At 63.5% G+C, this 45,493-nt stretch carries 41 protein-coding genes and 1 pseudogene; 23 read left to right on the plus strand and 19 right to left on the minus strand.

What is annotated here, in order from left to right; translation table 11 throughout:
• Positions 1-314, minus strand: a pseudogene (locus tag P7F60_RS15025) (plasmid partitioning protein RepA); the annotation flags it as partial.
• Between the two features lie 180 nt (positions 315-494).
• Between P7F60_RS15025 and P7F60_RS15030 the strand changes: the two are divergent.
• The 6 genes from P7F60_RS15030 (at position 495) to P7F60_RS15055 (ending at position 5,773) form a co-directional block, all read left to right on the plus strand.
• The gene (locus P7F60_RS15030; protein ID WP_277918554.1) at positions 495-1,154 is read left to right on the plus strand and encodes a class II aldolase/adducin family protein; all 660 of its coding nucleotides are present in this window, start codon (positions 495-497) and stop codon (positions 1,152-1,154) included.
• Between the two features lie 13 nt (positions 1,155-1,167).
• Positions 1,168-2,220: a class II aldolase/adducin family protein gene (locus P7F60_RS15035; protein WP_277918555.1), complete on the plus strand. Its 1,053-nt coding sequence runs from the start codon at positions 1,168-1,170 to the stop codon at positions 2,218-2,220.
• Complete coding sequence (locus tag P7F60_RS15040; protein WP_277918556.1) at positions 2,217-3,497, plus strand: FGGY-family carbohydrate kinase; 1,281 nt, start codon at positions 2,217-2,219, stop codon at positions 3,495-3,497. The genes P7F60_RS15035 and P7F60_RS15040 overlap by 4 nt, the downstream gene beginning before the upstream one ends.
• Positions 3,497-4,324, plus strand: coding sequence for a TIGR01459 family HAD-type hydrolase (locus P7F60_RS15045; protein ID WP_277918557.1), 828 nt, complete (start codon positions 3,497-3,499; stop codon positions 4,322-4,324). The genes P7F60_RS15040 and P7F60_RS15045 overlap by 1 nt, the downstream gene beginning before the upstream one ends.
• Before the next feature lie 198 nt (positions 4,325-4,522).
• On the plus strand, positions 4,523-5,293 hold the full coding sequence (locus P7F60_RS15050) for a triose-phosphate isomerase (protein ID WP_277918558.1): 771 nt from the start codon (positions 4,523-4,525) through the stop codon (positions 5,291-5,293).
• Positions 5,294-5,332: 39 nt separating this feature from the next.
• Complete coding sequence (locus tag P7F60_RS15055) at positions 5,333-5,773, plus strand: RpiB/LacA/LacB family sugar-phosphate isomerase (RefSeq protein ID WP_277918559.1); 441 nt, start codon at positions 5,333-5,335, stop codon at positions 5,771-5,773.
• A gap of 64 nt (positions 5,774-5,837) precedes the next feature.
• On the opposite strand, the gene fhuF is transcribed toward P7F60_RS15055, so the two are convergent.
• The 5 genes from fhuF to P7F60_RS15080 form a co-directional block, all read right to left on the minus strand.
• Positions 5,838-6,614 carry a siderophore-iron reductase FhuF gene (fhuF, locus tag P7F60_RS15060; RefSeq protein WP_277918560.1) on the minus strand — a complete coding sequence of 259 codons (777 nt, stop codon included), beginning with the start codon at positions 6,612-6,614 and terminating at the stop codon, positions 5,838-5,840.
• 166 nt (positions 6,615-6,780) lie between these two features.
• Positions 6,781-7,818 carry an extracellular solute-binding protein gene (locus tag P7F60_RS15065; RefSeq protein ID WP_277918561.1) on the minus strand — a complete coding sequence of 346 codons (1,038 nt, stop codon included), beginning with the start codon at positions 7,816-7,818 and terminating at the stop codon, positions 6,781-6,783.
• A gap of 86 nt (positions 7,819-7,904) precedes the next feature.
• Positions 7,905-8,693 carry an ABC transporter permease gene (locus P7F60_RS15070; RefSeq protein ID WP_277918562.1) on the minus strand — a complete coding sequence of 263 codons (789 nt, stop codon included), beginning with the start codon at positions 8,691-8,693 and terminating at the stop codon, positions 7,905-7,907.
• Positions 8,690-9,586 (minus strand): ABC transporter permease, encoded by an 897-nt coding sequence (locus tag P7F60_RS15075; RefSeq protein WP_277918563.1) that lies wholly within the window; start codon positions 9,584-9,586, stop codon positions 8,690-8,692. The genes P7F60_RS15070 and P7F60_RS15075 overlap by 4 nt, the downstream gene beginning before the upstream one ends.
• Positions 9,583-10,665 (minus strand): ABC transporter ATP-binding protein, encoded by a 1,083-nt coding sequence (locus tag P7F60_RS15080; RefSeq protein ID WP_277918564.1) that lies wholly within the window; start codon positions 10,663-10,665, stop codon positions 9,583-9,585. Before P7F60_RS15080 ends, P7F60_RS15075 begins: the two co-directional genes overlap by 4 nt.
• A 327-nt stretch (positions 10,666-10,992) precedes the next feature.
• Here P7F60_RS15080 and P7F60_RS15085 point away from each other — a divergent pair, with 327 nt between their 5' ends.
• From P7F60_RS15085 to P7F60_RS15105, 5 genes are all read left to right on the plus strand, one after another.
• On the plus strand, positions 10,993-12,525 hold the full coding sequence (locus P7F60_RS15085; RefSeq protein ID WP_277918565.1) for a 4-hydroxyphenylacetate 3-hydroxylase family protein: 1,533 nt from the start codon (positions 10,993-10,995) through the stop codon (positions 12,523-12,525).
• Positions 12,526-12,660: 135 nt separating this feature from the next.
• Positions 12,661-13,074, plus strand: coding sequence for a RidA family protein (locus P7F60_RS15090; protein WP_277918566.1), 414 nt, complete (start codon positions 12,661-12,663; stop codon positions 13,072-13,074).
• Positions 13,075-13,080: 6 nt separating this feature from the next.
• Positions 13,081-13,755 carry a DUF1028 domain-containing protein gene (locus P7F60_RS15095; RefSeq protein ID WP_277918567.1) on the plus strand — a complete coding sequence of 225 codons (675 nt, stop codon included), beginning with the start codon at positions 13,081-13,083 and terminating at the stop codon, positions 13,753-13,755.
• Positions 13,756-13,777: 22 nt separating this feature from the next.
• Complete coding sequence (locus P7F60_RS15100) at positions 13,778-15,268, plus strand: aldehyde dehydrogenase (protein WP_277918568.1); 1,491 nt, start codon at positions 13,778-13,780, stop codon at positions 15,266-15,268.
• 52 nt (positions 15,269-15,320) lie between these two features.
• Positions 15,321-16,256 (plus strand): LysR family transcriptional regulator, encoded by a 936-nt coding sequence (locus P7F60_RS15105; RefSeq protein ID WP_277918569.1) that lies wholly within the window; start codon positions 15,321-15,323, stop codon positions 16,254-16,256.
• Here the strand turns inward: P7F60_RS15105 and argE are convergent.
• Positions 16,253-17,410: an acetylornithine deacetylase gene (gene argE, locus P7F60_RS15110; RefSeq protein WP_277918570.1), complete on the minus strand. Its 1,158-nt coding sequence runs from the start codon at positions 17,408-17,410 to the stop codon at positions 16,253-16,255. The two genes, P7F60_RS15105 and argE, sit on opposite strands and share 4 nt — an antisense overlap.
• A 220-nt stretch (positions 17,411-17,630) precedes the next feature.
• Between argE and P7F60_RS15115 the strand changes: the two genes are divergently transcribed.
• On the plus strand, positions 17,631-19,700 hold the full coding sequence (locus P7F60_RS15115; RefSeq protein WP_277918571.1) for an FAD-dependent oxidoreductase: 2,070 nt from the start codon (positions 17,631-17,633) through the stop codon (positions 19,698-19,700).
• A 74-nt stretch (positions 19,701-19,774) separates the two neighbouring features.
• Here P7F60_RS15115 and P7F60_RS15120 read toward each other — a convergent pair whose 3' ends face one another.
• The 6 genes from P7F60_RS15120 to mepA all read right to left on the minus strand — a co-directional run bounded on the left by P7F60_RS15120 (position 19,775) and on the right by mepA (position 25,826).
• The gene (locus P7F60_RS15120; protein WP_277918572.1) at positions 19,775-20,410 is read right to left on the minus strand and encodes a 2,3-bisphosphoglycerate-dependent phosphoglycerate mutase; all 636 of its coding nucleotides are present in this window, start codon (positions 20,408-20,410) and stop codon (positions 19,775-19,777) included.
• Positions 20,411-20,488: 78 nt separating this feature from the next.
• Entirely contained in the window at positions 20,489-21,310 is an 822-nt protein-coding gene (gene dapB / locus P7F60_RS15125; protein ID WP_277918573.1) for a 4-hydroxy-tetrahydrodipicolinate reductase, read from the minus strand.
• A 2-nt stretch (positions 21,311-21,312) separates the two neighbouring features.
• The gene (locus P7F60_RS15130; protein WP_277918574.1) at positions 21,313-23,169 is read right to left on the minus strand and encodes an ABC transporter ATP-binding protein; all 1,857 of its coding nucleotides are present in this window, start codon (positions 23,167-23,169) and stop codon (positions 21,313-21,315) included.
• Between the two features lie 70 nt (positions 23,170-23,239).
• Positions 23,240-24,283 (minus strand): glucokinase, encoded by a 1,044-nt coding sequence (locus tag P7F60_RS15135; protein WP_277918575.1) that lies wholly within the window; start codon positions 24,281-24,283, stop codon positions 23,240-23,242.
• Position 24,284: 1 nt separating this feature from the next.
• Complete coding sequence (locus P7F60_RS15140; RefSeq protein WP_277918576.1) at positions 24,285-24,728, minus strand: methylglyoxal synthase; 444 nt, start codon at positions 24,726-24,728, stop codon at positions 24,285-24,287.
• 81 nt (positions 24,729-24,809) lie between these two features.
• Positions 24,810-25,826: a penicillin-insensitive murein endopeptidase gene (gene mepA, locus P7F60_RS15145; protein ID WP_277918850.1), complete on the minus strand. Its 1,017-nt coding sequence runs from the start codon at positions 25,824-25,826 to the stop codon at positions 24,810-24,812.
• 241 nt (positions 25,827-26,067) lie between these two features.
• Between mepA and P7F60_RS15150 the strand changes: the two genes are divergently transcribed.
• The 7 genes from P7F60_RS15150 to P7F60_RS15180 all read left to right on the plus strand — a co-directional run bounded on the left by P7F60_RS15150 (position 26,068) and on the right by P7F60_RS15180 (position 34,835).
• Positions 26,068-27,906 carry an extracellular solute-binding protein gene (locus P7F60_RS15150; RefSeq protein WP_277918577.1) on the plus strand — a complete coding sequence of 613 codons (1,839 nt, stop codon included), beginning with the start codon at positions 26,068-26,070 and terminating at the stop codon, positions 27,904-27,906.
• 126 nt (positions 27,907-28,032) lie between these two features.
• Positions 28,033-29,121 carry a microcin C ABC transporter permease YejB gene (locus P7F60_RS15155; protein ID WP_277918578.1) on the plus strand — a complete coding sequence of 363 codons (1,089 nt, stop codon included), beginning with the start codon at positions 28,033-28,035 and terminating at the stop codon, positions 29,119-29,121.
• Entirely contained in the window at positions 29,121-30,275 is a 1,155-nt protein-coding gene (locus P7F60_RS15160; RefSeq protein ID WP_277918579.1) for an ABC transporter permease, read from the plus strand. The genes P7F60_RS15155 and P7F60_RS15160 overlap by 1 nt, the downstream gene beginning before the upstream one ends.
• On the plus strand, positions 30,272-31,900 hold the full coding sequence (locus P7F60_RS15165) for an ABC transporter ATP-binding protein (RefSeq protein ID WP_277918580.1): 1,629 nt from the start codon (positions 30,272-30,274) through the stop codon (positions 31,898-31,900). Before P7F60_RS15160 ends, P7F60_RS15165 begins: the two co-directional genes overlap by 4 nt.
• An 11-nt stretch (positions 31,901-31,911) precedes the next feature.
• Entirely contained in the window at positions 31,912-32,871 is a 960-nt protein-coding gene (locus tag P7F60_RS15170; RefSeq protein ID WP_277918581.1) for a glyoxylate/hydroxypyruvate reductase A, read from the plus strand.
• Positions 32,872-33,009: 138 nt separating this feature from the next.
• Entirely contained in the window at positions 33,010-34,314 is a 1,305-nt protein-coding gene (pncB, locus tag P7F60_RS15175) for a nicotinate phosphoribosyltransferase (protein ID WP_277918582.1), read from the plus strand.
• 65 nt (positions 34,315-34,379) lie between these two features.
• Positions 34,380-34,835, plus strand: a complete 456-nt coding sequence (locus P7F60_RS15180) for an Rrf2 family transcriptional regulator (RefSeq protein WP_277918583.1) — start codon at positions 34,380-34,382, stop codon at positions 34,833-34,835.
• Here the strand turns inward: P7F60_RS15180 and P7F60_RS15185 are convergent, their stop codons facing one another.
• Positions 34,836-35,186, minus strand: coding sequence for an ArsC family reductase (locus P7F60_RS15185; protein ID WP_277918584.1), 351 nt, complete (start codon positions 35,184-35,186; stop codon positions 34,836-34,838).
• A gap of 21 nt (positions 35,187-35,207) precedes the next feature.
• Complete coding sequence (locus P7F60_RS15190; RefSeq protein ID WP_277918585.1) at positions 35,208-35,333, minus strand: hypothetical protein; 126 nt, start codon at positions 35,331-35,333, stop codon at positions 35,208-35,210.
• Between the two features lie 185 nt (positions 35,334-35,518).
• Here P7F60_RS15190 and htpG point away from each other — a divergent pair, with 185 nt between their 5' ends.
• Positions 35,519-37,405, plus strand: coding sequence for a molecular chaperone HtpG (htpG, locus tag P7F60_RS15195; protein WP_277918586.1), 1,887 nt, complete (start codon positions 35,519-35,521; stop codon positions 37,403-37,405).
• A gap of 92 nt (positions 37,406-37,497) precedes the next feature.
• Here htpG and P7F60_RS15200 read toward each other — a convergent pair whose 3' ends face one another.
• Entirely contained in the window at positions 37,498-37,728 is a 231-nt protein-coding gene (locus P7F60_RS15200; protein ID WP_277918587.1) for a hypothetical protein, read from the minus strand.
• A 357-nt stretch (positions 37,729-38,085) separates the two neighbouring features.
• Here P7F60_RS15200 and mprF point away from each other — a divergent pair, with 357 nt between their 5' ends.
• Positions 38,086-40,671, plus strand: a complete 2,586-nt coding sequence (gene mprF / locus P7F60_RS15205) for a bifunctional lysylphosphatidylglycerol flippase/synthetase MprF (protein WP_277918851.1) — start codon at positions 38,086-38,088, stop codon at positions 40,669-40,671.
• A 77-nt stretch (positions 40,672-40,748) separates the two neighbouring features.
• Here mprF and hutH read toward each other — a convergent pair whose 3' ends face one another.
• From hutH to P7F60_RS15220, 3 genes are all read right to left on the minus strand, one after another.
• Positions 40,749-42,287, minus strand: coding sequence for a histidine ammonia-lyase (gene hutH, locus P7F60_RS15210; protein ID WP_277918588.1), 1,539 nt, complete (start codon positions 42,285-42,287; stop codon positions 40,749-40,751).
• Positions 42,288-42,482: 195 nt separating this feature from the next.
• On the minus strand, positions 42,483-43,412 hold the full coding sequence (locus P7F60_RS15215; protein ID WP_277918589.1) for a bestrophin family ion channel: 930 nt from the start codon (positions 43,410-43,412) through the stop codon (positions 42,483-42,485).
• A gap of 16 nt (positions 43,413-43,428) precedes the next feature.
• Entirely contained in the window at positions 43,429-43,866 is a 438-nt protein-coding gene (locus P7F60_RS15220; protein ID WP_277918590.1) for an Lrp/AsnC family transcriptional regulator, read from the minus strand.
• 115 nt (positions 43,867-43,981) lie between these two features.
• Between P7F60_RS15220 and rocF the strand changes: the two genes are divergently transcribed.
• Positions 43,982-44,902 carry an arginase gene (gene rocF, locus P7F60_RS15225; protein ID WP_277918591.1) on the plus strand — a complete coding sequence of 307 codons (921 nt, stop codon included), beginning with the start codon at positions 43,982-43,984 and terminating at the stop codon, positions 44,900-44,902.
• On the plus strand, positions 44,902-45,493 hold a 592-nt coding region (locus tag P7F60_RS15230), incomplete at its 3' end, for an ornithine cyclodeaminase (RefSeq protein WP_277918592.1). The genes rocF and P7F60_RS15230, both read left to right, overlap by 1 nt.

Raw genomic sequence — 45,493 nt, forward strand, 5'->3', positions numbered from 1 at the left:
CGCGGAAAGATATCCAGCGCATCGGCCGGATTACTGCGCCGGGCGGAAAATTGCGCCCGAAGGGCATTGATCTGGGCAAGCGTGAAGGCGCGACGGCCATTCGCCAGCCGCATCGGCTCCGGCCCCTCGCCGGCGAGATCGATGGTGCGGATCGAGGATTCGGAAAGGCCGAGCATCCGCGCCACCTCCAGCGTCGTGAAGGTGCGCAACGATTTGCGCGCCTCCGGCGGATAGAGCGCATGGCGCAGCGATGTCAGCTTTTCCGACAGCAGCTCCGCATAGCGGATGATCTTTTCAGGGGTCTCTTCAACCATGTTTTCGGCCCAATTGATGGTTTTCTATCGCAATCGCGAAAATTTCCGTCAATGCGTGTATGTCCCGACGTAAAGCGATTTGTCCATCCATCCTGGACGAGAATTTTCACACCCCGATGAAAAAGTTGCGAGCCGCAACGAAAGAGCTGATAAACAGCAGCGAAAAAATTCCTCCCAAGGATGAGACGCATGGACGACGAAACCCGCCTGCGCATGGCGATCATCGACAAGGCCCGCTGGATGAATTCCTCCGGCCTCAACCAAGGCACGTCCGGCAATATCAGCGTGCGCCATGGCGACCGAATGCTGATCACGCCTTCCGGCATCGCCTATGACACGCTGACGCCGGACATGATCGCTTCCATGCCGGTCGACGGCGAATACGGCGCCTGGGACGGGCCGAAAAAGCCCTCGGTCGAATGGCGTTTCCATCTCGACATCCTCAAGGCGCGACCGGAGGTGATGGCGACGGTGCATACCCATTCCATGTATGCCACCATCCTCGCCATCGCCCGTAAGCCGATCCCGCCCTGCCATTACATGATCGCCGCCTTCGGCGGATCGGATGTGCGGGTCTGCGACTATGCGAAATATGGCACCAAGGAGCTTTCCATCAATGTGCTCAAGGCGATGGAGGGCCGTAGCGCCTGCCTGATGGCCAATCACGGCATGCTGGCCACCGGCTCCAGCCTCGACAAGGCGATGTGGGCGGCCGTCGAACTGGAAACCATCGCCAAGCAATATTACCATAGCCTGCTGATCGGCGGTCCGGTCCTGCTCTCCGAGGAAGAGATCGACCGGGTGGTGCGCGAATTTCATGGCTACGGGCTGAAAACATAGGCGGAGACGGAGGATGGGATCGAGTGAGTTCGAGGCATTGCTGGATCTGTCCGCCGAAATCGGCGCCGATCCGAAACTGGTGCAGGCTGCCGGCGGCAATACCTCGCTGAAGGAAAGCGGCATCCTGTGGATCAAGGCGTCAGGCCTGTGGCTGGCGCATGCGCGAGAACGCGACGTTATGGTGCCGGTGGCGCTCGAACCCCTGCTCGAAGCGCTGGCGCGCGGCAATCCGGCGGCGGAACAGGCGCAGGATTTCGTCATCGCCGAGCGCAATCCCTCCGGACTGCGCCCTTCCATCGAAACCACCGTGCATGCACTGATGCCGCAGAAGGTCGTGGTGCATGTGCATTGCGTCGAGACCATCGCCACCGCGGCTCTGGAGGAGGCAGAACGCGTCACTGCCGAGCGGTTGCACGATATTCCCCATGCCTATGTGCCCTATATCCGCCCCGGCCTGCCGCTAGCCCGCACCATTGCCGCGCGCCTTGAGGAGGATACCTGCGTGCTGGTGCTCGGGAACCACGGGCTGGTGGTCGCCGCCGAAACGGTGGAGGCGGCGCGCGCTTTGCTGGAACGCGCCTGCGCCCGGCTGGCCTGGCCGGTCCGTTCAGCACCGCCGGCCGACAAGCCGGCGCTGATGCGCCGCGCGGCCGGCAGCAATTATGTTTTGCCGGACGAAGACGACCTGCACGCCTCCGCCACCGATCCCGACAATTGCCGGATTGCCGGCGGCGGGAGCCTGTATCCCGATCATGTGATTTTTCTGGGCCAGTGCGTTACGATTGCCGAGCCGGATGAGACGGCCCACGACATCGAAGCCGGCTTCGCCGTCAACGGCCTGACGCCGCCGCCGCTCCTGCTGTTTCCGGCTCAGGGCGTTCTGGTGCGCAAGGATATCAGCCTCGGTGCGCTGGCGCTGGCGCGCTGCCTCGCCGACGTCACCGCCCACATTCCCGCCGATGCGCCGATACGCTACCTCACCGATGCCGAAAATGCCGAACTGCTCGGCTGGGACGCGGAAAAATACCGGCAAGCGCTGAACCGCAATGAACGGGGCATCTCATGATCGATTTGCCGCTGGTCATCGGCATCGATATCGGCACGTCCGGCGCCCGCGCCGTCGCCATGGGCCTCGACCGTCGCGTCGCCGCCTCCGGTATGGCGAAGCTGGCCGATTTTTCCGACGACCATCGTGCCCCGGAGGCTTGGGCCGCAGCGGTGGACACGGCTCTCGGCTTCGTGCTCGCTGCCGTCGATCCCGGCCGCGTCAGGGCAATCGCCATAGACGGCACCTCCGGCACGCTGTTGCCGGTCAACGAGAAAGGCGGGCCGCTGGCGCGGCCGATGATGTATAACGACCCGGTCGAGGATAAGGCGATCCTGTCGCGCATCGCCGCACTTGCGCCGCAGGACAGCGCCGTCCATGGCAGTACCTCGGGACTGGCGAAGGCGTTGTGGTTTCAGAGCCGGGTCTCGCCGCATCGTATCCTGCATCAGGCTGACTGGCTGGCCGGCCGCTTGATCGGCCGCTACGAAATATCCGATGAAAACAACGCCTTGAAAACCGGCTACGACCCGATTGCGCGGCGTTGGCCGGACTGGATCGCTGAAACCGGCCTCGACATGGGGCTATTGCCGCAGGTGGTTCCCGCCGGCGCGCCGCTCGACCATATCTCGAACGAAACAGCCGCGCGTTTCAAACTCTCGCCCAAAACCCTCGTCGTTGCCGGCACCACGGATGGCTGCGCCTCCTTCCTCGCCACCGGCGCCGACAAGCCGGGCGACGGCGTCACGGCACTCGGCACGACGATGACGATCAAGCTGCTTTCCAAGAGGCCGCTGTTCGCCCCGGAATACGGGCTTTACAGCCATCGCATTGGCGACCACTGGCTAGCCGGCGGCGCCTCGAACAGTGGCGGCATCGTGCTCGCCAGCCATTTTTCGGATGCCCGCATTGCAGAACTGTCGAAATCCATCGATGCAACGCAGCCGACCGGGCTCGATTATTACCCGCTGACAAAACCCGGCGAACGCTTTCCCATCAACGATCCACAGTTCCAGCCGCGCATGACGCCACGCCCTCGCGACGATGCCCGCTTCCTGCAGGCGATCTTCGAAGGCATCGCCGGCATCGAGAAACTGGCCTATGCGCGACTGCAAAGCCTTGGCAGCCCGGCCTTGCGCAATGTGCGCACGGTCGGCGGCGGGGCGAAGAACGCCGCCTGGTCGGCTATCCGCGCCCGGACTCTGAACGTTCCCTTCCCCGCCGTAGCCTCGGAAGACGCGGCGGCCGGCACGGCGCGGCTGGCCCTGCAGGGCGCGCGCATCGCGGAGTTCCTGTGATGAAACCCGAACCCATCTTCGGCATGGCGGCGCTGACGGCACGTTACGACGCCTTCCTGGTCGACCAGTTCGGCGTGCTGCTCAGTGGGCGCGGTCCCTATCCGGGAGCAGCGGAGGCGCTTTCGGCGCTGAAGGCGGTGGGCAAGACGGTCATCATCCTCTCAAATTCGGGAAAACGCGCTTCCGAGAACAGCCGCCGCCTGGCGCAGCTCGGTTTCGACCCGGCAAGCTGGGACGTGTTCCTGACCTCAGGCGAGGTCGCCTGGCGCATGCTGGCCAAGGAGGACGGGACCGCGAAAACCTGCATGCTGATCAGTCGCGACGGCGATACGTCCGCCATCGACGGCCTCGGCCTGACCCGGACCGACAGCGGCGAGGATGCCGAGGTCATCCTGCTGACCGCCAGCGAGGGCGATCTCTATCCCCTTTCCCACTACGAGGCGTTGCTTACGCCGGCGGCGCGGCGCAACGTTCCCTGCCTCTGCACCAACCCTGACAAGGTGATGCTGACACGAGATGGCACCAGCTTCGGCGCCGGCCGCATCGCGGAACTCTATCAGGAACTGGGCGGCACGGTGCGCTGGATCGGCAAGCCATATCCGGACATGTACAGCATAGCCCGCGAATTGGCCGGCGTGCCGGATGGCCGCATCTGCTGCGTCGGCGATAGCATCGAGCATGATATCGCCGGGGCCACCGAGGCCGGCTTCGCCTCCGTGCTGGTCACCACCGGCATCCTGGCCCAAGCGACAGAAACCGAGCGGCAACGGCTGTTCTCCGAACATGGCTGCACGCCGGATTATATCCTGCCAAAGTTCCTCTGGTAAAAAATCACAGTCTTGATTCCCGTAAATAACAAAACATCATCACAAATTATCATATACTCATTGAAAACATAACATACCGATGTTATGTTTGCGATGTCGATCGGGCGAGGACGGCGATCGGACAATCGAAAGACAAGGCACGTCAGCATGACAAACCACGAGGCTTGTCGCGCCGTGCCCGTTCTCGGGAGGACGATGATGGCCGGACCGTCATATTGGGTTGGAACGAGTTGGAAAATGAACAAGACGCTGGCCGAGGCCATGGCTTTCGCCGAGGCAATCGCCGACGCCGATCCGGCGCGCGATCCGCGCGTGCAGCGTTTCGTCATTCCGCCCTTCACGGCGGTGCGCGAGATCAAGCAACGTCTCGCCGCAAGCAGCGTCAAGGTCGGCGCGCAGAATATGCATTGGGACGATGCCGGCGCGTGGACGGGTGAGGTGTCGCCCCTGATGCTGAAGGATTGCAATCTCGACATCGTCGAACTCGGCCATTCCGAGCGCCGCGAATTCTTCAATGAAACGGACAAAACGGTCGGCTTGAAGACAGCCGCCGCCGTCCGCCACGGCCTGGTGCCGCTGATCTGCATCGGCGAAACATTGGCCGAACGCGAGGCCGGCGAGGCGGATGCGGTGCTCAGCCGCCAGGTGGAGGGCGCGCTCGCGCTGCTGCAGGGCGAAGACCGGAGCAAGCCTGTGCTGCTTGCCTATGAGCCGGTCTGGGCCATCGGCGTCAATGGCATTCCGGCGACCGCCGATTATGCCGACGAACGCCACAGCATGATCGCCGAGGTTGCGAAGGCGACGCTCGGCGTCGCCGTGCCGGTTCTCTACGGCGGCAGCGTCAATCCCGGCAATTGCGAGGAGTTGATTTCGCAAAAGCATATCGACGGGCTGTTCATCGGTCGTTCCGCCTGGCATCCCGAAGGCTATCTCGACATTCTCGCACGCGTTTCCAGGGCGCTCGGCTGAACGCCGGCACCCTCTCAAGTGGACAGAAAGGGCAAACCCATGAAAATCGTTCTCGGAGCAGACAGCGCCGGCAAGCCGCTTCTCGACGTCATCGAAGCGCATCTCAAGACCAAATCCGATCTCGAAGTCGTCAACCTCAGCCAGTCCGGCTTCTATGCAGACCTGTCGCAGAAGGTCGCCCAGACCATTATCGACGGCGAGCACGAGCGCGGCATCCTGATCTGCGGCACCGGCATCGGCGTCTGCATCTCGGCCAACAAGGTGCCGGGCATCCGCGCCGCGCTGACCCATGACACCTATTCGGCCGAGCGCGCCGCCAAGTCGAACAACGCCCAGATCATCACCATGGGCGCCCGCGTCATCGGCCCGGAACTGGCCAAGGCCATCGTCGACACCTGGCTTGCTTCGGAATTCGATCCGAACGGCTCCTCCGCCGACAACGTCAAGGCCATCGACCGCCTGGATGCCGCCAAGGCCTGATCTCGTACCCTTCGACAGAGACACGCGCCCGGCCCCGGACGTCCCGGTGGCCGGGCCTTTCGTTTCAGAAACGCCCCTCCGGCAGCGGACAAACCATGCCGCAGCCGGGAACGCCGGGCAGCGCATAACGCAGGCAGCAGACGCGCCGGCGGCCATGCCCGACCATCTCCGCATCGCACTCCCGCCGGATCATGCCATGCAACGGGTTTTTCCAGCCGTCCGGCCAGAACGGCTGGTCGAGCAGGGCGCTGCCTTCGGCGGCCAACTTCGGATCGGTTTGCCGCCCGGTTTCCATGACTGCCCAGGAAAAATAGCCTGCAGCATTAGCCCAGAGCAGCTTGCGGCTGATGTGGCCGAGATTGGCTATTGCTTCGACCAGCGGCTCGACGTGGCGGCGGAAGAGATCATGCATCGCCGCATGAATGGAAAGATCGGGCGCGGCGTCGCCGGTTCCGGCCAGCACGAAGGCGCGCGGCTCCGCGGTCTCGGGATCGAGACAGATCGTCATCTCATCGAGCGCGAGCGGCAAGCGCCGGCGCAGTTCCAGCCAGGAAATCGCCGCACCGATCATCAGGATGCTGAAATAATACATGGTCCACATCGACACCACCGCTCGCCGGTCGGCGACGCCATATTTGGCCGTGTAGCGGTCGATGACATCGCAAAAGAGATCGGCATCGAGCAGGTCGCGGCAGGCGATACAGCGCAGGCCGGACGGCGCTTCGCAGAGGAAGCGGCTCCGGCAATAGGCATATTTTTCGCCCGTACGGGCCGCAAGCAGCGCGTCGAAGTCAGCGACACGCGCGGGCGGCGACGGCGCCGCCGTGGCCGCGCCGCTCATCTCGTTCCACCCGTTGCCGTTGCGCAGTCATGCATGGTCTGCCCGTTCCCTTTTCGTTGGCCCGGGCCGGAACATATAAACAGGACTGACGCCGTCAACTTTTATTTCGCATACACGCGATCGGGCGGGCGGCCGCCGAGGCAGGCTCCTGGCGGCCTTTTTCCGTTTATTGCAGCAGTTGCGTCCAGACCTTGGTCACCAGTTCCTGCGCCGCAGGCGAGCAGGCCTGGCCCATCTTCACCGGCACGGTTGGAAAAAGCTCGGGCGCGTTTTCCTTGTTGTAGAGCGCCTTGGCGGCATCGATCTTCATCGGCGTCGAATGGCCGTAGTAATTGTATTGCGCGGTGGCGTTTTCTTCCTCGGCCATGAAGTTGATGAACTTCTTGGCGTTGTCGATATTGGCCGCGCCCTTTGGCACGACATAGGAATCCAGCCAGCCGACCAGCCCTTCCTTGGGCATGGCATATTCGACATTGGCCTTGTCGTTGCGGCGCAGGCGCAGGCTGTTGCCGTCCCACCAGAAATGGGCGGCGACTTCGCCGCTGCCGATGCGGTTTTCGATATTGTCGCTGGAATAGGCGGTGACGAAGGGCTTTTGCGCCATCAGAAGGTCGAGCACCTTCTTCATCGCCTGCGGATCCTCGCTGCAATAGGGGATGCCGAGATAGTTCTGGGCGGCGGGGATGACCTCGTCCGGCTGCGCCAGGCTGGCGATCTTGCCCTGCAATTCCGGGCCGGGCTCGAAATAGATCTTCCAGCTATCCACCGGCCCCTTGTAGAGGTCGCGATTGACGGTGAAGCCGGCATTGCCGAAGGCGAGCGGAATGGAATAGCTGCCGTTCGGATCCCACCAGGGCTTCTGCCATTCCGGCAGAACCTGCTGATAGGCAGGCATGGCATTGGCGCCGATATCCTCCAGCAGGCCGCTATCGCCCATGATCTTCACAAAATGCTGCGACGGCGTCACCACGTCGTAACCTGAAGAGCCGGCCTGCAATTTCGTCAGCAGATCCTCGTTGGAGGAAAAGGCATCGACGGTAACCTTGATGCCTGTTTCCTTCTGGAATTTGGCGATCAGATCCGGCGCGAGCGAATCGGCCCAGGCATAGACGGCGAGCGTTCCCTCGGCATGCGCGGCCGGGCCGGAGAGAAGGCTGAGGGCAGTTGCCGCGGCAAGCGCGGCGAAGCGTATTTTTGCGTGCATGTCGTTCCCCTTTTTGTACCCGGGGACGATAGCAAAACCTGCCATTCGATAAATTTGGAAAGGCCGAGGCGCTGATTAGGAAACGCCTATTCCCGGCGCTGGATAATAAAGGCCAGCGTCGCCAGCCCCACCGAGGCGATCATGATCAGCGTCGAGATGGCATTGAGCTGCGGCGAGACGCCCTGGCGGATCAGCGAGAAGATATAGACCGGCAGCGTCGTCGCCCCGCCGGAGTTCAATAGCGTGCTGGTGATGAAATCGTCCATGGAGATGACGAAGGCCAGCATGCCGCCGCTGAACACGCCCGGCATGATCAGCGGCAGGGTCACCCGGCGAAACGCCACCCAGCCGGACGCATAGAGATCGCGCGCCGCCTCCTCCAGATCGGCATCCATGCCCTGCAACCGGGCGCGGATCGGCAGGAAGGCGAAGGGAATGCAGAAGGTGGTGTGGGCGATGACAAGCTTCACCAGGCCGTTGGCAATGCCGAGTTCCGAAAACAGGATGAGCACGGCCACCGCAACGACGATTTCCGGCAGCAGCAGCGGCAGGTTGACGACAGTTTCGGAGACGCGGCGGAAGCGGACATTGCGGCCGCGCACGATGACCAGCGCCGCCATCAGCGCCACCGTGGTCGAGATCGTGGTGGCGATCGCCGCGACGATCAGCGAAATCCGTACCGCATCCAGCAACGCCGCGTTCGACAGCGCCGCCCCATACCAGGCGAGCGAAAACCCGCCCCAGTTGGAAACGATGCGGTTGGCATTGAAGGAATAGAAGACGACGACGGCAATCGGCAGATAGAGGTAGATAAAGAACAGCAGGCTGAACAGGCCGAAGCCCGGATAGGCGCGCACGGAGAAACGCTTGCTCATCGGGCGGCCTCCCGGCCTTCGCGGCGGACGGCGGAGAGGCCGCGCACCGTCAGGAAAATCAGTACCGACGCCATCAGCACGATGGAGATCGCCGCCCCCAGCGGCCAGTTGCGCGCCGCACCGAACTGGAGTTGGATCAGGTTGCCCATCATCATCGCCTTGCCGCCACCGAGCAGCGTCGGCTCCAGCACCGCGCCGAGGCAGGGCACGAAGACGAGGATGGCGCCGGCCAGCATGCCGGGCGCGCAGAGCGGCAGGATGACGCGGCGGAGCGTCGTGAAGCGGCTGCCGTAGAGATCGTGCGAGGCCTCGACCAGCGCCGGATCGAGCTTCTCGATCGAGGCGAAGATCGGCAGGATCATCAGCGGGATATAGCTGTAGACGAGGCCGGTCAGCATGGCCGTGTCGGTAAACAGCAGGCTGCCGATATCGGGAAGCCCGAGCGCCAGCAGCGCCTTGGCGACAACGCCGTTATTGCCGAGGATGATGATCCAGGAATAGACGCGCACGATCATCGACACCCAGAAGGGCAAGGTCACCAGATAGATCAGCGCCACCTTCCGCTCGCGGCTTTGCAGCGAAATGAAATAGGCGACCGGAAAGCTGCAGGCGAGACAGATCGCCGTCGTCGCCAGCGCCAGCAGCAGCGTGCGGCCGACGACGATCAGATATTGCGGATTGAACTCCAGCTCGCCCGTCCAGCCCTCGTTGAACAGGATCTGCCGGTAGGGGGCGATGGTGAAGATGTAATCGAAGCCGCCATAGGGGCCGCGCGTCGAGAAGGAGACGAGGATGATGATGCCGACCGGCACGATCAGCGTCAGCAGCATGATGACATGCGCCGGCAAAAGGCCGAGCACGTTCCAGCCGAAAAGCGGACGCCGCGCGCTCATGCGCCGAGAACCCGCGCCGATTCGGCGGCAAAGCTGACCTGGATCGGCTGGCCGACCTCGAACATGCCGCTGCGGCTCTGGCTGTTGCGCTTGGAAACCCGGAGCCGTGTCTGCCCGGCCTCGACGACATAATGGGTGAATCCGCCGAGATAATTGGCGCTGACGATGCGCCCGCCGACGGAAATCTGTCCCGCCTGGGCCGGCAGGCTGATCTTTTCCGGCCGGATGGAGAGCACCGCCCTGGCCGCCGAAGCGACATGCTTCTGCGGCGCGCTGATTGTCATGCCCAACGGAATGGAGACTGTGGCATTGTCGCCTTCCACGGAAAGCACTTCAGCGTCGAGGAAATTGGTCTCACCGATGAAATCGGCGACGAAGCGGTTCGACGGCTCTTCATAGATATCGGCGGGCGTGCCGAGTTGCTGCACCTGGCCGTCGCCGAGCACGCAGATGCGGTCGGACATATCCAGCGCCTCCTCCTGGTCGTGGGTGACGAAGACGAAGGTGATGCCGGTCTGGCGCTGCAGGTTGCGCAGCTCGTCGCGCATCGCCTGCCGCAGCTTCAGATCCAGCGCCGACAGCGGTTCGTCGAGCAGCAGCACCTCCGGCTCGGGGGCAAGTGCCCGGGCCAGCGCGATGCGCTGCTTCTGCCCGCCCGACAATTGCTGCGGCCGGCGGCCGGCGAATTTTTCCATATGCACCAGCCGCATCATGTCGGCGACGCGGCTCAGGCGCCGCTCCTTCTCCCAGCCGAGATTTTCGAGGCCGAAGGCGATGTTCTGCTCCAGCGTCATGTGCGGAAACAGCGCATAGTTCTGGAAGACGGTGTTGACCCGGCGCTTGTGCGGCGGCAGGCCCTGAATATCGGCGCCGCGCAGGCGGATTTCGCCCGATGTTGGCTGCTCGAAGCCGGCGATCATCCGCAAAAGCGTGGTCTTGCCGCAGCCGGACGGGCCGAGCATGGTGAAGAATTCGTTCTCGTAGATATCGAAGCTGACCGGTTGCAAGGCCTGGAAATGGCCATAGGCCTTCGATACACCGGCGATCTCGACGGCCTTGATGCGCTCGCGCGTGTTCATGGAGATGGTCTCCGTTTCCCTTGTAAACCAAGGTGTGCTGTCTCTGGCGGGCGATCTTTTCGCGGCTTTCGCCAACGCGCACCCGTCCCCTCTGGAAAGCGACGATATCGGCGGGGCCAGCCCCGAGACAGAATGAATCTCCGAAGTCCGGCATCGCATTTTCCGAAGCCTGACGATTAGGGTGAGCCTAATTCCTGCGAAGAAAACTGTTCCTTTAACCTATGCCGACCCCGACATAACGTCGCCGCCAAGATCGCGGCGCGCCTCCGGCCCGGCGCGGAAAGAACAAGCCGGGGTTTTGCCCGGCCCCTTGCAGGAGACACCCGAATGATCCGCACCGGCGAGCAGTATCGCGATTCCATCCGCGACGGCCGCGAAGTCTTCATCAACGGCGAAAAGGTCAAGGATGTCGCCACGCATCCGATGTTCAAGCCGCTGGTCGATATCCGCGCCCGCATCTACGACATGCAGCACGAGACGGCGACGCAGGACATCATGTCCTATGTCGACAACGGCGAGCGCAACGCCATCGGCAACAAACTGCCCTATACACAGGACGACTGGTGGGCCAAGCGCCGCGCCACCGACGCCGTGCTGAACGATATCAACGGCGTCGTCACCCGCGTCGGCGACGAGACGGTCGGCGAAATGTGGTCGCTCTATGACGGCCAGGACGTGCTCAACGAGGTCGATCCGCGTTTCTCGGAAAACATCCGCAACCACATCTCGCATGTGCTGCATAGCGATCCCTTCCACGTTTCGGCCAACACCGACCCCAAGGGCGACCGCTCCAAGGCGCCGCAGGACCAGGATCCGCACATGCTGCTGCATGTCGTCAAGGAAACCGATGCCGGCATCGTCGTGCGCGGCGCCAAGTATGAGACGGCCGCCGCCTATGCCAACCAGGCCTTCACCAAGCCGACCATCGCCAACTGGGGCAACGAGGCCTATTCGGATTATGCCGTCGGCTTCATCTGCGATCTCGGCTCGCCGAACCTAAAATTCATCTGCCGCACCGGTTTCGCCGGCCGGGCCAATGCCGAGGATTATCCGCTCGCCAACCGTTTCGACGAAGTCGACACCATCGTCATCTTCGACAACGTGCTGATCCCTTGGGAAAACGTGCTGTTCTACCGCCACACCAAGGCGGCGACCTTCATCCGCGCGACGCTGCACCGCTATTCGGCCTTCGCCTTCGTACAGCGCAACCTGAAGCTCGCCGACATGATGATCGGCGCCGCCCTGTTCAACGCGCGCCAGACTGGCCTCGACAAGCAGCAGGCTGTGCAGGAAAAGCTATCGGAACTGGCCTGCTACCGTGAAAACATCAATGCGCACCTGACGGCCGCCATCGCGCTCGGCGAAAAATCGCCGACCGGGCTGATGATGCCGAACCAGTCGCTGCTCTATACCGGCCGTTACCTTGCATGCTCGCAATTGCATCACATGATGCATATCGCCCGCGAGCTCTGCGGCGGCCAGATCTGCGTCACCCCGGATGCGGCCTCCTTCCATCACCCGGAAACCAAGCCCTGGCTCGACAAGTATTACACCATCAACGACGAATGGGTCGCCGAGGATCGCCGCAAGCTGCTCGCCTTCGCCCGCGACATGCTGAACTCGGACTATGCCGGCCATCGGCTGACCTTCCAGCTCTTCGCCCAGTCGCCGCCGTTTGCGCATCTCGCCGCCGTCTACCGCAATTTCGACTGGAACGGCCCGCTCGGTTTCGTCAAGGACGCCGCCTCGCTCTCCGACAAGGTCGTCGGCAAGGCCAAGCTGCACAAGGACGATAGCGCCACCGCGCAATGGTATGCCGCGCAGGCGGAATCCGAAAACCGCAAGGCCGCAGCCGAATAGCCCCCGAAGAGCAAGGGAACGATCACGATGGACGCAGCGCCCGATCCGGAACGTCGCCTAACATTCCTGGCCGGCATGCGCCAAGCGGCTTGCCGCGATTTTCTGACCAGCCATAGCTTCGAATAGGACAAGACCATGCAACACCGCCGGCACCGCCCCTTCAACACCAAGGACACCTATCCCGAGCAGAAGCTCGACAACGATCTCTGCCAGGCCGTCGTGGCGCGCGGCACGACGATCTTCCTGCGCGGCCAGTGCCCGCAGGATCTCGACACCGCCAAGAATATCGACAGCCACGATCCCGTCGAGCAGACGCACAAGGTGATGCAGAACATCAAGCAGCTCATCGAGGAATGCGGCGGCACGATGGAACATCTGGTCAAGGTGGTCGTCTACATCACCGATGTCCGCCATCGCGAGGCCGTCTACCGCACCATGGGCGAATATATCAAGGGCGTGCATCCGGTCTCCACCGGCCTCGTCGTGCAGGCGCTTGCCCGGCCGGACTGGCTGGTGGAAATCGACGGCACCGCCGTCATCCCGGACTGAGCCGCCATGACCTTCTCCATCGTCGCGCGCTGCGCGAAGACCGGCATGTTCGGCGTCGCCGTCTCTTCCTCGTCTCCGGCGGTGGCGGCGCGCTGCGCCTATGCGCAGGCGGGTGCCGGCGCCGTCGCCAGCCAGAACGTCACCGACCCGACGCTGGGCGTCCGCGGGCTGGAACTGCTGGCCCGTGGAGCATCGGCCGAAGAGACCGTCGCCATCCTCAAGCGCACGGGCGCCCATACCGACTATCGGCAGGTTCTGGTGGTCGATGGCGAAGGCGGCACGGCCATCCATTCCGGACCGAATGCGCTCGGCATTTGGGCCGAGGCCAAGGCGGAGAATGTCGCCTGCGGCGGCAACCTGCTCGCCCATGACGGCATTCCCCAGGCGATGGTCGACGGTTTCCTCGCCTCCGAAGGCCATCTCGGTGATCGTCTCATCGCCGCCATGCGCGCCGGCCTGAAGGCCGGCGGCGAGGTAGGCCCGGTGCGCTCCGCCGGCATGAAGCTGGTGCGCGACGTCTCCTGGCCGGTGGCCGATCTGCGCTGCGACTGGACGGACGCCTGCCCCATCGAGGAACTGTCGAACCTCTGGGAGATCTACAAGCCGCAGCTCGATGCCTATGTAACCCGCGCCATCAACCCTTCGGAAGCGCCGAGCTACGGCGTTCCCGGCGACGAATGACCCTTCTGCTCAGGAGCCCGCGATGACCGCCCTCACCCATCAGGACTGGATCGGCAAGGCCGCCGCCATCCGTTTCCGCGACCAAGCCTTCATCGACGGCAAATTCGTGCCGGCGCGTTCGGGCCGGCGCTTCGCCAGCATCAACCCGGCGACGGGCGAGACGCTGGCCGAAGTCGCTTCCTGCGGCGAGGAGGATATCGATCTCGCGGTCGCCGCCGCGCGCCGCAGCTTCGAAGCCGGCGCTTGGTCACGGGCCGCTCCCGCCCATCGCAAGGCCGTGTTGCTGCGCCTCGCCGAACTGCTGCGCGAAAACCTGCATGAGCTGGCGCTGCTCGAATCGCTCGACATGGGCAAGCTGGTCAACGATGCCGTCGCCGTCGACGTGCCCGGCTCCGCCGGCATCTTCCAATGGTATGCCGAGGCCATCGACAAGGTCTATGACGAGGTGGCGCCGACCGGCGAGGGCGATCTCGTCATCATCAGGCGCGAGGCGCTCGGCGTCGTCGGCGCGGTCGTGCCGTGGAATTTCCCGCTCGACATGGCCACCTGGAAATGCGCGCCGGCGCTCGCCGCCGGCAATTCTGTGGTGCTGAAGCCGGCCGAGCAATCGCCCTTCTCGGCGCTGCGGCTGGCGGAACTGGCGATGGAAGCCGGCCTGCCCGCCGGCGTGCTCAACGTCGTGCCGGGCCTCGGCGAGACCGCCGGCCAGGCGCTTGGCCGCCACCGCGATGTCGATTGCCTGGCCTTCACCGGCTCGACGGCGGTCGGCAAGATGTTCCTGCAATATTCCGGCCAGTCGAACATGAAGCAGGTCTGGCTGGAGACCGGCGGCAAGAGCCCCAACCTCGTCTTTGCCGATTGCGCCGATCTCGATGCGGCGGCCGACATGGCCGCCTTCGGCATCTTCTTCAACCAGGGCGAAGTCTGCTCGGCCAATTCCCGCCTGCTCGCGCATCGCGACGTCAAGGATGCGCTGGTCGAAAAGCTGGTGGCCCGCGCAGCCCTCACCCAGCCGGGCGATCCGCTCGACCCGGCCTCGAAGATGGGCGCCATGGTCGATGCCCATCACACCAGCCGCGTCATGCGCTTCATTGAGGCCGGCAAGAAGAGCGCCCGCCTCGTCACCGGCGGCGAGCAGGTGACGGTCAACGGTCGCGGCAGCTTCGTGCAGCCGACCATCTTCGACAACGTCTCGCCCGAGGACACGCTGGCGCGCGACGAAATCTTTGGCCCCGTTCTCTCCGTCATCACCTTCGACGACGAGGACGAGGCGATCCGGATGGCCAATGACAGCATCTACGGCCTCGCCGCCTCCGTGTGGACCGACAGCCTGTCGCGGGCGCACCGCGTCGCCGGCCGGCTGCGGGCCGGAACGGTGTCGGTCAACACCGTCGATGCCTTGAGCCCGATGACGCCCTTCGGCGGCATCAAGCAATCCGGTTTTGGCCGCGACCTGTCGCTGCACGCCTTCGATAAGTATACGGCACTGAAAACGACCTGGATCAAGTACTAGCAGATCGGTCGGGCGGCTTGATCGCCGCCCGTAAACCGGCAACATAAGGCCCATGCCCTTACGTTTCACACTCCGCCAGCTCGAATATTTCGTCGCCGTCGGCGAGGCCGGCTCGATCGCCAAGGCCGCCGAGCAGGTCAATGTCTCGCCGCCCTCGATTTCCGCTTCCATCGCGCAACTGGAGGCCGAATTCGGCATCCAGCTTTTCGTGCGCAAGCATTCGCATGGCCTGTCGCTGACGGCCGGCGGGCGCGTCTTCCTCAAGGAAGCAGCACGCATCCTCGCCGATGCCGATGCCCTACACGCCGTTGCCGGCGATATTTCCGACCGTGTGCGCGGCCCGCTCACCGTCGGCTGTCTGCTGACCTTCGCGCAGATCGTCCTGCCGTCGCTGCGGCGCAAGTTCGAACTGGCGCATCCCGATGTGCGCATCCGCCAGTTCGAGCGCAACCAGGGCCAGCTTTTCGAGATGCTGCAGCGAGGCGAAATCGATCTCGCCTTGACCTACGATCTGGAACTGTCGCAGGACATGGCCTTCGAACCGCTGGTTCAGCTACCGCCCTATGTCATGCTGCCGGCCCATCACCGGCTGTCCGACCGCCGCTCCATCGAACTGGAAGAGTTGGTGGATGAGCCGATGGTGCTGCTCGACCTGCCTTTCAGCCGCGAATATTTCCTCTCCGTGTTCCACGGCAAGGGGCTGCGGCCGAACATCGGCGAACGCACCGGCGATATCGCCGTGATGCGTTCGATGGTCGCCAACGGTTTCGGCTACGGCATCGCCAATATGCGCCCGCTCAACACCATGTCGCCGGATGGCAAGCCGTTGTCCTTCGTCGCGCTTGGCGGCGGCGCGCGGTCGCTGACCATGGGCGTCGCCGTGCCGGCCGCCGAATACCGCACCCAGACCACCCAGGCTTTCATCGACCATTGCCGCATCTTCATGGGCGAACAGGGCGTTTTCGGGCTGGAGCCGGTGGACGGTTAAAACTCGGCGCTCACCATCCGTTCGACCAGCGCTTCCAGCATCGCGTCGCAACGGCGCATCTGCTCGATGCTGACGAATTCGTCGGGCTTGTGCCCTTGCGCCATCGAGCCCGGCCCGCAGACCACGGTCGGCGTGCCGACATCGCGGCTGAACAGCCCGCCCTCGGTGCCGAAGGCCACCTTGATCGTGCCGTTGGCGCCGAGCAGCGACTTGACGAAGGCGACGGCCGGCGAAGCCACCGGCGTATCGAGGCCGGGATAGGCATTGGTGACGTCGATCTCGATGGCTGCCTCCGGCACCCGCTCGGCGACGCCGGCAACGATCTCCTCCGCCCGCATCCGCAATCCCGACAGCAGCGTGTCGGCATCGTCGGCGGCGATGTTGCGGATCTCGAAATCGATCTCACAGCGATTGGGCACGATGTTGAGCGCCACGCCGCCGGACATTTTTCCCACATGCACCGTGGTATAGGGGATGTCGTAATCGGCATCGCGCGCGCCCTCGCACGCCAGCCGGTCCTGCTCGTTTCGCAGCACGCCGACGAAATCGCAGCCGAGATGCAGCGCGTTCAGCGCCAGCGGCGCCAGCGCCGAATGGCCTTCGCGGCCGCAGCAGGTGGCACGGGCGGCAAGCTTGCCCTTGTGGCCGGTCGCGACCTGCATCTCGGTCGGCTCACCGACGAGGCAGAGCCATGGCTTCACCGGCATGTCCGCCAGCATGCCGACAAGGCTGCGCACGCCGAGGCAGCCGACCTCCTCGTCATAGGAGAGCGCCAGATGCAGCGGCACTTTGAGGGGCTTGCGCGCCGCCATCACCATGGCCCGCAGGGCGCAGGCGACGAAACCCTTCATATCCGCCGTACCACGGCCATAAAGACGGCCGTCATGCTGCGTCAGCGCGAAAGGCGGCATGGTCCAGGCCTGGCCCTCCACCGGGACGACATCGGTATGGCCCGACAGCATTACGCCCGGCCGATCCACCGGGCCAACGGTGGCGAACAGGTTGGCCTTGCCGCCAGCCGCATCGTGGATCAGTTCATAGGCAATGCCGTGCTCCTCCAGCACCTTGGCGACATAGGAAATCAGCCCGAGATTGGAATCGCGGCTGACGGTCGGGAAAGCGACCAGTTTTTCGAGAATCGCGATGCTGTCCATGCGGAGCCCCTTCTTCTTTGTGTGCAATGTCTAGCAGCAGGCCCGGAAGCGCCAAAATCGCATTTTCCTTTGCAGGGCTTCAGGTCAAGCTTCGCTTCCTTAGGCATGGCCTAAGCGTGGCAGAAGAAAACTTTTGTTTTCCCCGCGGGCCGTTGCGCTAACACTGCGCCCGGCCTTTGCAAAGGGTTCTATCCGCTTGCCGCATGAGGGGAAATTTCGAATGCGCGATCCACGCTATGACATCCTGTTCGAGCCGATGAAGATCGGGCCGGTGACGGCGAAGAACCGCTTCTATCAGGTGCCGCATTGCAATGGCGGCGGGTATCGCGATCCGTCCGCCGCCGCCGAGATGCGCCGCACCAAGTCCGAAGGCGGCTGGGGGGTCATCTTCACCGAACAGACCGAAATGCACCACACCTCGGAAATCACCCCCTTCATCGAGCTGCGCCTGTGGGACGACGCCGATATTCCGGCGCTCGCCAAGATGGCCAAGTGCATGCATGAATACGGGGCGCTGGCCGGCGTCCAGCTTGCCTATTCCGGCATCAACGGCCCGAATCTTTACACCAAGGAAGTGCCGCGCGGCCCTTCCGCCCTGCCGATCCGCACCTTCACCAACGATCCGGTGCAGGCGCGCGCCATGGACAAGCAGGACATTCGCGACCTGCGCCGCTGGCACCGCAACGCCTTCAAGCGCGCCAGACAGGCCGGCTTCGACCTCGTCTGCCTCTACGGCGCCCATGGCTTCGGCATCATCCAGCACTTTTTGTCGACGGCCACCAACCAGCGCACCGACGAATATGGCGGCTCGCTGGAAAACCGCTCGCGGCTGATGCGCGAACTGATCGAGGAAGGCCGCGACGCCATCGGCGACACCTGCGGGTTGACGCTGCGCCTGTCCCTCGACGAAATGATCGGCGAACTCGGCTTCGCCAATTCCGAAGTGCGCGACATGATCGAGATGCATGCCGACCTGCCGGATCTCTGGGATTTGGCGCATGGCGCCTGGGAAGACTGTTCCGGCCCCTCGCGCTTCAAGGAAGAGGCGGCGCAGGAAAGCCTGGTCTCCGGCATCAAGAAACTGACCTCCAAGCCAGTGGTCGGCGTCGGCCGCTTCACCTCGCCGGATGTGATGGTGCGGATGATCAAGTCCGGCACGCTGGATTTCATCGGCTGCGCGCGTCCCTCGATTGCCGATCCCTTCCTGCCGAAGAAGGTCGAGGAAGGTCGCATCGAGGATATCCGCGAATGCATCGGTTGCAATATCTGCGTCACCGGCGACATGACCATGTCGATCTCGCGCTGCACCCAGAACCCGACCTTCATGGAGGAATGGCGCAAGGGCTGGCATCCCGAACGGATGCAGGCCAAGGGCGAGAGCGAGACGGTGCTGATCGTCGGCGCTGGCCCGGCCGGGCTGGAGGCCGCCCGGGCGCTCGGCTCACGCGGCTACAAGGTGGCGCTGGCCGAGGCCGGCACCGAGCTTGGCGGCCGCGTCGCCCGCGAATGTCGCCTGCCGGGCCTCTCGGCCTGGGGCCGCGTGCGCGATTACCGCCAGTACCAGCTCAGCCAGATGGAGAATGTCGACATTTATTTCGACAGCCGTCTTTCGGCCGACGACATTCTCGGTTTCGGTTTCGAAAACGTCGCCATCGCCACCGGCTCGACCTGGCGGCGCGACGGCGTCGCCCGCGCCCATGTGGTGCCGATGCCCATCGATCCGGCCATGCCGGTCTATACGCCCGACGACCTGATGGACGGCAAGATTCCGACCGGCAATGTCGTGCTGTTCGATGACGACCATTATTACATGGGCGGCGTGATTGCCGAACTGATGGCCCGCCAGGGCGCAAAGGTGACACTGGTCACCCCCTCGGCCTATGTCTCGGACTGGACGCGCAACACGCTGGAGCAGATGGCCATCCATCGCCGCCTCGTCGAGGCCGGCGTCGAGATCGTGCTGAACCGCGCAGTGACCTCCGTCGAGGCCGGCGGCGTGACGACGGCCTGCGCCTATACCGGGATGACCTCGGAGCTATCAGCCGATGCCGTGGTGCTGGTCACCTCGCGCCAGCAGGACGACAGCCTCTGGCAGGAGCTGAAGGCGAGCGAAAGCGAATGGGCCGAAAACGGCATCCGCTCCATCAAGGTGATCGGCGATGCGGAAGCGCCCGGCCCGATCGCCTGGGCCACCTATGCCGGCCACCGCTTCGCCCGCGAGATGGACGAGCCGGATATCGGCGACGCCCTGCCCTTCCGCCGCGAAGTGACGGCGCTGGCGGCGGACTGATCGCCCGACAGAACGACAAAGGCCGCCGGGAGGGCATCCCGTCGGCCTTTGTTATTTCAAGAATTCAGAGACGCTCAGTGGGCGCCGGACATGTCGCCCAGCACTTCCTTGGAGGCGACGGTCGAATCGGCGTTGAGGCGATAGACCATCGGCACGCCGGTCGCGAGGTTGAGTTCGAGGATCTGTTCCTTGCTCAGGCGGTCGAGGACCATGACCAGCGAGCGCAGCGAATTGCCGTGGGCGGCGACCAGCACCTTCTTGCCCTGCAGCACCAGCGGCAGGATCTCGGTCAGGTAATAGGGCCAGACGCGGGCGCCGGTGTCGCGCAGGCTTTCGCCGCCGGGCGGCGGAATGTCGTATGACCGGCGCCAGATATGCACCTGCTCCTCGCCCCACTTCTTGCGCGCATCGTCCTTGTTGAGGCCGGAGAGATCGCCGTAGTCACGCTCGTTCAAGGCCTGGTCGCGGATCGTCTTCAGGTCCGGCTGGCCGACCTTGTCGAGGATGATCTTGCAGGTATCCTGCGCGCGCTTCAGATCCGAGGTGAAGGCGATATCGAATTTGATGCCTGTATCGGCGAGCGCCTGGCCGCCGGCATTGGCTTCCCGGACGCCGAGTTCGGTCAGTTCCGGGTCTTTCCAGCCCGTGAACAGGTTTTTCAGGTTCCAGTCGCTCTGGCCGTGGCGGACGAGGACGAGGGTGCCGGTCATGTAGTGCCTCCTAGAGCATTATCAGGAAAGGTGCGTAGCGGTTTTCCGTCCGGAAATGCGACAGAATAAGATGAAGCGTTATCGCGTGAGCCCGAGAACGTCGAGCATGGAATAGAAACCGGGCTTCTTGTCACGCGCCCAGAGCGCCGCGCTGATTGCGCCGCGCGCGAAGATCGAGCGGTCGCCGGCGCTGTGCGACAGGGTGACGATCTCGCCTTCGCCGGCGATCAGGACGCTATGTTCGCCGATGACCGAGCCGCCGCGCAGCGTCGCAAAGCCGATGGCGCCCTTCGGCCGCGCACCGGTATGGCCATCGCGGCTGCGCACCGAATGATTGGCGAGATCGATGCCGCGCCCGCGCGCCGCCGCCTCGCCGAGCAGCAGCGCCGTGCCGGAGGGCGCATCGACTTTATGCTTGTGGTGCATTTCAAGGATTTCGATGTCCCAGTCATTGCCGGGAAGCGCCCGCGCAGCCTGTTCCGTCAGGACGCCGAGCAGGTTGACGCCGAGGCTCATATTGCCGGATTTGACAACCCGCGCATGACGTCCGGCGGCTTTGATTTTCTCTTCTTCCTCGACCGAGCAGCCGGTGGTGCCAACCACATGCACGATGCGGGCCTGCGCCGCGAGCCCGGCGAAATTCACCGTTGCCGCCGGCGAAGTGAAATCGAGCACGCCCTCGCCATGCAGGAAGGCTGCCAGCGGATCATCGCCGATGATGACGCCTGTCGGCCCCAGTCCGGCGATTTCACCGGCATCCTTGCCGACGAAAGGCGAACCGCTGCGTTCCACGGCGGCATGCAGCATGACGCCGTCCATAGCCGCGATGGTGCGGATCAGGGTCTGGCCCATGCGGCCGGCAGCACCGACGACGACCAGCTTCATTGGCGCTTCGCTCATGATCATTCTGCCTGTCTTTGTTCGAAACCGGTATCGGTGGGCGGCGCCTGGAGATTGTTCAGGCGAGCGTAAAGGCCGCCTCCCCGCTTCGCAAGGCTTTCATGCGTGCCTTCTTCGGCGACGCGGCCATCCTGCATGACGATGATCTTGTCGGCCTTGACCACCGTCGACAGGCGGTGGGCGATGACGACGACGGTGCGCCCGCCCATTGCCTCGTCCAGCGCCCGCTGCACCGCCGCCTCGGATTCGTTGTCGAGCGCCGAAGTCGCCTCGTCGAGCAACAGGATCGGCGCGTGTCGCACCAGCGCGCGGGCAATCGACAGGCGCTGGCGCTGGCCGCCGGAGAGCGTCACGCCGTTTTCGCCGACCGGCGTGTCATAGCCCTGCGGCTGCGCGAGAATGAAGTCATGGGCATAGGCGAGGCGCGCGGCTTCCTCGATCTCCGCATCCGTCGCCTCCGGGCGGCCATAGCGGATGTTGTCGCGGATCGTGCCTTCGAACAGGTAGGGTTGCTGCGAGACATAGGCGATGTGCTTGCGCAGCGATGCCTTGGTCACATGGGCAATGTCCTGACCGTCGATGAAAATCTGCCCGGCCTGCGGATCGTAGAAACGCGGAATGAGGGCGATGACGGTGGATTTGCCGGCGCCCGAGGGGCCGACCAGCGCGGTGGTCCTGCCGCCATCGGCGGTGAAGGACAGATTGCGCAGGATCGGCTCGCCGTTCGAGTAGCTGAAATCGATGTCGCGGAATTCGAGTTTCGCCTCGGTGACGACCAGCTCCTTGGCATCGGCGCGCTCGGCCTGGCGGGTCTGCGTGTCGAGCAGCGCGTAGATCATGCGCGCATTGACAACGGCGCGCTCCAGCTGCACCTGCAGCCGCGCCAGACGCCTGGCCGGATCGTAGGCCATCAGCAGGGCTGCGACGAAGGCGAAGAAAGCGCCCGGCAACACGTCGCCGTAAATGGAGCGGAACGCCGCGTAGGCGAGAACGCAGGAAATCGCCAATCCGGCGAAGGTTTCGGTCAGCGGCGCGGTACGCTCCGTCAGGCGGGCTATGCGATTGGCGCGGTTTTCGGCGGCGTCGATGATGCCGTTGACCTTGTCGGCAAGCTGGCGCTCCATGGTGAACGCCTTGACGATGGTGATGCCTTGCAGCGTTTCCTGCATCGCGCCCTGCACATGGCTGTTCAGCTCGACCGCTTCCTTGGTCGCCGTGCGCAGCCGGCGCGAGACGTAGCGCAGCGCATACAGCAGCGGCGGTGCGATGACGAAGACGATCAACGTCAGGATCGCGTCCTTGGAGATCATCACGCCGATGAGCGCCACCAGCGTCAGCAGGTCGCGTGCCGTCGAGGTCACCGTCAGGTTCAGCACGTCACGGATGCCGTTGACGTTCTGGCTGATCTGGGCGGCCAGATGCGCCGAGCGCGACTCGGCATAGAAGCCGACCGAGAGCTTCATCAGATGCTCGTAGAGACGGCTCTGGTAGCGGGCGACGATGTTGTTGCCGATCTTCGACAACGTCACCGCTTCCCCATAGGTGGCGAAGCCGCGCAGAACGAAAGCGACGAAGATCGAAATGCAGATCATCACCACCAGATCGGCGCGCCGGTTGGCGAAGGCTTCGTTCACCACCGATTCCATGATCCAGGCGGTAAACGCGGTCGTCGCCGCCACGGTCATCAGGCAGGCGATGGCGAAGGCGTACCCCCACAAGTGGTCACGACCGTTTTCCGCGATGATCCGCTTCAGGACGCTCGTAACGGTGTCGGAGTCGATCTTTTGTGATCTGGTCTGGTCTTCCAAAAAGCCGGGCTTTCCTGTCGTATGCGGATCCGGGCAGCGCCCGCAGTTCATTCAAAACTGCGCGGCTCTATAGCGGTTTGGAGCGGATTTGGCCATAGGTTTGACGTGAAAGGCATGGGCATTAGCCGCGCCAGTGGCGCCCCTCGGTCTCCAGTCCGAAGCGCGCCGGGGTCTGGGCATAGGCGGCCAGCCCCGCCAGCGCCGCCAGCGGATGCGTGACCACATAGGTCGGGATCGCGCGCATCAGCGCCGAATGCGGCGCCTTGTCCTCGAAGGCGGTCCGGAACTCGGGCTTCTTCAGCGCCGGCACGATTTTCTGCGAGATGCCGCCGGCGAGATAGACGCCGCCCTTGGCCATGAACACCAGCGCCAGATCGCCGGCAACACGGCCGAGATAGGTGGTGAACAGGGACAGCGTTTCCGCCGCGATCGCATTCGTGCCGGCAAGTCCCGCGCTGGTCACTTCCGCCGGCTGGGTGAAAAGTTCGGACTGACCCTCGGCGCCGCAGACGGCGCGGTAGATATTCATAACCCCGCGGCCGGAAAGCAGTTCCTCGGCCGAAATCCGGCCGATGGCGGCGCCGGGATCGTTGACCGGCGTCAGAAAGGGCCAGATGGCATAGTCGCGCGGCGTGCGCGGGCCGACATCGATATGGCCGCCCTCGCCCGGCACCGGAAGCCATTTGTGCTGTGCATGCACGAGGCCGGCGACGCCGAGGCCGGTGCCCGGCCCCAGCACGACGCGCGAGGCGAGTGTCTCCCCGGTGGCGGAGCCGATCGGCTCGCGATGCTCGTCGGCCAGCGAGCCGACCGCCAGCCCTTGCGCTTCGAAATCGTTGATGACCAGCACGTCCGACATGTTGAGATCGGCGATCATCTGGCGGGGGCGCACCACCCAGGGGCAATTGGTCAACGGGATGTCGTCGCCATTGATCGGCCCGGCGATCGCAAGAATGGTCGAGCGCGGCTGGATCGAGGTCTTGTCGAGCACGGTTCGCTGGATCGCGTCTTCGATGGTCGGGAAATCGGCGGTCTGGACGATGGGAAACGGGCGCGGATCGCCATAGGCGTCCTTGAGAATCGCAAAGCGGGCATTGGTGCCGCCGATATCGCCAATGAGGATCGGAAACGGCAGGTGCAGGTCGGTATCGAATGGCGATTGCATGTCATTGCCCCCCATCGGCATTGCTTTCGTTTGCCTTCCCGGAAAAACCGGCCTCGGCTTTTTCCTGGCGAACGCTGAAATCCGCAAGCCGTTCCGCCGTCGCCCGGTTGAGCGCCATCGGGATGTCGTAGACGGTGGCGAGGCGCATCAGCGCCTTGACGTCGACATCATGCGGCATGGCGGTCAGGGGATCGATGAAGAAAATCAGCATTTCGATCTCGCCGGTGGCGATCAGGGCGCCGATCTGCTGATCGCCGCCGAGCGGGCCGCTCTTCAGCCTGGTCACGTCGAGTTCGGGGCAAGCCTCCAGCACACGCCCCCCTGTGGTCCCGGTGGCGAAGATGCGATATTGCGACAGGGCCTGGTGGTGCAGGCGGGCAAAATCCGCCATGTCGTCCTTCTTCTGGTCGTGCGCGATCAATGCAATGCATCTTTCCGCAGCCATACGCCCTCCCCGCCTCGTCTTTCAATCGATTTGGTTTCTATAACATGTTGACTGCCTTTGGAAAGACAGCCCACCCTATGATTAGCGGGAAACGGGCTTCACCAACGGGATCGGCACATTGCCGGTCTCGCCGTAGGCAGGTTCGACATCCGAAGGCAGAGGCTCGCTGGCCGAATCGACATCCGAGGCCGCGGGTTCCGGCGCAACGCTCTTGCCCATGGTCGCCGCCGCCGCCGAAGGAACGGACGGCGCTTCGAGGATCAACGCGCAGGCCTTGGGCAGATCCGAGAGCATGGTGTAGCGCGGCTTGACCGGCTTGGTGTCCGGTTTTTTGTCCGGCTTGGCCCAGGGCTCCTTGGTGAACCACCAGGCAAGCGACTTGTCGCAGCCGTCGCCGGCCGGCACCGGCGCCTGCGCCTTGCAATTCGTCGCACCTGCCGGGCAATGCATGCGGATATGGAAATGGTAGTCGTGACCGTAATAGGGACGCACCTTGCCGAGTGCGGTGCGGTCTCCGGTCCAGGTGTCGCACAGCTTCTTCTTGATCGCCGGGTTGACGAAAATGCGCTCGACTTCCGGATAGCTCGCCGCGCGCATGATCAGTCGCGCATGCGCCGGCGTCCAGATATTCGGATCGACCGTCAGGAAGGCGTTCGGCTTCAGCATCGAGCGGGCGGAGATGTTTTCGCGCTCGTCACTGCTCAGGCGGCGTGGCGGCATCGGGTTCAGCCAGATATCGGCATCGAGGCCGATCTGGTGCGAGGCGTGGCCGGTCCTCATCGGCCCGCCGCGCGGCTGGGCGATATCGCCGAGCAGCAGCCCCGGCCAGCCGTCATATTTGGCAGCGTCGCGCGACAGGCGCTCGATGAGCGCGATCAACTGCGGCTGGCCCCAGCGGCGGTTGCGCGACAGGCGCATCGCCTGCCATGTCGGACCATCGGTGGGAATGGCGACTGCGCCGCCCTGGCAGCCCTTGGCGTAAAAACCGTAGGGCGTCGGCTTGCCGCGCGTCGGCAGCGTTACCGCGCCGAACAGTTCCTTGGCCGGCGTGGCGTCTTCGGCATGAACGAAATCGGCCGGGGCCGAAGCGAGAAGCAGGGCCGCCAGGCCCACGGATGCGAAATTGCGAAAGAAATCTGCGAAAGCCAAAGTCCTGTCCCGTCTGCCCGCCGCCACATTGATTTGCGCCGAAGATAGCCTGCAATCGGAATTTGGTGAATCCGTGTCCGCGCGCCTGCAAGCCGATTGCATTGATATTGTATCGAACTTGCCACAGAGGTTCTGTCTTTTGCCGTTTTTGCCGTTACATTGTGCGCAACGCAACAATGAAAGGGCAGTCATGTCGGCACGGTGGAAGATGGGTCTGGCGGCAGTTTTCGTCTGTGGCATGGTTTTGCAGCCGGTCGCCCCCCGCGCCGAGGAGGCGCTGGTCTGGCGCCATGCGCTGTCGAGCATCGGCGAGCCGAAACTGCCGCAGGGCTTTGCCCATTACGACTATGTCAACACGCAGGCCCCGAAGGGGGGCACACTGAACCTTTCGGAAGCCGGCACGTTCGACAGCTTCAATTCCGTGCTGGCCAAGGGCGAGCAACCGTCCAGCCTGTCGCTGGTCTACGACACGCTGCTGACCTCCTCCGAGGACGAGGTGCTGACGTCTTATGGCCTGCTGGCCGAGGCGATCGCCTATCCGGACGACCTTTCCTACGCCTCGTTCCGTCTGCGGGCGGAAGCGAAATGGGCGGACGGCAAGACGGTGACGCCGGAAGACGTGATCTTCTCCTTCGAGAAGGCGAAAGAACTCGATCCGCGCATGTCCGTCTATTACGCGCATGTCGTCTCCGCCGAAAAAACCGGCGAGCGCGAGGTGACCTTCCGCTTCGACGAGAAGAACAATCGCGAGTTGCCGAACATCCTCGGCCAGTTCCTGATCGTTCCCAAGCATTGGTGGGAAGGCAAGGACGACAAGGGCAACCAGCGCGACATCGCCAAGACGACGCTGGAGCCGGCCATGGGCTCCGGCCCATACCGCATAGCCGCCTTCTCGCCGGGCTCAACGATCCGTTACGAATTGCGCGACGACTATTGGGCCAAAGACCTCAACGTCAACGTCGGCCGGAACAACTTCAAGGTGATCAACTATAATTTCTATGCCGATTTCGACGTCGAACTGGAGGCCTTCCGTGCCGGCAATGTCGATTTCCGCCGTGAAAACAGCGCCAGCCGCTGGGCGACGGGATATGATTTCCCGGCGGTGAAGGACGGCCGCGTCAAGCGCGAGGAGGTTGAAAATCCGCTGCGCGCCACCGGCATCATGCAGGCGCTGGTGCCCAACCTGCGCCGTGACCAGTTCAAGGATCCGCGCGTGCGGCTGGCGCTCAACTATGCCTTCGATTTCGAAGATTTGAACCGCACCCTCGCCTTCAACGCCTTCAAGCGCATCGACAGCTATTTCTGGGGCACGGAGCTGGCCTCCTCCGGCCTGCCGCAGGGCCGCGAGCTGGAAATCCTCGATGGCCTGAAGGACAAGGTGCCGCCGGAGGTCTTCACCACGCCCTATACCAATCCGGTCGGCGGCGATCCGCAGAAGAGCCGCGACAACCTGCGCAAGGCCATCGGCCTGCTGAAGGAGGCCGGCTGGGCGCTGAAGGGCAACCGCATGGTCAACGAAAAGACCGGGCAGCCGCTTTCCATCGAGATCCTTCTCGGCAGCCAGTCCTTCGAGCGCACCGTGCTGCCCTTCGCCAACAATCTCAAAAAGATCGGCATCGAAGCACGGCTTCGCACCGTCGACGCCTCGCAATATACCAATCGCGTCCGCAGTTTCGATTACGACATGATCTACCAGGTCTGGGCCGAGACGCTGAACCCCGGCAATGAGCAGGCCGAATTCTGGGGATCGGCCGCCGCCGACCGGCCGGGTTCGCGCAATTATGCCGGCATCGCCGATCCCGCGGTCGACGCGCTGATCAAGATGATCATCTTCGCACCCAACCGCGACGAGCAGGTGGCGGCGATCAAGGCGATGGACCGGGTGCTGCTCGCCAATCACTACGTCGTGCCGCTGTTCTACTCCGGCAACCAGCGCATCGCCTACTGGAACCGCATCGCCCACGGGCGCTTCCCGGAATACGGGCTCGACTTCCCCGCCGCCTGGTGGTCTGCGGAGACCGCGAAGTAAGCCGGAAACGGTGAACACCTTGCGTTCGCCGGGCGACCGGTTACCAAATGAACCGAAACGAATCGCGGCCCCGCCGGGTCCGCGCGGAAGGAATGACGAGTTGACATCTTCGGGAAGCCCGCTCTGATGGGTGCCTATATCCTGCGACGCCTGCTGTTGATGATCCCGACCATCGTCGGCATCATGGCGATCTCCTTCGCGGTCATCCAGTTCGCGCCCGGCGGGCCGGTCGAGCGGGTCATCGCCGATCTCACCGGCCAGGGCGATAGTGCTGCGGACCGTCTTTCGGGGGGCGGCGATCTCGTTGGCCAGCAGGGCGGCGACGCGACAGGCAATTATCGCGGCGCGCAGGGGCTCGATCCCGACCTGATCGCGAAGCTGGAAAAGCAGTTCGGCTTCGACAAGCCGCCGCTCACCCGTTTCGGCGAGATGATGTGGAACTATATTCGCTTCGATTTCGGCGAAAGTTTCTTCCGCAACACGCCGGTCATCGACCTGATTGCCGAGAAGCTGCCGGTGTCGATTTCGCTCGGCGTCTGGATCCTCTTGTTTTCCTACATCATTTCTATTCCGCTCGGCATCAAGAAGGCGGTGGAGGACGGCTCGCCCTTCGACGTCTGGACCTCCGGCGTCATCATCATCGGTTATGCCGTGCCGAGCTTCCTGTTCGGCATCCTGCTGATCGTCGTGTTCGCCGGCGGCTCGTTCTTCGACTGGTTCCCGTTGCGCGGCCTGGTCTCGGACAATTTCGCCGATCTCAACTGGTGGCAGAAGATCCTCGATTATTTCTGGCACCTGACCCTGCCACTGATCTCGCTGTCGCTGGCGGCCTTCGCCACCACGACGCTGCTGACGAAAAATTCCTTCATCGACGAGATCAAGAAGCAATATGTGACGACCGCGCGCGCCAAGGGCCTGACCGAACGCGAGGTGCTTTACGGCCACGTGTTCCGCAACGCCATGCTGATCGTCATCGCCGGCTTTCCCGGCGCCTTCATCTCGGCCTTCTTCACCGGCTCTCTGCTGATCGAAAACATCTTCTCGCTCGATGGTCTCGGACGCCTCGGCTATCTCTCGGTGGTCAACCGCGATTATCCGATCGTGTTTGCGACGCTCTATATCTTCTCGTTGCTCGGCCTTGTCGTCGGGCTTGTCTCCGACCTGATCTATACATGGATCGACCCACGCATCGATTTCGACCGGAGGGACGTCTGATGACCGCCGCCTCCACCGCCACCGTCGCGCGTGAAGCGCCCGTCGCGCCGCCTCGAAGGGGACTTTTGTCGCCCACCAATCTGCGCCGCTGGGAGAATTTCAAGGCCAACCGGCGCGGCTACTGGTCGTTCTGGCTGTTCATGATCCTGTTCGTGCTCAGCCTGTTCGCCGAATTCATCGCCAACGACCGGCCGCTGATCGCCTCCTATAAGGGCGAGATCCTGTTTCCCGTCGTCATCAATTATCCGGAGGAGAAGTTCGGCGGCTTTCTCGCGGAAACCGATTACCGCTCGGATTTCATCCAGGACGAGATCAAGGCCAACGGCTGGATGGTCTGGCCGCCGATCCGCTATTCCTATGATACGGCCAATTCCAACATTCCGCATTCGGCCCCGACGAAGCCGTTCTGGCTGATGGACAGCCAAGAGCGCTGCTCCGGCTATCCGCAGGGCGTGAACGATCCGCAATGCGTGACCGGCAACCTCAACTGGCTCGGCACCGACGACCAGGCCCGCGATGTGACGGCGCGGATGATCTACGGATTTCGAATCTCCGTGCTTTTCGGCCTCGCCTTGACCATTGCGTCCGCCATCGTCGGGGTGACCGCCGGCGCCATCCAGGGTTATTTCGGCGGCTGGACCGATCTTCTGATGCAGCGCTTCATCGAGATCTGGTCGTCAATGCCGGTGCTTTATATCCTGCTGATCATCGCCGCCGTGTTGCCGCCCGGCTTCTTCGTGCTGCTCGGCGTCATGTTGCTGTTTTCATGGACGAGTTTCGTCGGCGTGGTGCGGGCCGAATTCCTGCGCGCGCGCAATTTCGAATATGTGCGCGCCGCCCGGGCGCTCGGCGTCGGCAACTGGACGATCATGTATCGGCACCTGCTGCCGAATGCCATGGTCGCGACGCTGACCTTCCTGCCCTTCATCCTCTCCGGCTCGATCACCACGCTGACCTCGCTGGATTTCCTGGGCTTCGGCATGCCGCCGGGCTCGGCCTCGCTCGGCGAGATGATCGCGCAGGGCAAGAAGAACCTGCAGGCCCCCTGGCTCGGCCTCGCCGCCTTCTTCACCATGTCGATCATGCTGTCGCTGCTGATCTTCGTCGGCGAAGCCGTGCGTGACGCCTTCGATCCGCGAAAGACGTTCCGATGAGTGCCCCCCTGCTCAGCATCCGCAATCTCTCGGTCGCCTTCCATCAGGGCGGCAAGACGAGCCTTGCCGTCGAAAACGTCTCCTTCGACATCGCCCGCGGCGAAGTCGTGGCGCTGGTCGGCGAGTCGGGTTCCGGCAAATCGGTCTCGGCCAATTCCATCCTCGATCTGCTGCCGCATCCGGCGGCGAGTTACCCTTCCGGTGAAATCCTGTTCAAGGGCAAGGATCTGCTCAAAAGTGACGATGCGACGCTGCGCAAGGTGCGCGGCAACGACATCACCATGATCTTTCAGGAGCCGATGACCTCGCTCAATCCGCTCCATTCGATCGAAAAGCAGATCGGCGAGATCCTGAAGTTGCACCAGCAGATCGAGGGGCCGCCCGCCCGCACCCGCATTCTCGAACTCCTGCAACAGGTCGGCATCCGCGAACCGGAAAAGCGGCTGAAGGCCTACCCACACGAGCTTTCCGGCGGCCAGCGCCAGCGCGTGATGATCGCCATGGCGCTCGCCAATCGCCCGGAACTGCTGATCGCCGACGAACCGACCACGGCGCTCGATGTCACCGTGCAGGCCCAGATCCTCGAATTGTTGCGCGGCCTCAAATCCGAGCATGGAATGGCGATGCTGTTCATCACCCATGATCTCGGCATCGTACGCAAATTCGCCGACCGCGTCTGCGTCATGACCCGGGGGCGCATCGTCGAAACCGGGCCGGTCGAGGAGGTCTTTACCAATCCGCAGCACGAATACACCCGCCACCTCTTGAGCGCCGAGCCGACCGGTGAGCCACCGCCCGCCGACGACAGCAAGCCCATCGTGATGGAAGGCAAGGACGTGCGCGTCTGGTTCCCGATCAAGGCCGGTTTCCTGCGCAAGGTGGTCGATCACGTCAAGGCGGTGGACGGCATAGACCTGCAATTGCGCGCGGGACAGACGCTCGGCGTCGTCGGCGAATCCGGCTCCGGCAAGACGACGCTGGGGCTGGCGCTGACGCGGCTGATTTCATCAAAGGGCCGCATCGCCTTTGTCGGCCAGGATATCGAGCGATATTCCTTCGGCGAGATGCGGCCGCTGCGCCGACAGATGCAGATCGTCTTCCAGGATCCCTTCGGTTCGCTCTCGCCGCGTATGTCGGTCGCCGATATCATTGCCGAGGGCCTGCTCGTGCATGAACCCTCGCTGTCCTTCGAGGAGCGCGACCGCCGCGTCTGCTGGGCGTTGGAGGAGGTCAATCTCGATCCCACGACCCGCTGGCGTTATCCGCACGAATTCTCCGGCGGCCAGCGCCAGCGCATCGCCATTGCCCGCGCCATGGTGCTGAAACCGCGCTTCGTCATGCTCGACGAGCCGACCTCGGCGCTGGACATGAGCGTGCAGGCACAGGTCGTCGATCTGCTGCGCGACCTGCAGGCCAAGCACGACCTTGCCTATCTGTTCATCAGCCACGACCTGCGCGTCGTCAAAGCACTGTCGAACCATGTCATCGTCATGCGTTTCGGCAAGGTGGTGGAACAGGGGCCGGCGGAAGGCATCTTCGCCAAGCCCCGTGAAGATTACACCCGCGCCCTGATGGCCGCGGCCTTCAATCTCGAAGCCGTCCCCGTCGGCGGCGTCAAACAGTGAATGCGGTTCCCATGCCTGACAAAAGCCCCGTCATCATCGACCTGAAATTCGACGCCGAAACCGTCCGCAGATCGCTTTCCGGCACCTTTGTTGATCGCGAGGTGATCAACCTCGCCGATCCCGAAACCAAGGGCCGCGACCTCACCGGTATTGCCTATGCCGTCGTCTGGAAGCCGGACGCGGACCTGTTTTCGCGCGCGCCCGATCTCAAGGTGGTCTTCTCCGGCGGCGCCGGCGTCGACAGCATTCTCTCCATTCCCGCTCTGCCGGATATCCCGATCGTCCGCTTCGTCGACCACACGCTGACGACGCGCATGAGCGAATGGGTGGTGCTGCAATGCCTGACGCATCTGCGCCAATGCTTCGCCTATGCCGAACAGCAGGCGGCACGTCATTGGGAAGAGCTTTCCCAGCCGCAGGCAAGCGATGTCACCGTCGGCGTCATGGGCCTCGGCGTGCTCGGGCTGGACGCCGTGCGCAAGCTGCAGGTCATGGGTTTCGATGTCATCGGTTGGTCGCGTACCCCGAAAAGCATCGAGGGACTTGAGACCTACGATGCGGCCGGCCTCGATGCTTTTCTCGGCCGCACCGATATTCTCGTCGGCCTGCTGCCGCTCACCCCGGAAACCGAGGGTTTCTACGATGCGGGCCTGTTTTCGAAGCTGCGCCAGGGCGGCGCGCTCGGCAAGCCGGTCTTCATCAATGCGGGACGCGGCCGCAGCCAGGTCGAGGCGGATATCGTTTCGGCGCTGCAAGCCGGCGTGCTCGGCGGCGCGTCGCTCGACGTGTTCGAGCGCGAGCCGCTTGACGCCGAAAGTCCGCTCTGGTCGATGAAGAACGTCATCGTCACGCCGCATGCGGCGGCCTCTTCCGACGAGCGCGCGCTCTTCCGCAACGTCGAAGCGCAGATCGCCGGCTTCGAGCGCGGTGAAAGCCTGCCCGATCTTGTCGATCGCCAGCGCGGCTATTGATCGCGGCATGCGCGAAAGCCATGTCGCATTCAATCGATTTGTCTGGACAGCGCCGCCGTTTTCCCGATAACTCCATGAGATCATTCGTCGCGAGCCCAGGCCTGCGGCGTGACTGGAACAGGAACTGGGGCGGAGCCCATGACGAAGACTGATATCGCCCGGCGTGTCTTCAACCACACATGGAAGCTCGATCCGATCATCCGCAGCCTGATCGACACCGACTTCTACAAGCTGTTGATGCTGCAGATGATCTGGAAGCTCTATCCGGATGTCTCCGCCACCTTCTCGCTGATCAACCGCACAAAAACCGTGCGTCTTGCCGACGAGATCGATGAAGGCGAGTTGCGCGCCCAACTCGACCATGCCCGCACGCTGCGCCTCTCCAAGAAGGAGATGATCTGGCTGGCGGGTAACACCTTTTATGGTAAGGCGCAGATTTTCGAGCCGGAATTCCTGGCCTGGCTGTCGAATTTTCAGCTTCCAGAATACGAGCTTTCCAAGGCGAACGGCCAGTATACGCTGCATTTCCACGGCAAATGGGTCGAGACGACCATGTGGGAAATTCCCGCGCTGGCGATCATCAACGAGTTGCGCTCGCGCGCGGCGATGCGCGATCTCGGCTATTTCACCCTCGATGTGCTTTATGCCCGCGCGAAGGCGAAGATGTGGTCGAAGGTCGAGCGGCTGCGGTTGCTGCCGGGCCTGCGCATCTCCGATTTCGGCACCCGCCGCCGCCACAGTTTTCTCTGGCAGCGCTGGTGCGTGGAAGCGCTGAAGGAAGGCATCGGCCCGCGCTTCACCGGCACCAGCAACGTGCTGCTCGCCATGGATTCCGATCTCGAAGCGGTCGGCACCAATGCGCATGAACTGCCGATGGTCGCCGCAGCACTCGCCGAAACCGACGCGGAACTGGCCGAAGCGCCCTATAAGGTGCTGCGCGACTGGAACAAGCTTTACGGCGGCAACCTGCTGATCGTACTGCCGGATGCCTTCGGCACCGCCGCCTTCCTGCGCGACGCCCCGGAATGGGTGGCCGACTGGACCGGCTTCCGCCCGGACAGCGCGCCCCCGATCGAAGGCGGCGAAAAGATCATCGCCTGGTGGGAAAAGATGGGCCGCGATCCGAAGAAGAAGATGCTGATCTTCTCCGACGGCCTCGATGTCGACGCCATTGTCGATACATACCGCCATTTCGAGGGCCGGGTACGAATGAGTTTCGGCTGGGGCACCAACCTCACCAACGATTTCGCCGGCTGCGCGCCAAAAACCATCGACGGGCTGAAGCCGATCTCAATCGTCTGCAAGGTGGTGGACGCCAACGGCCGGCCGGCGGTGAAACTCTCCGACAACCCGCAAAAAGCCACGGGCGAGCCGCAGGAGGTCGAACGCTATCTGAAATTCTTCGGACAGGAAGATCGCGTCGACCAAAAGGTTCTGGTATAGGGCCGTCGACTTTCTCGAATATTCCGGGCCTGACGCCGTGCGTCACGCCCCGCGAAAGAGCAGGCATGCTGACGAAAAAGGGAAAATATGGGCTGAAGGCCCTGAATGACCTCGCGCATCTGCCGCCAGGCGGCTCGGCCCTGAGCAGCGAGATCGCCGCGCGCAACAATATCCCGAAGAAATTCCTCGATACCATCCTGCTGGAACTGCGCAATGCCGGCATCGTCCGCTCCAAGAAGGGGCCGGGCGGCGGTTATGGGCTGTCCAAGCCGGCGAGCGAAATCCGTATCGGCCATGCGATCCGCGTCCTCGACGGACCGCTCGCGCCGATCCGTTGCGCCAGCCGCACGGCTTTCGAGGCGTGCGACGATTGCAACGATCCCGAGGCCTGCGAAGTGCGCCGCTCGATGACGCTGGTGCGCGACGCCATGGCCGAGATACTCGACGGCATGACGCTCGACGTATTTTCACGCGACCCTGATGCGGCGGGCGAAGCGGGTGACCGCACCGCGCGGCAATGATCAGAGGCCGAAAAAGGCCGCGTAAAGCTCCGGCTTGAAGCCGACCTGCAGGCCGGGACCGCTTTCCAGCACCGGGCGCTTGATCATCGAGGGCTGCGCCAGCATGAGCGCAATCGCCTTGTCCTCGGAAAGATCGGCCTTGTCGGCCTCCGGCAGCGCCCGAAAGGTCGTGCCGGCGCGGTTCAGCACCTTGTCCCAGCCGGCCTCGGCGCACCAGCGTTTCAGATGCGCTTCGTCGATGCCCTGCGTCTTGTAATCGTGGAATTCGTAAGGAATGCCGTTCCCATCGAGCCAGGTGCGCGCCTTCTTCATCGTGTCGCAGTTCTTGATGCCGTAAATGGTGACGCTCACGCGAAAACTCCAAATGAGGGATTACCGGCCGGTGGCCTTGGTCAATTCGACGCGAAAACGGTCGCTGGCGGCAAGCTTGCCGAGATGCGCCGGCGAAGGATCGGGATGGCCGTTGGCCGTCGCCGGAAAGAAGGTCGCGCCTGTCATCCTGCCACCTCGAGCTGGTCCGCCGAGATCGCAAATCTCAAACGGAGGATGGAACCGAATCGTGAATATCCTCCATTTGTCACGCCCTTGCATGTTGTTTCAAGTCAGTGCCAGCCTTGAATTCCAGCGTGAGGCTTGCCAAGTGAGGCCAGAAATCGCCTGCAATGAAAGGAGCTTGCCACCCGATGAGCGAAACTGCGGAAAAAACCGTCGAAAACCACGTCTTCGAGGCCGATGTCGCCCGTCTGCTGCATCTGATGGTGCATTCGGTCTATTCCGACAAGGACGTCTTCCTGCGCGAACTGATCTCGAATGCCGCCGATGCCTGCGAAAAGCTGCGCTACGAGGCGATCACCCATCCCGAAATGCTCGGCCACGACGCTCAGCCGCATATTTCCTTGACGCTGGACGAGGAAGCCCGCCGCATCGTCGTCGAGGATAACGGCATCGGCATGAGCCGCGGCGAGATGATCGAATCGCTCGGCACCATCGCCCGCTCCGGCACCCGCGCCTTCATGGAGATGGTCGAGGCCGCCAAGGGCAAGGACGGCGCCCAGCTCATCGGCCAGTTCGGCGTCGGCTTCTATTCGGCCTTCATGGTCGCCGACAAGGTGGATGTGGTCTCCCGCCGCGCCGGTTCGGCCGAGGCCTGGATCTGGTCGTCGGACGGCAAGGGCAGCTACAACATCGCCGAGGCTTCCGCAGCCGACGCTCCGAAACGCGGCACGCGCATCACCCTGCACTTGCTGGAAGACGCTCAAAAGTATACCTCGCGCTGGAACGTCGAGCACATCGTCAAGCAGCAGTCAGGCCATGTGCCGGTGCCGATCGATCTCCATGAAAAGCCTGGCGCCGAAGCGGTCCGCCTGACGGATGGCACCGCGCTGTGGACGCGCTCGAAATCGGAGATTTCCAAGGAGGAATACACCGATTTCTATCGCAGCGTTGCCGGCCAATACGATGAGCCGGCGCTGACGGTACATTTCCGCGCCGAGGGCCGGCATGAGTATACCGCGCTCGCCTTCATTCCCTCGACGCCGCCCTTCGACCTGTTCGATACCGATCGCAAGGGCCGGATGAAGCTTTACGTCAAGCGCGTGTTCATCACCGACGATGCCGAACTTCTGCCGCGCTACCTGCGTTTCGTGCGCGGCCTCGTCGATACCGCCGACCTGCCGCTCAACGTCTCGCGCGAGATGATCCAGGAAAGCCCGCTGCTCGCTGCCATCCGCAAGGGCGTCACAAACCGGGTGCTGACCAGCATCGAGAAGCTGGCGGAGAACGAGCCGGAAAGCTTTGCCAAGCTCTGGGAAACCTTCGGGAGCGTCATCAAGGAAGGCATTTACGAGGATTTCGAGCGCCGGCAGCAGCTTATCGCGCTCTCCCGCTTCCGCACCACGGCAAACGAGGAGCCGGTGCGCTCGCTGGCCGACTACGTCAAGGACATGAAGGACGGGCAGAAGGCGATCTATTATCTCGCCGGCAGCTCGCTCGCCCAGCTCAAGGCCTCGCCGCAGCTCGAAGGGTTTCGCGCCCGCGGCATCGAAGTGCTGCTGCTGACCGATCCGGTCGACAGCTTCTGGGTGACGACGGCGCCGGATTTCGAGGGCAAGCCCTTCCGCTCGATCACCCAGGGCAATGCCGACCTCGCCGACATCCAGCCGCTCGATGCCAAGGAGGACAAGCCCAAGGCAACTGCGGATGTCGACGGCTTCATCGCCTTTGCGAAGTCGACGCTCGGCGACGCCGTCGCAGACGTGCGCGCCTCCGACCGGCTGACCGAAAGCCCGGTCTGCCTTGTCGCCACCGAGCAGGGGCCGGACCGGCAGCTCGAAAAGATCCTGCAGGGCGCGGGGCGCATGGAGCAGGCGGCAAAACCGATACTGGAGGTCAATCCTGACCATGCGCTGATCGCGGCGATTGCCGCAGCACCGGCTGGCGATGAGTTCCGTGCGGATGCCGTGCAATTGCTGCTCGACCAGGCCCGGGTTCTCGATGGCGACAAGCCGGCCGATCCGCGCGCCTTCTCGGAACGTCTCGCCCGTGTTTTCGAAAGGGCCCTCAAGTCCTGAAGCATTTCCGGGAAAAGCGGAACGCTTGAATACATAACGCAACGGCCGGGTATCGACCCGGCCGTTCTGCCTCTTTCCATGGGGGTGACTTTCTACAGCACGAATTCGGACGACAGCGACTTGTGGCGGTTGAGCTGGTCGATCAGCGCGGGAACGGTATGGTGTCCCTCGCGGAACATGTTGACCAGCGCCGTGGCCGCGAGTTCCGCGACGACGCTGTTCAATTCGACGCCCTTTTCCTCGCACCATATTTCCAGGGCCTCCCGCAGGATGGCGAGGTCGCGCGGGCCGAAAGACGTATGCAGAAACTGATTGGTACGCATGATTTCCACGATCGATGATATCGAAGCGTCGAGGCGCACCGGCCGCTTGGCGACAGGCGCGACTTAACTTTTCTCCCACTATGCATGCCGTTGTTCCGAAACCGGTTTCCAGCCTCGGAGACGCTTGCGCAGATGCAGATAGGAAGAGGAAGCAAAGCTTCAAGATGGGACAACGCGATTGTGAAAAGCCGTTATCGACCGCTTCTTTTGCGCCGCGCGCGATTTTTGTTTGACCCATGCATATTCTGACGCGATATCGCCCTAAAGTGAGTTCAGGCCGCCGCCATCGGCCCCGCAGCAAGGGGTCAACGAGTCGAAAGCAGACAGATGTCAACCATTGACGACAACGAACCGGACATGATCGTGTCCATACCGCGAACGGCCGAGCCGCGTTTTCCCTTCCTGCGCCGTTACCGGACGCTTTTCGTGGCGGCAGGCATCGTCATCGTCTTCGCGCTGGTCGGCACCGCCATCTATCACCTGACCTCCGAGGTGAAATACGATGACGTCATCGCCGCGCTGCAGGCAACGCCCTGGTCGGATATCGCGCTGGCGCTGGTGTTTACGGCGCTGAGCTTCCTCTGCCTGATCTGCTACGACCTCAATGCCTTCCGGTATCTCGGGCGCAAGGTGCCCTTCGCCCATGTGGCGCTGACGGCATTCAGCGCCTATGCGGTCGGCAATACAGCCGGCTTCGGGGCGCTGAGCGGCGGCGCGATCCGCTACCGCGCCTATTCGCGGCTGGACGTGCCACCGGACGATATCACCCGCATCGTCGCCTTCGTGACTCTGGCTTTCGGCCTCGGGCTTTCCGCCGTCTCGTCGCTCGCCGGCCTGCTGGTCGCCGAGGATGTCGCGCCGCTGCTCGGCATGGCGCCGTGGCTTTTGCGGGCGCTGTCGCTGATCATCCTCGTAGCACTCGCCGGACTGGTGTTTTACAGCCGCGACGGGCGCGAGCTGCGGATCGGCGGCGCGACGCTGACGCTGCCGGATGCCGGCACCTGCCTGCGCCAGTTCGTCATCACGCTTGCCGATATCGCCGCTTCGGCCACCGTTCTCTACGTACTGCTGCCGGATACGCATCTGAGCTGGCCGGCTTTCCTCGCCATCTATGCCATCGCTGTCGGCTTCGGCGTGCTCAGCCACGTGCCGGCGGGCCTCGGCGTCTTCGAAACCGTGATCATCGCCTCGCTTGGCAGTTCCGCCGATGTCGAGGCGGTGCTCGGCTCGCTGGTGCTCTACCGCGTCATCTATCATGTCCTGCCGCTGATCATCGCCATCGCCATCGTCCTGACCACGGAAGTGCGGCAGTTGACGCATCATCCGGCCGCCTCCAGCATTCGTCGCCTCGGCGGGCGCGTGTCGCCGCTGCTTCTGGCGACGCTATCGGTGATCTGCGGCGTGATGCTGATCTTTTCGAGCGTGACGCCGACGCCGGACGACAATCTCGCCTTCCTCGCCCGCTATCTGCCGCTACCGATCGTCGAAAGCGCGCATTTCCTGTCCAGCCTGCTCGGCCTGACGCTGGTGATTGCGGCCCGCGGCATCGGACAGCGGCTGGATGGCGCCTGGTGGGTGGTGGTCGGCGCCTCGCTGGTCGCGCTCGCCTTCTCGTTGCTGAAGGCTATCGCCCTGTTCGAGGCGGCGCTGCTGCTGTTCCTCGCCGTCAGCCTGTTCCTGACTCGGCGACTGTTCCGTCGCCCGGCTTCGCTGTTCCAGCAGGCTCTGACGCCACCCTGGCTGATGGCGATGGGCATCGTCATCATCGGTGCCGTCTGCGTGCTGCTCTTTGTCTATCGCGATGTCGAATACAGCCACGATCTCTGGTGGCAGTTCGAATTCACTGAAGAAGTGCCGCGCAGCCTGCGCGCCGTTCTCGGCATCGTCATCATGTCGTCGGCAGTAGCGATCTTCGGCCTGCTGCGCCCGGCGCGGCAATGGGTGCACCCGGCAACGCCGGACGAATTGCGGCGTGCGGCCGAAATCGTCGAGAAGCAGGATGTCGCCGACGCCAATCTGGTGCGCATGGGCGACAAGTCGTTGCTCTTCTCGGAAAAGGGCGATGCCTTCATCATGTTCGGCGTGCAGGGCCGCTCGTGGATCTGCCTGTTCGATCCGGTCGGCAATCCGAAATCCTACACTGATCTTGTCTGGCGTTTCGTGGAATCGGCCCGCGCTGCCGGCTGCCGCGCCGTCTTCTACCAGGTCTCGCCGGCGCTCTTGTCGCATTGCGCCGATGCCGGCTTGCGCGCCTTCAAGCTCGGCGAACTCGCCATTGTGCATCTGAAGAATTTCGAGATGAAGGGCGGCAAATGGGCGAACCTGCGCCAGACCGCCAGCAAGGCGGTGCGCGACGGGCTGGACTTCGAGATCATCGAGACGGCTGACGTGCCGCAGATTTATGACGAGTTGAAGGCGGTTTCCGATGCCTGGCTCGGCCATCACAATACCCGCGAAAAGGGTTTTTCGCTCGGCGCCTTCGATCGCGATTACGTGCTGTCGCAGCCGGTGGCAGTGCTGCGGGTTGAGGGCCGGATCGTCGCCTTCGCCAACCTGCTGGTCACGGATACGCTGCAGGAAGGCTCCATCGACCTGATGCGCTTCTCGCCGGATGCGCCGAAGGGATCGATGGACTTCCTGTTCGTGCGCATCATCGAGCATCTGCGCGACAAGGGCTTCCAGACATTCAACCTCGGCATGGCGCCGCTGTCGGGCATGTCGAAACGTTCCGTCTCGCCGGTCTGGGACCGGGTCGGCGGCGCGCTGTTCGAGCATGGCGAACGCTTCTACAATTTCAAGGGTTTACGTGCCTTTAAGGCGAAGTTTCACCCGGAATGGGAGCCGCGGTACCTCGCGGTCTCGGGCGGCCTCAATCCGGTGCTGGCGCTGATGGACAGCGCCCTCCTGATCGGCGGGGGCGTGCGCGGCGTCGTAGGGAAGTAAGCAATTCCGGCAAAAGTGCGAAACGGTTTTGCGTTCGGGATTGCGTCACGCCAAAGAAGACGCCGCGCGACCGGATTTTACTTCGCTTCCAGAACCGGCAGGATCGATGGATCGACGGAAGCGGCAAGGGCTCCGGTGGCGACGAGGTCGGCGGCGGCCTTGAGGTCGTTTGCCATGAAGCGGTCGTCGTCGAGGCTGGCCACGCGGGCGCGGATGGCGGCAAGCGCCTTCTGCAGTTCGGGGCTGGTCTTGAGCGGGCCGCGCAGTTCGACGCCCTGGGCGGCCGCCAGGGCTTCGATGCCGAGGATGGCGAACAGGTTATCGGTCATGGCGAGCAGGCGTCGGGCGCCGTGGCAGGCCATGGAAACATGGTCTTCCTGGTTGGCGGAGGTCGGCGTGGAATCGACCGAGGCCGGATGCGACATCTGCTTGTTTTCCGACATCAGCGCCGCCGAGGTGACTTCGGCGATCATCAGGCCGGAGTTCAGGCCCGGCTTCTTCGACAGGAAGGCCGGCAGGCCATGCGACAAAGCGGGATCGACCAGCAGGGCGATGCGGCGCTGGGCGATGGCGCCGATTTCACAGATGGCGAGCGCCGTCTGGTCGGCGGCGAAAGCGACCGGCTCGGCATGGAAGTTGCCGCCGGAAACGACGTCGTCATCGGACAGCACCAGCGGGTTGTCGGTGACGGCATTGGCTTCGATTTCCAGCGTGCGCGCGACCGCGGCGAGGAGATCGAGGCAGGCGCCGTCGACCTGCGGCTGGCAGCGGATGCAATAGGGATCCTGCACGCGCTCGTCGCCCTGGATATGGCTGTTGCGGATTTCAGAACCGTCGAGCAGGCGGCGCAGCGCCGCGCCGGCGTCGATCTGGCCCTTGTGGCCGCGTAGCGTATGAATATCGGGGTGGAAGGGCGCCGAGGAGCCCATGGCGGCATCGGTCGACAGCGCGCCGGTGACCAGCGCCGACTGCGCGGCGCGATGGGCGCGGAACAGGCCGGCCAGCGCCAGCGCGGTCGAGGCCTGCGTGCCATTGATCAGCGCCAGGCCTTCCTTTGCGGCCAGGCGGATCGGCGTCAGGCCCGCGCGCGACAACGCTTCGGCGCCGGCAAGGCGTTCGCCTGCATAGAAGGCTTCGCCTTCACCCATCATCACGGCGGTCATGTGCGCCAGCGGCGCCAGGTCGCCGGACGCGCCGACCGACCCCTTTTCCGGGATGAGCGGGGTGACGCCGGTTTCCAGCATGCCCTCGATCAGCCGCACCAGTTCCAAACGCACGCCCGAGGCGCCGCGGCCCAGTGAAATCAGCTTCAGCGCCATGATGAGGCGAACAATCTCGACCGGCAGCGCCGCGCCGACGCCACAGCAATGCGACAGGATGAGATTGCGCTGCAGCGTCGCGACATCGGCGGCGTCGATACGGATCGAGGCGAGCTTGCCGAAGCCGGTATTGATGCCATAGACCGGCGCGTTGCCGGCGGCGATGGCCGCAATCCGCGCCGCGGCCTTTTCGATGGCGGCATCGCAGCCACGGTCGAGACGCACGGTTTCGCCGTCCCAATAGACGCGGGCGAGATCGGCAAGCGGAACCTTGCCCGGATGCAGAATGATGGTCATGGCAGCTATCCTCTTCAAGCGTTGTCGGAAGCCGGACGCGCTCTCCACAGCACGCTCTCTCCCGGTGTCGTCAGTGGTTCTCGTGCGCGCCATCGACTTCGGTTCCGCGCCTCCGTTTTAATAAGTATATACATAATAATTCGAAGACAAGCGAAATTTACGGTTCCCCAGCCTTTCGCAGCGGGAAGGCCGGCGCTACATCAGGATGTGCTCGACAGGTTCGATCGGCGGCGGGAGGTCCGTCTCGCCCATGGCCTCGAGAAGGCCGATCTCGATCACCCGCGCCATGGCGATTAACGGCAGGGCATGGTCGGTGTTGTCGAAGGGATTTTCCAGCTCGACCCCCAGCGCATCCAGCCCGAAGAAGGCGTAAGCCACCAGCGCCGAGCAGAAGGGCGTCATCCAGCCGAGCGTATCGACGAAACCGAGCGGAAACAGGAAGCAGAACAGATAGGCCGTGCGATGCAGCAGCAGCGTATAGGCATAGGGCAGCGGCGTTGAGCGGATGCGTTCGCAGGCCGCCTGCACGCCGCCGAGCTGGTCGAGCGAGCGCTCCAGCGTCTGGTAGATTATATCGCCGATCTTTCCTTCGCCCCGCAGCCGCGCCAGCCGCGCGGCCTGCGCCCGCAAGGCCGCATCCGGCCGGTTGGCGACCGGACCTTCCGCAACGAGACGCGCCGGATCGAAATCCGGCCGGCAGGGCTTGGAAGGGTTTTGCGGCCGCAGATGCGCGGCCAGGAGATGGGTGAACATGCCGATCTCGCCGAGCAGGGCGCGGCGCTCCCCCCGGCCCCCTGCGTCGCCCGGCCCTTGTTCCAGCACCAGGCTTTGCCGCCCGAGCGCCCGGCTGACGGCGATCAACTCTCCCCATTGCTTGCGCGCCTCCCACCAGCGATCGTAGCAGGCATTGTTGCGGAAACCGAGGAAGATCGACAAGGCGATGCCGATCAACGCGAACGGCAGGCCGGTGACCGAGGGCACATAGGCCGGCTCCCAGCGATGCAGGATGACGACGATAAAACCGACCAGAGCCGTCACGGCCAGCTGTGGCAGGATTTTCGGCACGACCGAGCCGCGCAGCACATAGACGAGCTGCAGGAGCGTCGGCGACTGGCGAACGATCATCGGAGTCCTCTTGGTTTCATAGCCGCGCCCGTGTGCTGCGCGGCGTCGCCAGCAGCAGGTTGGTTTCGCTCGACGTGATGCCCGGCACCAGCCGGATGCGCCGCAGCACCTGATCGAGATCGGTCAGCGTCTGGGCGCCGAGTTCGATGATCAGATCCCAGCGTCCGTTGGTGGTGTGGATGGCGGACACTTCCGGGAAACCGCCGAGCGTCTGGATCACCCGGTCGGTGACGCGCCCCTCGATTTCGATCATCATGATACCACGCACCGGCAATTCCACGGCGTCGGCGCGCAGGATGACGGTATAGCCGAGAATGCCGCCCTCGCGTTCCAGCTTTTCCATGCGGGCGCGGATCGTCGCCCGCGACACCTTCAGGTCGACGGCGAGATCGGAAATGCTGCGCCGGCCATTGTGGCGCAGCAGGGTCACGAGTTTTTCGTCCAGCTCGTCCATGATGGCAAATCGATCAATCGTTTTGCCATTTTGATAAGCCTTTTCGCCTGAATTGGCAAATTGATCCGTTCATTTCGCCGGACCTTCATGCTCAGATGACCCAAAGGAGACACACATGCACTGCAAATTGATCGGCACTCCGGTTCAGGACGGTTCGTCTCGGCTCGGTTGCGAAATGGGTCCGAGTTCACTGCGCGTCGCCGGCCTCGTCGCCACGCTGCGAGACCTCGGCCATGAAGTGGAGGATCTCGGCAACGTCGTCCGCCCCGAAATCTCGACAATGTCCCACCCGAACCCCGCCATCAGGCAATTGCCGGAAGTCGTCGCCTGGACGCAGGCCATTGCCGAGACGGCTTATGCCAGCAGCGCCAACGGCTTTCCGATCTTCCTCGGCGGCGATCATATCATTTCCGCAGGCTCCGTCTCCGGCCTTGCGAAGCGCGCCGCAGAAAAGGGCCGTCCGCTCTTCGTGCTCTGGCTCGATGCCCATACCGACCTGCATTCGCTCGACACCACAGACAGCGGCAATCTGCACGGCACGCCGGTCGCCTATTTCACCGGCCGTCCCGGCTTCGACAAGCATTTCCCGCCGCTCGCCGCCGCCGTCGATCCGGCCAATGTCTGCATGATCGGCATCCGCAGCGTCGATGCCGCCGAGCGCGGCTTCCTTGCCGAACTCGACATCACCGTGCATGACATGCGTTATATCGACGAGCATGGCGTCGTCGCCCCGCTCAAGGCCTTCCTGGAACGTGTGAAGGCCGTGGACGGGATGCTGCATGTCAGCCTCGACGTCGACTTCCTCGATCCGGCCATCGCGCCCGCCGTCGGCACCACGGTTCCGGGCGGCGCCACCTTCCGCGAGGCTCACCTGATCATGGAAATGCTGCATGACAGCGGCCTCGTCACCAGCCTCGACCTGGTGGAACTCAACCCCTTCCTCGACGAGCGCGGCCGCACCGCCAGCCTGCTTGTCGACCTGACCGCCAGCTTGATGGGCCGCAAGGTTCTCGACCGCCCCACGAGGAGTTTCTGATGCTCGCATCGACCAATACACTGAATATCGTTCCCTTCATCAGCGTCGAAAACATGATGAACCTGGTGCTCGACATCGGCGTCGAGACCTTCCTCAAGGAACTTGCCGCCTATATCGAGGAAGATTTCGCCCGCTGGGAGCATTTCGACAAGACGCCGCGCGTTGCCGCCCATTCGCCCGATGGCGTCATCGAATTGATGCCGACCAGCGATGGCGCGCTCTACGGCTTCAAATACGTCAACGGCCATCCGAAGAACACCAGGAGCGGCCGCCAGACGGTCACCGCCTTCGGCGTTCTCTCCGATGTCGATACCGGCTATCCGCTGCTGCTGTCGGAAATGACCATCCTGACGGCGCTGCGCACCGCCGCGACCTCCGCTGTCGCCGCCAAGCATCTCGTCCCCTCGCGCCATAAGACGATGACGATCATCGGCAACGGCGCGCAGAGCGAATTCCAGGCGCTGGCCTTCAAGGCGATCCTCGGCGTCGACCGCCTGCGCCTCTACGATATCGATCCGGCAGCGACCGCGCGTTGCGCCAGGAATCTGGAGGGACGCGGTTTCGAGATCGTCGCCTGCCGTTCGGGCCATG

Source organism: Rhizobium sp. YJ-22 (assembly GCF_029601685.1).
Taxonomy (GTDB): Bacteria; Pseudomonadota; Alphaproteobacteria; order Rhizobiales; family Rhizobiaceae; genus Metarhizobium.

Bases quoted from the DNA above. Each gene is read 5' to 3' on its own strand.
- P7F60_RS15030 (WP_277918554.1), top strand. From the start codon at position 495: ATGAGACGCATGGACGACGAAACCCGCCTGCGCATGGCGATCATCGAC.
- P7F60_RS15035 (WP_277918555.1), top strand. From the start codon at position 1,168: ATGGGATCGAGTGAGTTCGAGGCATTGCTGGATCTGTCCGCCGAAATC.
- P7F60_RS15040 (WP_277918556.1), top strand. From the start codon at position 2,217: ATGATCGATTTGCCGCTGGTCATCGGCATCGATATCGGCACGTCCGGC.
- P7F60_RS15045 (WP_277918557.1), top strand. From the start codon at position 3,497: ATGAAACCCGAACCCATCTTCGGCATGGCGGCGCTGACGGCACGTTAC.
- P7F60_RS15050 (WP_277918558.1), top strand. From the start codon at position 4,523: ATGGCCGGACCGTCATATTGGGTTGGAACGAGTTGGAAAATGAACAAG.
- P7F60_RS15055 (WP_277918559.1), top strand. From the start codon at position 5,333: ATGAAAATCGTTCTCGGAGCAGACAGCGCCGGCAAGCCGCTTCTCGAC.
- fhuF (WP_277918560.1), bottom strand. From the start codon at position 6,614: ATGAGCGGCGCGGCCACGGCGGCGCCGTCGCCGCCCGCGCGTGTCGCT.
- P7F60_RS15065 (WP_277918561.1), bottom strand. From the start codon at position 7,818: ATGCACGCAAAAATACGCTTCGCCGCGCTTGCCGCGGCAACTGCCCTC.
- P7F60_RS15070 (WP_277918562.1), bottom strand. From the start codon at position 8,693: ATGAGCAAGCGTTTCTCCGTGCGCGCCTATCCGGGCTTCGGCCTGTTC.
- P7F60_RS15075 (WP_277918563.1), bottom strand. From the start codon at position 9,586: ATGAGCGCGCGGCGTCCGCTTTTCGGCTGGAACGTGCTCGGCCTTTTG.
- P7F60_RS15080 (WP_277918564.1), bottom strand. From the start codon at position 10,665: ATGAACACGCGCGAGCGCATCAAGGCCGTCGAGATCGCCGGTGTATCG.
- P7F60_RS15085 (WP_277918565.1), top strand. From the start codon at position 10,993: ATGATCCGCACCGGCGAGCAGTATCGCGATTCCATCCGCGACGGCCGC.
- P7F60_RS15090 (WP_277918566.1), top strand. From the start codon at position 12,661: ATGCAACACCGCCGGCACCGCCCCTTCAACACCAAGGACACCTATCCC.
- P7F60_RS15095 (WP_277918567.1), top strand. From the start codon at position 13,081: ATGACCTTCTCCATCGTCGCGCGCTGCGCGAAGACCGGCATGTTCGGC.
- P7F60_RS15100 (WP_277918568.1), top strand. From the start codon at position 13,778: ATGACCGCCCTCACCCATCAGGACTGGATCGGCAAGGCCGCCGCCATC.
- P7F60_RS15105 (WP_277918569.1), top strand. From the start codon at position 15,321: ATGCCCTTACGTTTCACACTCCGCCAGCTCGAATATTTCGTCGCCGTC.
- argE (WP_277918570.1), bottom strand. From the start codon at position 17,410: ATGGACAGCATCGCGATTCTCGAAAAACTGGTCGCTTTCCCGACCGTC.
- P7F60_RS15115 (WP_277918571.1), top strand. From the start codon at position 17,631: ATGCGCGATCCACGCTATGACATCCTGTTCGAGCCGATGAAGATCGGG.
- P7F60_RS15120 (WP_277918572.1), bottom strand. From the start codon at position 20,410: ATGACCGGCACCCTCGTCCTCGTCCGCCACGGCCAGAGCGACTGGAAC.
- dapB (WP_277918573.1), bottom strand. From the start codon at position 21,310: ATGAGCGAAGCGCCAATGAAGCTGGTCGTCGTCGGTGCTGCCGGCCGC.
- P7F60_RS15130 (WP_277918574.1), bottom strand. From the start codon at position 23,169: ATGAACTGCGGGCGCTGCCCGGATCCGCATACGACAGGAAAGCCCGGC.
- P7F60_RS15135 (WP_277918575.1), bottom strand. From the start codon at position 24,283: ATGCAATCGCCATTCGATACCGACCTGCACCTGCCGTTTCCGATCCTC.
- P7F60_RS15140 (WP_277918576.1), bottom strand. From the start codon at position 24,728: ATGGCTGCGGAAAGATGCATTGCATTGATCGCGCACGACCAGAAGAAG.
- P7F60_RS15150 (WP_277918577.1), top strand. From the start codon at position 26,068: ATGTCGGCACGGTGGAAGATGGGTCTGGCGGCAGTTTTCGTCTGTGGC.
- P7F60_RS15155 (WP_277918578.1), top strand. From the start codon at position 28,033: ATGGGTGCCTATATCCTGCGACGCCTGCTGTTGATGATCCCGACCATC.
- P7F60_RS15160 (WP_277918579.1), top strand. From the start codon at position 29,121: ATGACCGCCGCCTCCACCGCCACCGTCGCGCGTGAAGCGCCCGTCGCG.
- P7F60_RS15165 (WP_277918580.1), top strand. From the start codon at position 30,272: ATGAGTGCCCCCCTGCTCAGCATCCGCAATCTCTCGGTCGCCTTCCAT.
- P7F60_RS15170 (WP_277918581.1), top strand. From the start codon at position 31,912: ATGCCTGACAAAAGCCCCGTCATCATCGACCTGAAATTCGACGCCGAA.
- pncB (WP_277918582.1), top strand. From the start codon at position 33,010: ATGACGAAGACTGATATCGCCCGGCGTGTCTTCAACCACACATGGAAG.
- P7F60_RS15180 (WP_277918583.1), top strand. From the start codon at position 34,380: ATGCTGACGAAAAAGGGAAAATATGGGCTGAAGGCCCTGAATGACCTC.
- P7F60_RS15190 (WP_277918585.1), bottom strand. From the start codon at position 35,333: ATGACAGGCGCGACCTTCTTTCCGGCGACGGCCAACGGCCATCCCGAT.
- htpG (WP_277918586.1), top strand. From the start codon at position 35,519: ATGAGCGAAACTGCGGAAAAAACCGTCGAAAACCACGTCTTCGAGGCC.
- P7F60_RS15200 (WP_277918587.1), bottom strand. From the start codon at position 37,728: ATGCGTACCAATCAGTTTCTGCATACGTCTTTCGGCCCGCGCGACCTC.
- mprF (WP_277918851.1), top strand. From the start codon at position 38,086: ATGATCGTGTCCATACCGCGAACGGCCGAGCCGCGTTTTCCCTTCCTG.
- hutH (WP_277918588.1), bottom strand. From the start codon at position 42,287: ATGACCATCATTCTGCATCCGGGCAAGGTTCCGCTTGCCGATCTCGCC.
- P7F60_RS15215 (WP_277918589.1), bottom strand. From the start codon at position 43,412: ATGATCGTTCGCCAGTCGCCGACGCTCCTGCAGCTCGTCTATGTGCTG.
- P7F60_RS15220 (WP_277918590.1), bottom strand. From the start codon at position 43,866: ATGGACGAGCTGGACGAAAAACTCGTGACCCTGCTGCGCCACAATGGC.
- rocF (WP_277918591.1), top strand. From the start codon at position 43,982: ATGCACTGCAAATTGATCGGCACTCCGGTTCAGGACGGTTCGTCTCGG.